This is a genomic window from Microcella alkaliphila, assembly GCF_004216855.1.
Taxonomy (GTDB): Bacteria; Actinomycetota; Actinomycetes; order Actinomycetales; family Microbacteriaceae; genus Microcella; species Microcella alkaliphila.
On record NZ_SGXT01000013.1, the window covers coordinates 1 to 56187 of the forward strand.

At 68.8% G+C, this 56187-nt stretch carries 55 protein-coding genes, 1 tRNA gene and 2 pseudogenes (1 of these 58 only partly in view); 36 read left to right on the forward strand and 22 right to left on the reverse strand.

Annotation, left to right across the window (positions count from 1 at the left end; translation table 11 throughout):
* On the forward strand, positions 1–382 hold a 382-nt coding region (locus tag EV140_RS13390; protein ID WP_206750648.1), incomplete at its 5' end, for an ATP-binding protein.
* Between the two features lie 7 nt (positions 383–389).
* Here the strand turns inward: EV140_RS13390 and EV140_RS13205 are convergent.
* The 3 genes from EV140_RS13205 to EV140_RS03335 all read right to left on the reverse strand — a co-directional run bounded on the left by EV140_RS13205 (position 390) and on the right by EV140_RS03335 (position 2989).
* Positions 390–527, reverse strand: a complete 138-nt coding sequence (locus EV140_RS13205) for a hypothetical protein (protein WP_157985589.1) — start codon at positions 525–527, stop codon at positions 390–392.
* Positions 528–848: 321 nt separating this feature from the next.
* Positions 849–2588, reverse strand: a complete 1740-nt coding sequence (locus EV140_RS03330; protein ID WP_130281089.1) for an L-aspartate oxidase — start codon at positions 2586–2588, stop codon at positions 849–851.
* A gap of 101 nt (positions 2589–2689) precedes the next feature.
* Complete coding sequence (locus EV140_RS03335; protein WP_185740092.1) at positions 2690–2989, reverse strand: substrate-binding domain-containing protein; 300 nt, start codon at positions 2987–2989, stop codon at positions 2690–2692.
* Between EV140_RS03335 and EV140_RS13445 the strand changes: the two genes are divergently transcribed.
* Together EV140_RS13445 and EV140_RS03345 are read left to right on the forward strand one after the other, a co-directional pair.
* Positions 2931–3188, forward strand: a complete 258-nt coding sequence (locus EV140_RS13445; RefSeq protein ID WP_338418533.1) for a serine hydrolase — start codon at positions 2931–2933, stop codon at positions 3186–3188. The two genes, EV140_RS03335 and EV140_RS13445, sit on opposite strands and share 59 nt — an antisense overlap.
* Positions 3189–3288: 100 nt before the next feature.
* The gene (locus EV140_RS03345) at positions 3289–3672 is read left to right on the forward strand and encodes a TraR/DksA family transcriptional regulator (protein ID WP_198674337.1); all 384 of its coding nucleotides are present in this window, start codon (positions 3289–3291) and stop codon (positions 3670–3672) included.
* Here EV140_RS03345 and EV140_RS03350 read toward each other — a convergent pair.
* The 5 genes from EV140_RS03350 to EV140_RS03370 all read right to left on the reverse strand — a co-directional run bounded on the left by EV140_RS03350 (position 3629) and on the right by EV140_RS03370 (position 10692).
* Complete coding sequence (locus EV140_RS03350) at positions 3629–4591, reverse strand: NAD-dependent epimerase/dehydratase family protein (protein ID WP_130281093.1); 963 nt, start codon at positions 4589–4591, stop codon at positions 3629–3631. The two genes, EV140_RS03345 and EV140_RS03350, sit on opposite strands and share 44 nt — an antisense overlap.
* A complete protein-coding gene (locus tag EV140_RS03355) occupies positions 4588–7239 on the reverse strand; it encodes an alpha/beta fold hydrolase (RefSeq protein ID WP_130281096.1) in 2652 nt (883 codons plus the stop codon). Before EV140_RS03355 ends, EV140_RS03350 begins: the two co-directional genes overlap by 4 nt.
* Positions 7233–8255 carry a 3-oxoacyl-ACP synthase III gene (locus EV140_RS03360; protein WP_130281098.1) on the reverse strand — a complete coding sequence of 341 codons (1023 nt, stop codon included), beginning with the start codon at positions 8253–8255 and terminating at the stop codon, positions 7233–7235. The genes EV140_RS03355 and EV140_RS03360 overlap by 7 nt, the downstream gene beginning before the upstream one ends.
* A 112-nt stretch (positions 8256–8367) precedes the next feature.
* Positions 8368–10008, reverse strand: coding sequence for an ABC1 kinase family protein (locus EV140_RS03365; RefSeq protein ID WP_130281100.1), 1641 nt, complete (start codon positions 10006–10008; stop codon positions 8368–8370).
* A gap of 90 nt (positions 10009–10098) precedes the next feature.
* Positions 10099–10692: a PadR family transcriptional regulator gene (locus EV140_RS03370; RefSeq protein WP_157985590.1), complete on the reverse strand. Its 594-nt coding sequence runs from the start codon at positions 10690–10692 to the stop codon at positions 10099–10101.
* A gap of 206 nt (positions 10693–10898) precedes the next feature.
* Here EV140_RS03370 and EV140_RS03375 point away from each other — a divergent pair, with 206 nt between their 5' ends.
* Positions 10899–11960: a Glu/Leu/Phe/Val dehydrogenase dimerization domain-containing protein gene (locus tag EV140_RS03375; RefSeq protein ID WP_422386082.1), complete on the forward strand. Its 1062-nt coding sequence runs from the start codon at positions 10899–10901 to the stop codon at positions 11958–11960.
* A gap of 5 nt (positions 11961–11965) precedes the next feature.
* Here EV140_RS03375 and EV140_RS03380 read toward each other — a convergent pair whose 3' ends face one another.
* From EV140_RS03380 to EV140_RS13455, 3 genes and pseudogenes are all read right to left on the reverse strand, one after another.
* On the reverse strand, positions 11966–12667 hold the full coding sequence (locus EV140_RS03380; RefSeq protein WP_130281106.1) for a cache domain-containing protein: 702 nt from the start codon (positions 12665–12667) through the stop codon (positions 11966–11968).
* Between the two features lie 43 nt (positions 12668–12710).
* The gene (locus tag EV140_RS13450) at positions 12711–13193 is read right to left on the reverse strand and encodes an FCD domain-containing protein (RefSeq protein ID WP_241971319.1); all 483 of its coding nucleotides are present in this window, start codon (positions 13191–13193) and stop codon (positions 12711–12713) included.
* 24 nt (positions 13194–13217) lie between these two features.
* Positions 13218–13538, reverse strand: a pseudogene (locus tag EV140_RS13455) (winged helix-turn-helix domain-containing protein); the annotation flags it as partial.
* 100 nt (positions 13539–13638) lie between these two features.
* On the opposite strand from EV140_RS13455, the gene EV140_RS03390 reads away from it, so the two are divergent.
* The 4 genes from EV140_RS03390 (at position 13639) to EV140_RS03405 (ending at position 17753) form a co-directional block, all read left to right on the forward strand.
* Entirely contained in the window at positions 13639–14715 is a 1077-nt protein-coding gene (locus tag EV140_RS03390) for an ABC transporter ATP-binding protein (protein ID WP_130281110.1), read from the forward strand.
* Between the two features lie 59 nt (positions 14716–14774).
* Positions 14775–15947: an ABC transporter substrate-binding protein gene (locus EV140_RS03395; RefSeq protein ID WP_130281112.1), complete on the forward strand. Its 1173-nt coding sequence runs from the start codon at positions 14775–14777 to the stop codon at positions 15945–15947.
* Positions 15948–16023: 76 nt separating this feature from the next.
* Positions 16024–16935: an ABC transporter permease gene (locus tag EV140_RS03400; RefSeq protein ID WP_241971280.1), complete on the forward strand. Its 912-nt coding sequence runs from the start codon at positions 16024–16026 to the stop codon at positions 16933–16935.
* An 8-nt stretch (positions 16936–16943) separates the two neighbouring features.
* The gene (locus EV140_RS03405) at positions 16944–17753 is read left to right on the forward strand and encodes an ABC transporter permease (protein ID WP_130281114.1); all 810 of its coding nucleotides are present in this window, start codon (positions 16944–16946) and stop codon (positions 17751–17753) included.
* 6 nt (positions 17754–17759) lie between these two features.
* Here the strand turns inward: EV140_RS03405 and EV140_RS03410 are convergent, their stop codons facing one another.
* The 4 genes from EV140_RS03410 to EV140_RS03425 form a co-directional block, all read right to left on the reverse strand.
* Entirely contained in the window at positions 17760–17966 is a 207-nt protein-coding gene (locus EV140_RS03410) for a hypothetical protein (RefSeq protein ID WP_130281116.1), read from the reverse strand.
* Positions 17963–18280, reverse strand: a complete 318-nt coding sequence (locus EV140_RS03415) for a DUF7882 family protein (RefSeq protein WP_130281118.1) — start codon at positions 18278–18280, stop codon at positions 17963–17965. The genes EV140_RS03410 and EV140_RS03415 overlap by 4 nt, the downstream gene beginning before the upstream one ends.
* Positions 18281–18399: 119 nt before the next feature.
* Positions 18400–18687, reverse strand: coding sequence for a hypothetical protein (locus EV140_RS03420; protein WP_130281120.1), 288 nt, complete (start codon positions 18685–18687; stop codon positions 18400–18402).
* Between the two features lie 128 nt (positions 18688–18815).
* Positions 18816–19445, reverse strand: a complete 630-nt coding sequence (locus EV140_RS03425; protein ID WP_130281873.1) for a TetR/AcrR family transcriptional regulator — start codon at positions 19443–19445, stop codon at positions 18816–18818.
* Between the two features lie 81 nt (positions 19446–19526).
* On the opposite strand from EV140_RS03425, the gene EV140_RS03430 reads away from it, so the two are divergent.
* Positions 19527–20564: an agmatine deiminase family protein gene (locus EV140_RS03430; protein WP_130281122.1), complete on the forward strand. Its 1038-nt coding sequence runs from the start codon at positions 19527–19529 to the stop codon at positions 20562–20564.
* Positions 20561–22294 (forward strand): amidase, encoded by a 1734-nt coding sequence (locus EV140_RS03435; protein WP_130281124.1) that lies wholly within the window; start codon positions 20561–20563, stop codon positions 22292–22294. The genes EV140_RS03430 and EV140_RS03435 overlap by 4 nt, the downstream gene beginning before the upstream one ends.
* A gap of 23 nt (positions 22295–22317) precedes the next feature.
* Here the strand turns inward: EV140_RS03435 and EV140_RS03440 are convergent, their stop codons facing one another.
* Complete coding sequence (locus EV140_RS03440; RefSeq protein ID WP_130281126.1) at positions 22318–22653, reverse strand: ribonuclease E inhibitor RraB; 336 nt, start codon at positions 22651–22653, stop codon at positions 22318–22320.
* Positions 22654–22730: 77 nt separating this feature from the next.
* Positions 22731–22895, reverse strand: a complete 165-nt coding sequence (locus EV140_RS13290) for a hypothetical protein (protein WP_173826858.1) — start codon at positions 22893–22895, stop codon at positions 22731–22733.
* Positions 22896–23069: 174 nt separating this feature from the next.
* Here EV140_RS13290 and EV140_RS03445 point away from each other — a divergent pair, with 174 nt between their 5' ends.
* The 12 genes and pseudogenes from EV140_RS03445 to EV140_RS03500 all read left to right on the forward strand — a co-directional run bounded on the left by EV140_RS03445 (position 23070) and on the right by EV140_RS03500 (position 38319).
* A complete protein-coding gene (locus EV140_RS03445) occupies positions 23070–23780 on the forward strand; it encodes a CDP-alcohol phosphatidyltransferase family protein (protein WP_157985591.1) in 711 nt (236 codons plus the stop codon).
* Between the two features lie 64 nt (positions 23781–23844).
* Positions 23845–25920, forward strand: a complete 2076-nt coding sequence (locus tag EV140_RS03450) for a heavy metal translocating P-type ATPase (RefSeq protein ID WP_130281130.1) — start codon at positions 23845–23847, stop codon at positions 25918–25920.
* 82 nt (positions 25921–26002) lie between these two features.
* Positions 26003–26899, forward strand: coding sequence for an SMP-30/gluconolactonase/LRE family protein (locus EV140_RS03455; RefSeq protein ID WP_130281132.1), 897 nt, complete (start codon positions 26003–26005; stop codon positions 26897–26899).
* 90 nt (positions 26900–26989) lie between these two features.
* Positions 26990–28204 (forward strand): ROK family transcriptional regulator, encoded by a 1215-nt coding sequence (locus EV140_RS03460; protein WP_130281134.1) that lies wholly within the window; start codon positions 26990–26992, stop codon positions 28202–28204.
* A 100-nt stretch (positions 28205–28304) separates the two neighbouring features.
* Positions 28305–29672, forward strand: coding sequence for an extracellular solute-binding protein (locus tag EV140_RS03465; protein WP_130281136.1), 1368 nt, complete (start codon positions 28305–28307; stop codon positions 29670–29672).
* 205 nt (positions 29673–29877) lie between these two features.
* A pseudogene (locus EV140_RS03470) lies at positions 29878–30639 on the forward strand (carbohydrate ABC transporter permease); the annotation flags it as partial.
* A gap of 29 nt (positions 30640–30668) precedes the next feature.
* Positions 30669–31538: a carbohydrate ABC transporter permease gene (locus tag EV140_RS03475; protein ID WP_130281140.1), complete on the forward strand. Its 870-nt coding sequence runs from the start codon at positions 30669–30671 to the stop codon at positions 31536–31538.
* 17 nt (positions 31539–31555) lie between these two features.
* Entirely contained in the window at positions 31556–34546 is a 2991-nt protein-coding gene (locus tag EV140_RS03480; RefSeq protein WP_130281142.1) for an alpha-mannosidase, read from the forward strand.
* A 109-nt stretch (positions 34547–34655) separates the two neighbouring features.
* Positions 34656–35129 carry an SRPBCC family protein gene (locus EV140_RS03485; protein WP_096420789.1) on the forward strand — a complete coding sequence of 158 codons (474 nt, stop codon included), beginning with the start codon at positions 34656–34658 and terminating at the stop codon, positions 35127–35129.
* Positions 35130–35178: 49 nt separating this feature from the next.
* On the forward strand, positions 35179–36048 hold the full coding sequence (locus EV140_RS03490) for a putative RNA methyltransferase (RefSeq protein ID WP_130281144.1): 870 nt from the start codon (positions 35179–35181) through the stop codon (positions 36046–36048).
* 110 nt (positions 36049–36158) lie between these two features.
* A complete protein-coding gene (locus EV140_RS03495) occupies positions 36159–37658 on the forward strand; it encodes a sensor histidine kinase (protein WP_130281146.1) in 1500 nt (499 codons plus the stop codon).
* Between the two features lies 1 nt (position 37659).
* Positions 37660–38319, forward strand: a complete 660-nt coding sequence (locus EV140_RS03500) for a response regulator transcription factor (protein ID WP_130281148.1) — start codon at positions 37660–37662, stop codon at positions 38317–38319.
* 198 nt (positions 38320–38517) lie between these two features.
* On the opposite strand, the gene EV140_RS03505 is transcribed toward EV140_RS03500, so the two are convergent.
* The gene (locus EV140_RS03505) at positions 38518–39765 is read right to left on the reverse strand and encodes an Ntn hydrolase family protein (RefSeq protein ID WP_130281150.1); all 1248 of its coding nucleotides are present in this window, start codon (positions 39763–39765) and stop codon (positions 38518–38520) included.
* 83 nt (positions 39766–39848) lie between these two features.
* Here EV140_RS03505 and EV140_RS03510 point away from each other — a divergent pair, with 83 nt between their 5' ends.
* Genes EV140_RS03510 through EV140_RS03520 form a run of 3 tightly spaced genes read left to right on the forward strand, consistent with a single transcriptional unit; the run spans position 39849 to position 44433 of the window.
* A complete protein-coding gene (locus tag EV140_RS03510; protein ID WP_130281152.1) occupies positions 39849–43772 on the forward strand; it encodes a DEAD/DEAH box helicase in 3924 nt (1307 codons plus the stop codon).
* Positions 43773–43792: 20 nt separating this feature from the next.
* On the forward strand, positions 43793–43990 hold the full coding sequence (locus EV140_RS03515) for a hypothetical protein (RefSeq protein WP_130281154.1): 198 nt from the start codon (positions 43793–43795) through the stop codon (positions 43988–43990).
* A complete protein-coding gene (locus tag EV140_RS03520; RefSeq protein WP_130281156.1) occupies positions 43987–44433 on the forward strand; it encodes an ACT domain-containing protein in 447 nt (148 codons plus the stop codon). The genes EV140_RS03515 and EV140_RS03520 overlap by 4 nt, the downstream gene beginning before the upstream one ends.
* On the opposite strand, the gene mscL is transcribed toward EV140_RS03520, so the two are convergent.
* From mscL to EV140_RS03535, 3 genes are read right to left on the reverse strand one after another with little or no spacing between them, the layout of a single operon-like run.
* Positions 44430–44864 carry a large conductance mechanosensitive channel protein MscL gene (gene mscL / locus EV140_RS03525; protein ID WP_130281158.1) on the reverse strand — a complete coding sequence of 145 codons (435 nt, stop codon included), beginning with the start codon at positions 44862–44864 and terminating at the stop codon, positions 44430–44432. The genes EV140_RS03520 and mscL overlap by 4 nt on opposite strands.
* 40 nt (positions 44865–44904) lie before the next feature.
* A complete protein-coding gene (locus EV140_RS03530) occupies positions 44905–45207 on the reverse strand; it encodes an FmdB family zinc ribbon protein (protein ID WP_130281160.1) in 303 nt (100 codons plus the stop codon).
* A gap of 35 nt (positions 45208–45242) precedes the next feature.
* Positions 45243–45821 carry a 5-formyltetrahydrofolate cyclo-ligase gene (locus EV140_RS03535; RefSeq protein ID WP_130281162.1) on the reverse strand — a complete coding sequence of 193 codons (579 nt, stop codon included), beginning with the start codon at positions 45819–45821 and terminating at the stop codon, positions 45243–45245.
* 56 nt (positions 45822–45877) lie between these two features.
* Between EV140_RS03535 and galU the strand changes: the two genes are divergently transcribed.
* From galU to EV140_RS03555, 4 genes are all read left to right on the forward strand, one after another.
* A complete protein-coding gene (gene galU, locus EV140_RS03540; protein WP_130281164.1) occupies positions 45878–46771 on the forward strand; it encodes a UTP--glucose-1-phosphate uridylyltransferase GalU in 894 nt (297 codons plus the stop codon).
* A 9-nt stretch (positions 46772–46780) separates the two neighbouring features.
* On the forward strand, positions 46781–47431 hold the full coding sequence (locus EV140_RS03545) for a GNAT family N-acetyltransferase (RefSeq protein ID WP_130281166.1): 651 nt from the start codon (positions 46781–46783) through the stop codon (positions 47429–47431).
* Between the two features lie 18 nt (positions 47432–47449).
* Positions 47450–48409: a hypothetical protein gene (locus EV140_RS03550; protein WP_130281168.1), complete on the forward strand. Its 960-nt coding sequence runs from the start codon at positions 47450–47452 to the stop codon at positions 48407–48409.
* 72 nt (positions 48410–48481) lie between these two features.
* A tRNA-Ala gene (locus EV140_RS03555) sits at positions 48482–48557 on the forward strand.
* A 198-nt stretch (positions 48558–48755) separates the two neighbouring features.
* Here EV140_RS03555 and EV140_RS03560 read toward each other — a convergent pair.
* On the reverse strand, positions 48756–49580 hold the full coding sequence (locus EV140_RS03560; protein ID WP_130281170.1) for an aldo/keto reductase: 825 nt from the start codon (positions 49578–49580) through the stop codon (positions 48756–48758).
* Between the two features lie 68 nt (positions 49581–49648).
* On the opposite strand from EV140_RS03560, the gene EV140_RS03565 reads away from it, so the two are divergent.
* The 7 genes from EV140_RS03565 to EV140_RS03595 all read left to right on the forward strand — a co-directional run.
* Complete coding sequence (locus EV140_RS03565; protein WP_130281172.1) at positions 49649–50140, forward strand: cupin domain-containing protein; 492 nt, start codon at positions 49649–49651, stop codon at positions 50138–50140.
* 188 nt (positions 50141–50328) lie between these two features.
* The gene (locus EV140_RS03570; RefSeq protein ID WP_130281174.1) at positions 50329–53058 is read left to right on the forward strand and encodes a cation-translocating P-type ATPase; all 2730 of its coding nucleotides are present in this window, start codon (positions 50329–50331) and stop codon (positions 53056–53058) included.
* A 10-nt stretch (positions 53059–53068) separates the two neighbouring features.
* Complete coding sequence (locus EV140_RS03575; RefSeq protein WP_130281176.1) at positions 53069–53332, forward strand: MrpF/PhaF family protein; 264 nt, start codon at positions 53069–53071, stop codon at positions 53330–53332.
* Entirely contained in the window at positions 53332–53655 is a 324-nt protein-coding gene (locus tag EV140_RS03580) for a cation:proton antiporter (protein ID WP_130281178.1), read from the forward strand. Before EV140_RS03575 ends, EV140_RS03580 begins: the two co-directional genes overlap by 1 nt.
* Positions 53652–54632: a hydrogenase subunit MbhD domain-containing protein gene (locus EV140_RS03585; protein WP_130281180.1), complete on the forward strand. Its 981-nt coding sequence runs from the start codon at positions 53652–53654 to the stop codon at positions 54630–54632. Before EV140_RS03580 ends, EV140_RS03585 begins: the two co-directional genes overlap by 4 nt.
* On the forward strand, positions 54629–54925 hold the full coding sequence (locus tag EV140_RS03590) for an NADH-quinone oxidoreductase subunit K (protein ID WP_198674338.1): 297 nt from the start codon (positions 54629–54631) through the stop codon (positions 54923–54925). The genes EV140_RS03585 and EV140_RS03590 overlap by 4 nt, the downstream gene beginning before the upstream one ends.
* A protein-coding gene (locus EV140_RS03595; RefSeq protein WP_130281182.1) for a complex I subunit 5 family protein crosses the window boundary here: on the forward strand, positions 54925–56187 show its 5' portion. The gene runs 195 nt beyond the window's last position; 1263 of the gene's 1458 nt are visible here — the first part of the coding sequence; the start codon lies at positions 54925–54927; the stop codon falls past the right edge of the window. The genes EV140_RS03590 and EV140_RS03595 overlap by 1 nt, the downstream gene beginning before the upstream one ends.

Below are 56187 nucleotides of genomic sequence, written 5' to 3' on the forward strand. Positions count from 1 at the left end.
TCAGACAGTTAGCGCTTCTGATCCTCGGGGACCTCGACCCCTACCCGCCCGACCTCACCCGGCGAGCCTCACCCCCACCGAAAGTCCGAAGAGCCATATATCGCCGACCATCATTTCCCAGCTCCACAACTACTTCCTGCATCGTCTGGTGAATGATCTGGACATCAGGGCGATCGAGAAGGCCGTTTCTTATCTGGACCGCGTGTCGTTTGAGTCGATGCCTATCTTGCCAACTGGAACCTGCATCCTCTCGGGTGTTGCGGCCCAGATCCCAGTCATGGTGAGCGTTGGTGGGCTTGCGCCCAAGTCCGAACCGAACAGCCGCACGATGTCGATAGCGGAATCCTGGGCAAGCCCACTCGCACCGCCGGATGGCAACTAGGGATCACTTATCGGCCGAGTGCTTTTCGGATCGGCACGTTCTGCGCGCGCAAGGCGGCGATGACAGTGTGGTTGTCGAAACCAAGCTGCTTGCCGATGGTGATGCTCGAAATGCCTTGGGAGTAAAGTTCGATGGCTTGTGCCACGTCCTCAGGTTTCATCCCTCGATCGGTGTCTACTCCTCTCTGAGCTAGCAGCTTTGTCACAGTCGTCCGAGAAATCCGGAACTGACGAGCGACCTCCCGCACGTTACGGACCTCCAGGTATAGCCGGACGAGTTCGTCTGTTTCTGCAGCGCGAAGCTGGCGCGCCCTTGTGACAGGTGCACATGGTTTGGCATCACGCCTTGCCGATTGGCCCGAACGGAAGAGCAGTTCTTGAGGTGAGACGACCCCTAGTCTGGGGTTCGAGTAAACCTGTAGCAGGTGCACCAGTCGCTGCGCGTGGGCACCCTTATCGCCGTGTGGCTACTCGAGCAGCTTGCCGTCTTGCGTCACGTTCTCCATGAGCGCGGCAATCTCGCCGGGTACCGGCGGAATCGGCTCGTGCTCGATCGTGCCGTCGGCCGACCACACGAGGTTCACCTGCAGTGCCGGATCCGTGTCGGGGTAGTCGCTGCGGTTGTGGGCTCCCCGGCTCTCGCGTCGCTCGAGCGCGCAGTCAAGGGTCGCGCGGGCGGCGAGAAGCGACGCGCGCAGGTCGAAGGCGTGGGCGAGGCCCGAGAAGCCGGCGAGATCGGGGTGCACCCCCACTCGGGTTTGACGGTCCTCCAGCTCGTCGAGTTGGCGCAGACCCTCGAGCAGCCCCGCTTCGTCGCGCACCACACCGCCGTGGTCGGTCATTGTGTTGCGCAGATCGCGCTGCAGAGCCCGCACGTTCTCCGTGCCGTCCGACATGAGGAGTTCGGTCACCTCGTCGTCGGCGGCCTCGATCGCCTCGCGCGAGCGGTGCTGGTGCACGATGCCAGCGCTGTAGTTTGCGGCCGCCTCGCCGACGATGCGGCCGTATACGAGCAGCTCGACGAGTGAGTTGCCGCCGAGACGGTTGGCACCGTGCAGGCCGCTCGATGCTTCGCCGATCGCGTACAAGCCCTGCACGTCGGTCGAGTGGTCGTCGGAGTTCACCCACACGCCGCCCATCGAGTAGTGGGCGGTCGGTGCAATCTCGATCGGCGTCGTCGTCACGTCGAGCACCTGCAGTTCGAGCAAGGTCTGGTAGACGCGGGGCAGGCGCGTCATGATCGTTTCGCGCGGTAGGTGCGAGATGTCAAGCAGGACGCCACCCTTCTCGGTGCCGCGGCCCTCCTTGATTTCGGTGTACGCGGCCAGGGCGACACGGTCGCGCGTCGACAACTCCATGCGCTCGGGGTCGTACCTCTCCATGAAGCGCTCTCCGAGAGCGTTCAGCAGGTGTCCGCCCTCCCCGCGAGCGGCCTCGCTGACGAGCGTTCCGGCGGCGTTCTCGGGCTCGAGGATGCCGCTCGGGTGGAACTGCACGAGTTCGGCGTCACGCAGACGGCCGCCCGCATCGACGGCCAGCTTGAATGAGTCGCCGGTGTTCTCGTCGCGGCGGCTCGAGGTGCGTCGCCAGATGCGGTTGTGACCGCCGGCCGCGATGATGACCGCGTCGGCGATGATCGTCACCCGGGTGCCGTCGCGCAGGTCGAAACCGTAGGCGCCGAACACCACGTTGTCGCTGACGAGAATGCGCGTGATGTAGACCGAGTCGAGTATCGGCACCTGCAGTTCGGTCGCGCGCGAGACGAGGGTGCGCTGAATCTCGAGCCCCGTGTAGTCACCGGCAAAGGCTGTGCGGCGGTACTTGTGTGCGCCGAAGTAGCGCTGGCTGATGCGCCCATCTGCTTCGCGCGCGAAGGGCATGCCCCACCGTTCGAGGTCTTCGATGCCGCGGTGGGCATACTTCGTGACGGTCTCGACCGTGTGGGGGTTGGCGAGCATGTAGCTCTCGGTGATCGTGTCGGCGGCGTGCTGCTGCCAACTGTCGTCCTCATCCATCGTCGAGAGCGCAGCGTTGATGCCACCTGCGGCCAGAGCCGTGTGGGCGTCGTTCTTCGGCCGCTTGCCGACGGCGAGCACGTCGACCCCGCGTTCCGACAGTTCGATCGCCGCACGCAGGCCCGATCCGCCCGTCCCGATGACGAGAACAGACGTGTAAATTCGACGGTCAGACCTGGTTCGAGGAGTCATAGGAGAACGCTATGTCTGAGCGCTGGGCAGGCCCTCGCCGGGGCCTGAGCGGCGCCTTGGGCGGGGCTGGTAAGTGCCAGTGGGTTTGGTAACGGCCCGGTCTACCGCGGCGTCGCGATCGATTCGCGGGTGACGACCGGCATGGGGACGAGCAGCTCGCCCGTGTCGCCCGGCGAGAGCAGCGCGTCCACAGCGCGCCGGCCCATGTCTTCGTGGGGGAGCGCGATGGTGGTGAGGCCGGGGCGCAGGTAGGCGGCGAGCTCGTCGTTGTCGAACGAGACGATCGAGACGTCGTCGGGCACGCGCATCCCGGATGCGGGAACGCGCCAGCGCGCGACGCGCGTGCGCTCCGAAGGGGCGCCGCACTTCGCCGCGCCGGGGCCGTGGCTGCGCTGGGGCATGGGGTTCCAGCTCGACTCGGAGGCCCGTCGCTATCTGACCCCGACCTCGCTCGGGCACGACGGCGCCGGCGGCCAGGTGGCCTTTCCCGACCCCGACCACCGCGTGGGTTTCGCGTTCCTGACAAACGAGATGGAGGCGGGTGACGACCGCGCGACCCGCGTCGTGGATGCGCTTCGCGAGGTGCTCGCCGCGCGCTGAGACTGACGCAACGGCGTGGTGAGTGGGCAGTTGTGGCGGCTTCCCTCCGCGTTCATCCCGCCACGACTGCCCATTCGGGGCCGTGGCGCACACTGGAGGGGTGAGTAATCGGCCTGAGGGCAGGGGCGTTGCGCGCGCGGCGCTGGAGCGACGCCGCGCTGACGTGGCCGCCCGGGTCGACAGCTTGCGTCGAGAACTGGATGCGGTGCAGCGACTACGCTCCGAGAACTCCGACGACGACGAGCACGACCCGGAGGGCGCCACCACCTCGCAGCTCTGGTCGCACTCTGCTGGCCTCGTGGCTGACGCCGAACGCGAGCTCAGCGAACTGGATGCAGCCCTCAGCCGGGTCGCTTCTGGCGACTACGGCACGTGTCGCGAGTGCGGCGGCCCGATCAGTTCGGATCGACTGGAAGCCCGCCCGGCCGCTGCTTTCTGCATCACCTGTGCGCGGCGAGGCGGCGCAGGCCCTCGTCGAGGGTGACGGTCGGCGCCCAGTCGAGCGCTTCGCGCGTGGCGCGCTGGTCGAACCAGTGCGCGGTCGACAGCTGCTCGGCGAGGAACCGCGTCATCGGCGGCTCGTCGGTGCCGGGCCGCACCGCCCAGACGCGCTCGATGAGCGAGCCGACGGCGCGAGCGATACCGGCGGGCAGACTCCACGCGGGCGGCCGCACACCCGAGGCGGTGCAAATTCCGGCGAGCAGCTCGCCGACCGGCCGCGGCTCGCCGTTGGTCAGCACGAAGGCGCGGCCATGTGCGACGTCGGCGCGACGTAACGCCGCGACGATGCCGGAGGCAGCGTTGTCGATGTAGGTGGTATCGATGAGCGCCCGGCCTCCGTCGAGCAGCGGCAGGCGGCCGCGCCGCGCACGGTCGACGATACGTGCCACGAGCTGCGGGTCGCCCGGCCCCCACACGAGGTGCGGGCGGATCGCAACGACAGCCATCGCGTCGGAATCGCGGGCGAGGGCCAGCAATTCTGATTGCGCCTTCGTGCGCGCGTACTCGCCCCGAGCATCCTGGGGCGATGCGGGCTCGGCGCCGACGCCGGCGAGCGCAGAGCCCGCGTGTGCGACCGACGGCGACGAGATGTGCACGAAACGCGAGACCCCCGCTGACTCGGCGGCGTCGAGCACAACGCGGGTGCCGTCAACGTTCACGCGGTCGAACTCGGCCGGGTCGCCCGCCAGCGACACCTTGGCCGCCAAGTGGATCACGCCCTCGGCCCCGGTGAACGCCTCGCGCACGAGGGCGGCGTCGGTGACGGAGCCGAGAAAGTCGGTGGCCCCGTCAACACCCGACGGCCGGCGTTGCAGCGTGCGCACCTCGTGCCCGTCGGCCACGAGGGCCGCCGCGACGGCTCCGCCCAGATAGCCGGATGCTCCGGTCACCGCAACAATCACGGTCGCCCCATCCGTCCACCCGCGAGCGTCGCATCGGCCCACATCGACAGCCGCCGGCGGTCGATCTTCGAGTTGTGGCGAATGTCGGTCGGAAGCTCGGGAACAGTCAGCACAGCGACGAGCGACAGGCTCGAGAGGGCCCGCAGCTCAGCCGCGAGGTCGGCCGGAGCGAGGCCCGGTCGGCTTACCGCGGGAACGGTCTCGACAACGGCGACCGCCTGCCGCAGGCCTTCCGGCCCGACGCCGACGACGGCCGCGCGCCGCACGCGCCCGCTGCGCTCGAGCTCCTGCTCGGGGCCGACCGGCGCGACCGGCCCGTCGGCGGTGGTGAGTACGTGCGGGAGGCGACCGTCGATCCAGAGGCGACCCTGAGCATCCAGGTGGCCGACATCGCCGGTGCGATGCCATCGGCCACCGTCGTCAGGCGTGTTGTCTGCCGCGGCGCGGTCGGTGAGCCACAGCCGGTCGTACGACGACTTCAGGTGTCGGGCCGAGATGACGACCTCGCCGAGCACGCCCGGCTCGGACGCTGGCGGGCCGACCGGGCGACCACCCGAGTCGAGGGCGCTGATCAGCACCCGGTTGCTACCGATCGGCACACCCACGCACACGCCACGATCGGGGGCGGTCGCCGACGCGCGGATACCGTCGAGCGTGATGTCGGTGACGAGCAGGCACTCGGTCATGCCGTATGGCGTATGCGGTTCGGCGTTCGGCATGAGCGCGGCCGTCGCCGCAAGTAGCGGCTCGCCGACCGGCGCCCCCGTCGACAGGAACGTCGCCACCTCGGCGAGCGCGTCACGGTCATCGTCGGTCAACTCGCCCGCCGTCGCCACAACGTTGAGGATCGCGGCGGGCGAGAGGAAGACCATGCGCGCGTCGGCGGCGCGCACCGCGGCGGCCACCGCGCGGGCAGTCAGGGTGCGCGGGGCCGAAACGTCCATGTCGGGGGTCGCCGAGCGCGTGCCGAGGGCGGGGCCGAGCAGCGCGAACGGGGCGAAGCCGGTGACGAGCCCCGTCTCCTCCGTGATGGCGAAGTGTGCGGCCAGCACGTCGCGGACGGCCGACAGCTGCCGGTGCGTGTACCGCACGCCCTTCGCGGGCCCGGTCGAGCCCGAGGTGTAGAGGATCGCGGCGAGGTCGTCGGGTGACGGTTCGGCCGGCAGCGACGCTCCGGTGCCGCGCGCGGCGATCTTGGCCAGGCTGTGGGACACGCCCAGGGCGCGCCGCGATGCCCACGGCAGCGTCGCCGTCGAGATGCGCACGCCCGGCCAGCCCAGCGTCTTCGCCGCGGCAAGCCCCTTCACCTCGCCGATGACCACGTCGGGCCATGCGCCACGCACAGCCCGCGAGAGGCCGCGCACGCCGAGGCCCGCGTCGGCAACGACGACGACGGCGCCGATGCGCAGGCACGCGTAGATCACCGCCGTGAGGGTCGGCCCAGGAGGAACCAGAACCGACACGCGCTGCCCGCGGCGCACTCCGCCGCTCGCGAGTCCCGCGGCAATGCGCCGCACCCGGTCGTCGAGTCGGCGCCAACTGACGTGCCGCGTACGCCCGCCGCGCGCGGCCATGTCGATGATCGCGTCGGCGTCATCCTCGCGCCGCCGGTCGAGGGCCGACCACAGCGGCGCGTACGGGGCGTCATCGATCGGGGGATGCGCATCCCGCGTCGCCAGCGGAGCCGCCGCCCCGGGGGCGACGCGGTCCGCAAGCCACGTGAGTACGGCATCCGCGTAGGGGCGATCCTCTGCGATGAGGTGCCCGGCGCCTTCGAAGCGGTGCACGTCGGCGTGCGGCAGACGGTCGACGAGGTCGTCGAGGTAACGGTCGCCGAAGATCGGGTCGTCGGGACCCCAGAGCAGCAGTGCGGGGACGGTCAGCATCGAGACCCCCGCGGCGATGCGGCGCAGCTCACCGAAGCTGGCGTCACCGTCGTCGACGGGAATGTCGGCGACGAACGCGCCGATGCCCGATCGGTCAGCCGCCGATCGATACGGGGCGCGGTAGGCGTCTTTCACCTCGGGGGCGAGAGCGGGGCGAGCGAGCGCGAGCGTCGCCTCGAGGAACGCGGGGGTCGTCACCGTCGAGGTGGCCAGCACGCCGCGCGCCGTCGCCAGCCGCAGCGGCGCGGGGATCGGCACGCCCTCGGGGTGGTGCACGGCGGTGTTGAGCGAGGTGATTCCGGCGAGCAATTCGGGGTGGTCGACCGCCCACCCGAGCGCGACGACACCGCCCCAGTCGTGTCCAAGCGTCACGACGGGCCCGGCGAGCCCGAGTTCGTCGGTCAGGTCGCCGAGGTCAGAGACGCGCTGCTGAAGCGTGCGGGGCGCCCCGGTGCGGGCCGAGAAGCCCATGTTCAGCTGGTCGACGGCGATGACCCGCCAGGCGGGTGCTCCCGTCGCCGCCGCCTCGACACTGGCGCCCACGATGCGCCGCCACAGGTACGACCACGTGGGGTTGCCGTGCACGGCGAGGATCGTGCCGACCGGGCTCACCCCGAGTCGGTCGAGTGCGCCCGCCGTGTCGAGCAGGTGCCAGTCGTGCGCGTCGCCCGTGGCCGAGTCGGCGACCCGAACGACCCGGCTCCAACTCGGGTCGATGTCGGGGAGTCCCGCCGGGAGCGGCGTCGTGAGGGCACTCACCAGGCGAGCTCCAGCATCGCCGTGTTGAGGCCGGAGCCGACGCCGACGAGCAGCACGCGGTCGTCACGCTTCAGCGCGTGCTGTTCTTCGACCAGAGTGATCGGCACCGACGCGGGCCCGATGTTGCCGAACGTGGGAAAGGTGGTCGGCACGCGCGAGCGGTCGAGTCCCACGGCCTTCACGAGCGAGGAGGTGTGAATCGACGACACCTGGTGGGTGATGTAGCGCGTCATGGACGACCAGTTCCAGTCTGTCGAGGCGTCCCTCCACGCCGACACGACGAGGTCGAGGCCGCCCTTCAAGAGCGCCTTCGCGTCGGTGAACATGCCGTCGACGCTGCCGACGCAAAGCTGATGGAACTGGGTTGCCGCGCGCGTCACGCCGCCGAGGACGCGGTGACCGTTCGGATGCTCATCGGCGCGCCCGAGAACGGCCGCCGCCGACCCCGACCCGAGGGTGAGAGTCGCGAACTCTTGCATGAAGTCGTCGCGGCTGCCGTTCGAGGCGAGCAACCGGTCGATCGTGTTCATCTGGATGTCGTCGGCGTTCTCACCGGCAACCACGACCGCGTGTCGGATCTGCCCCGACTCGATCATGGTGGCCGCGAGCGACATGCCATTAATGAAGCCGAGGCAGGCGTTGGCGACATCGAAGTTGATGGCAGAACTCGGAAGCTCGAGCCCATGGTGCAGGCCGACGGCGACAGACGGCTCGAGGTTCATCCGGGTGACCGAGGTGTTGATGAGCAACCCCACCTCGTCGGGGCTCACCCCCGCGTCGGCGAGGGCCCGCTGGCCAGCGGTGATCGTTGCGGAGTCGACCGTTTCACCCTCAGCCCAATTGCGCCGCTCGTTCACTCCGGCGACGCGGCGCAAGAGTCCACTGCGCAGTTTGAGGCGCTCAAGAGCTGGCGCGAGTTGTGCTTCGATGTCGTCCGAGGTTGTCACGCGGGACGGAAGCACGCTCGCCACCGAGAGCAGTGCGACGTTCTCGAACCGAACGGTGGCGTTTCCGGCCACAGGGCCTCCCTCCGGAGATCGATGTGCCGCTCCCTCGCGGAGCACCTTTCAGCCTAATGGGGCGACCTATTTCGGTCACGGCATATGACGCCGCCCCGGCCCGCGAATCGCGCTAGGGAAACCGCGAACCCACCACGATGTGCAGAAGCGGCACGACGGCGACGATCATCAGCACGGTGCCGAGGGGGTCACCCGCGCTTCGCAGCACTGCCCCGGCGATGAGGAGACCGATCACGAGTAAGCCCGAGGTTGCTCGGCCGACCGAGCGCTCAAGTGCGCGCATCCTCCGATCGGTCTCGGGCATGCGCAGCGCGAGGTCGCCGCGCTCCGCCTTCGCCGCCAACTGGTCGATGCGCCGCGGCAATCGCGCGAGCGTCGATGCGTAGCCGACGGCCTGCTGGCCCAGGTCGACAACCCCGTCGATGCCGCCGGAGCGGCCAGCGGCGACCAGGGTCTTCGCGAACGGGTCAACGGCATCCCAGATGTTGAAGTCCTGGTTCAGGGCGCTCGTGACGCCCGACAGCAGCGACACCGTGCGAATCAACAACAGGAAGCTCTCGGGCAGCTGGAAGGGCAGCGTGCGCACCGTCTCGCTGAAGCGGCGAGCGAACTGTTCGAGCTCGCGCGGGTCGACCTGCGTGAGCTCGGCGACGCCCATGCCGCCGAAGCGATCGAACAGGGCGGTCATCGCGCGTTCGAGCTCGTCGATGTCAGCGGTGGGCAGCAGGACTCCGAGGCGCTGCATCGCCTGCACAAGTCCCGGCCCGTCGCGGCCGACGGCAGCCAGGATGAACGCGCGCAGCCCGGCGCGTAGGCCGGGCGTGATCTCGCCCATCATCCCGAAGTCGATGTACGTGATGGTCCAGTCGTCGGGCCCGCCGGAGGGGCCAGGGGTCACGAAGATGTTGCCGGGGTGCGGGTCGGCGTGGAAGAAGCCCGCGATGAAGAGCTGCTGGAAGGTGACGCGCGCGAGTTCGGCGGCGACAGCATCCGGATCGATGCCGGCGGCGCGCAGCGACGCGACGTCGGTGATCTTGATCGCCGTGACGTCCTGCAGGGTGAGCGTGCGGCGTGCCGACCGCTCCCAGATGATCGCGGGGGTGCGCATGCGGGCGTCGTCGGCGAAGTCGGCGGCGAAACGCTCGGCGTAGGCCGCCTCGTTCAGATAGTCGATCTCTTCGAGACTCGTCGTGGCGAACTCTTCGACGAGCGCCGGTGCGTCGGTGCGGTTTGCGACCAACTTCACGCGAGACAGGATGCGGCCCACCCGTCGCAGCGCGGTCAAGTCGACCTTGACGATCTCTTCGATGCCCGGGCGCAGCACCTTCACCACGACCTGGTCGATACCGAGCTCGGCCGCGAGGCCGGGGGAGAGGCGCGCGCGGTGGGCCTGGCCGAGCGAGGCCGCCGCGATTGGGGTGTCGTCGAATGCGGCGAAGGCGACGCCGAGCGGCATGCCGAGCTCACGCTCAATTTGAGCGACGATGCGGTCGAGCGGCTCGGGGGCGACCTCGTCTTGCAGGCCCTCGAGTTCTTGGGTGATTTCGCGCGGCAGGACGTCAAGGCGCGATGACAGGAACTGCCCGGCCTTGATCATCAGCCCGCCGAGGTCGGCCGCGAGGCGGTGGAAGCGGCGGGCGGCCTTCTGCAGGCGTCGGATACGCCCCCGTGCCGCAAGACCGCCGAGTCCGAAGCGCGGCAAGACGAGCTCGAACCACCACGCCTGCACGAGAACGCGGGTGGCAAACCGCATGATGCGGCGGTATCGAGCCTTCAGCGCACGCTGTTGATCGGGGGTCGGTGCGGGGCGTCTAGCCGCCGTGACCGACGGGTCGGGCACGGGCTAGTCCTCGGCGAGGATGGCGTAGAGGCGCTTGCGGGTCTCGTCGAGCAGCTCGGCGGCACGCTTCTTTTGGTCGGCAGTGCCGACCTGGGCGACCTGCGCGGCGGCCTGGGCGAGCTTCGCACCCGACTTCGGAACGAGCACATCGTGCTCGTCCATGCGCGGGAATTGCGGCGCCTTCCACGCGCCGTGGCCACCCCGGTGGTGTCCCGCGGCGTGGTCGTGGTTGTCAGCATGCTCGGCGTGGTCGGCGGCGGCCTGCTCGGCCGCTGTGCGCCCCGCCTCGGTGAGCGCGTACACCTTCTTCTCGTCGCGCTGCTCGGACGCGACGAGGCCTTCGTCGGCGAGCAACTGCAACAGGGGGTACACCGCGCCCGGCTTCGGCCGCCAGTGGCCGTCCGCGTCGGCGGCGATCGTGTCGATGATCTCGGCACCGGTGCGGGCGTGGTCGAGCAACGCCATGAGCACGGCCGCGCGCACATCGCGGTGGGGAGTGTGGTCAGCCTTGTCGCCGCGTGGGGTGAAGGCGTCGCGCAGGCCCTCGACGGCTTCGCGAAGGTCAAACATCGACGACGAGGACGAGCTGCTGCGCATGAGATTCCTTCCGACAGGCATGGATGCGCGAGGGGGCGCATCGCGCGCAGGTTTGACGCTACGGCGCATCGCTGAACGACAACCCGGCGAAAAGCGAGCGCCCGCTGGGTGCCAAGTGCTGGCATCATGATCACAAGCCTTGCGGCACCCCGCGAGGACGCACCACGTCGCCGGCCAGAAGCCGACGCCGAGACACCGCGAGGACAATGATGACCCTGCACACCCTGCCCGATTTCACCCACGAACGCGTGACGACGGCGGTTGGCCGTCGCAGCGGCCTGACTATGGCGGTCGCCCTTCACTCGTCGGCTCTCGGCCCCGGCCTCGGCGGCTGCCGCATGTGGCGCTACGGCCACTGGAGCGACGGACTCGGTGATGTTCTGCGCCTCTCGGCGGCCATGACGTTGAAGAACGCGCTCGCCGACATTGGTTACGGCGGCGGTAAGGCGGTCATCGCCCTCGCTCCCGACGACGAGCTCGACGCCGAGCGACGCACGGCGGCTTTGCACGACATGGGTGACCTCGTTGAACAGTTCGGCGGCGCCTACATCACGGCTGAAGACGTCGGCACGAGCGAACTCGACATGCTCGTTGTGCATGAGCGCACCCGGCACGTCGTCGGTCTCCCGCCCGAAGAGGGCGGCGAAGGTGAGCCCGCTGACGGCACGGCGCTCGGCGTCTTCGTCTCGATCGAACGCACGCTCGCCGAGCTCGACGGTTCTGCGTCGCTCGCCGGCCGCCGCATCGTGATCTCCGGTCTCGGTCAGGTCGGTGGCCGCCTCGCGCGCCGCCTCGCGGCTGCCGGAGCCTCGCTCGCCGTCACCGACATCGTCGCGTCGCGTCGCGCGCTCGCCGACGAACTCGGTGCCGACTGGATCGACGTGGATGCTGCGCTCACCACCCCGGGCGACCTCTTCGTTCCCGCCGGCCTCGGTGGGGTGCTCACCGACGAAACGATCGATGCCCTGCCCGTTCGGGCCGTCGTCGGCCCTGCCAACAATCCGCTCGCCGACCGCTCGGGAGCGGCCCGTCTCGCAGCCCGCGGCATCCTGTACGCCCCCGATTTTCTCGTGAACGCCGGCGGCGTAATCCACCTGGCCCTTGCGAGCAAGGGAGCGTCGGTCGACGAGATCGAGCGTCGCCTTCACGGCATCGGCGACACGCTCGAGGAGGTGTTTGCGGCGGCGCGCGCCGACGGCGTCACGCCGCTCGACGCGGCGGAAGCCCTCGCCGTCGCGCGGGTGCGGGGCGGTCGCGTCTCGGCGTAACGCCGTTAGCCTGACACGACCTCGAGGGCCATGCCCGGGCACGCCGTGCGGGTGAGTGATGCGAGTTCCGCGCCGCGGATGGAGTCACCCGTCTCGCGGTGCGGACTCGTTGACAGCAGCACGCGGCCCACGCCGTTCACGATCGAGATGTCTGAACCGTGCGGCGCGAGGCGCGGTGTGAGGTCGCGCTCGACCTGGTCGATGAGCAGATCGAGCCCGGCGACGCCGACGAATTCCCGGTCGAGGAAGATCGGGGAGGCGATCGTGATCGTGTACTCGTCGCTGCACAGATAGTCGACGTACGGGCCGGCGACGTGAGCCTCGCCTGTCTGGTGGGGCACGCGATACCACTCGAGCTCGGAGTAGTCGATCGCCTCTTTGCTCACTGACTGGGCGGCGAGGACCAGCCGCGCGCGGTCCGCGCCCTGCCACCAGGCCAGGTGGCTGCTGGCGTCGGCGAGCGAGTTGAGTGCCGCAATGAAGCCCGAGCCGTACACGGGAAGGTCGAGAGCGTCGAAGGTGCTGAGGGCGTATGGGGCGACCAGAGCATCCAGGGTGTCGGTCGTGACGGGTCCGCGGGCGCGCGCCGCCGCGAGGTCATCGGAGAACTTCGCCTTCCAGCTCTCGAGCTCGTCGATCGCCTGGCCGAAGTAGTCGGCGACGATCGTGGACGGACTGCCGGTCGCGGGTGGCGCGTGCATCGTCATCGAACGGCCCTCTTCAACGGTTCGAACGGGTGGGGTGAGGAGATCATTGTGCCTCCAATTCGGCTCGATGGTCGATCAGCCAGGTGACATCGTGCGCGACGGCGTCGGCGACGAGGTTGCCTGCCCGCGACGCATCGGCCTCGGCGACCGCGTTCAGGATGCTGTCCATCGCCTCCAGGCGTCGGCGCTGTTCCGCCTCGTCTTGATCGATGAGAGCAAAGAATGGCGAGAGTTCGGCCTGCAGGCGCATCTGCTCGCGGGTCAGCCGCGCGCTTTGGCTGAGGGCGGCGAGCTCGATGACGGCGTCGTCGACGATGCGCCGCCACATGCGCAGGTCGCCGCCGTGGGCGCGGTGCACGCGGGCGCGGATCAGCTCGACCTCGCTGGGATCGGCGCGGCGGGCCGCGAGCTCGACGCACGCGCGGGTGATGGCGAGGTAGTGGGTCGCGGCGTCTCGCAGCGACACGCGCGTGGTCGCGAGCAGCGCCTCGGTCGTGAACGCCATCGGGTCGGCGCTGTCGGCCACGAAGCTGCCCCCCCCTCGGCCTCGCCGTGTGACGACGAGTTTTCGTGACCGCAGTGACATAAGCGCTTCACGGACAGTGGCGGGGGCCACCCCGAAGGCTTGAGCCAGGTCTTGCTCGCTCGGCAGCTTCTCGCCCGCGTGGAGCACCCCTCCGCGAATCGCATCGGCGATGCGGCGCTCAACGAGAGATGCACGGCCTTCATCCCCGATGGGCTGAAAGACCGCACTCAGCAAGCGTGCTGGCCGGCCTTGGCGGTGGGCGGGTGATCGGGCCGACATGGTCTCATTCTCGCCGATCGAGGTGAGCAGGGGGGAGCACCGCGTGGGTTTCGTGATCGAACCCATTTCGTCACACCTTCGTCACGCGCTTGAAATATAAGTTCTGAAACTATAGCTTTAGCGTTTATAGCCTCGACCCGATGACGCTCGAAGGAGTTTGCCGACAATGCCCGCAACGGACACGACGGCCCCGGCCACCACCCCCGACGCTCCTTCGAGCGAGACAGCGGGGGTCGAACTGCGGGGGGTCTCGAAGCACTTTGGCGACATGGTGGCCGTGCGTGAACTCGATCTGACGGTCGCGCCGGGCGAGTTCTTTTCGATGCTCGGGCCCTCGGGATCGGGCAAGACCACGGTGCTGCGCATGATCGCGGGCTTTGAAGACGTCACCTCGGGACAGATCCTGCTCGACGGGCAGGACGTCACGGCCGCGGCACCCTTCGACCGCACCGTCAACACGGTCTTCCAGGACTACGCGCTCTTTCCGCACATGACGATCGCGGAAAACGTCGCCTACGGACTCAAGGTCCGCAAGACCCCGAAGACTGAGATCACCGCACGCGTCGGAGAGTCGCTCGAGCAGGTGCGCCTCAGTCACGTCGCCGACCGACTGCCCCACCAGTTGTCGGGCGGTCAGCGTCAACGCATCGCTCTCGCCCGCGCGCTCATCCTGCGCCCCCGGGTCCTGCTGCTCGACGAGCCGCTCGGTGCCCTCGACAAGCAGCTACGCGAACAGATGCAAATCGAGCTCAAGCAGATTCAGCGCGAGGTCGGCATCACGTTCGTCTTCGTGACGCACGACCAAGAGGAGGCGCTCACCCTCAGCGACCGCATCGCCGTCTTCAACGAGGGTCGTGTCGAGCAGGTCGGAACTCCGCGAGAGGTGTACGAGTACCCGCAGACGGCGTTCGTTGCCAGTTTCCTCGGCATTTCCAACCTGATTCCCGCGGACCTTGCGCGAGAACTCGCCGGCGCCGAGGGCGCGATCAGTGTGCGACCCGAGCGCGTCCGTCTTGCCGCGACCGACGCGTCCATGTCGGCCGCGGAAACGAGCGTCATCGGCACCATCACCGAGACCGTGTACACCGGCCCGGCGACGCGGTACATCGTCACCACCGACTACGGGCTCACGATCGTCGCCGAGCGGCACAACGACCACGCCCCCGATGACACCGCGCCCTTCCACCGCGGTGACCAGGTGCGTGCCATCTGGTACCGCGAGCACGCGGCACTCGTTCCCTAATCCTCAGACCCTTTACCGCCGAACCTGGCACCACCCCACACAGTAAAGAAGGAGATGCAATGAAAAAGAAGGTGCTTATCCCCGCCTTCGCGTCAGCGGCGCTGCTGGTGCTCGCGGGCTGTAGCAGCGACGGACAGTCCGGCGACGGCCTGTTCATTGATGTGCCCGACATTCCCATGGCTGAAGAGCTGGGCGAGCCGGAAGGCCAGCTCGACATCGTCGCGTGGTCGGGCTTCGTCGAGCCCGCGTGGGCCGACCAGTTCACCGAGGACACCGGATGCGTTGTCAACCGTCGCGTCGCCGGTACCAGCGACGAGATGGTCACCCTCATGCGCACCGGCGAGTACGATCTCGTGTCGGCCTCGGGTGATGCAAGCCTGCGCCTCATCGCCGCCGGTGATGTGGCGCCGATCAACCTCGACCTGATCCCGAACTTCGGCGACGACATCGTCGAGGGCATGAAGGGTCAGATCTACGACACCATCAACGGCCAGAGCTACGGCGTTCCCATCGGCCGCGGCGCGAACATCCTGCAATACAACAGCGACGTCGTCACCGAGACGCCCGAGAGCTGGTCGGTGGTGTGGGAGACGGACAGCCCCTACGCCGGTCAGATCACGGCTTATGACGCCCCGATCTACATCGCTGACGCCGCGGTGTACCTGATGTACCACGAGCCCGAGCTCGGCATCACGAACCCCTACGCACTCGACCAGACCCAGCTCGACGCCGCGATCGACCTACTGAAGCAGCAGAACACGATCGTCGCCGAGTACTGGGCCGACCCGGTGGCGCAGATCACCTCCTTCCTCGGCGGTACCACCGTCGTCGGCACGTCGTGGGAGGTGCTGCGGAAGTTCACTGAGGACACCGAGAAGTTCCAGGGCGTACTCCCCGTCGAGGGTTCGACGGGCTGGTCGGACGCCTGGATGATCTCGTCGCAGTCGGACAGCGTCAACTGCGCCTACCTGTGGATGGACTACACGAGCGCCGCTGACGTCAACGGTCAGATCGCCATGAACTTCGGTATGGCCCCGGCCAACGCCGCGTTCTGCGAGACCAGCGAGGAAGCCGCTGCCCACTGTGAGCAGTTCAACGCCACGGACGAGGAGTACTTCGACAACGTCTGGTATTGGACCACGCCGATCGAGCAGTGCATCGATGGCCGGACCGACGTGCAGTGCACCAACTTCCAGCAGTGGACCCAGGCCTGGCTGACCGTCAAGGGCTGATCCACCTCGCGGGCGGGGCTTCGGCCCCGCCCGCACCCCACGCTTTTTCCACCCCTACTGCGAATCGGGAGCGCACGTGACCTCCACAGCATCCGCACCGACGCGGAGCGAACCGCAAGCGGTGCCGCTGCACCGGCCGGTGTCGACGGCTCTGCACCGTCGGCCTCGCCTGCGCCTCGGCGCCCTGCTTGCCCTGCCGTTGACATGGCTGGTCGGGCTCTACATTTTCTCGCTCGCGCTACTGCTGATCACGGCATTCTGGCTGGTTGACCCTTTCACGTCGCTGGTGCGCCCCGGCTTCACCCTCGACAACTTCGCGCTGCTCTTCTCCAACCCGGCGTACGTGTCGACCTCGCTGCGCACGCTGGGGATCGCGCTCGCCGTGACGGCGCTGAGCGCCGTCTTCGCGATTCCGCTCGGCATCTTCATGGCGAAGATCGCGTCGCCCTGGATGCGCGCGGTGCTCGCCGTCGCCATCACCCTTCCGCTCTGGGCCGGCTACCTCGTGAAGATCGTCGCGATGCGCATCACGTTCACCGAGGAGGGGTTCTTCAACTCGGTCGCCGGGCTGATCGGAGGTCGGGGCCCCGGGTTCGGCATCCCGATCGTCATCCTCACGCTGACCTACCTGTGGTTCCCGTACATGGCGCTGCCGGTGTACACGGCGATCCGTCAGATCCCCGTGAACCTGTTTGATGCATCCGCCGATCTGGGGGCACAGGGGTGGACGACGATTCGGACCGTCGTTATGCCGCTGCTGACCCCGGCACTCATCGCGGGCAGCGTCTTCACGTTCTCGCTCAGCCTCGGCGACTACCTCGCCGCTCGCTTCGTGGGCGGGCCGAACAGTCAGATGATCGGGTCGATCATCGCGTCGAACATCAACCTGAACCCGCCCGTCGCGGCGGCGTTCTCGGTCGTTCCGATCGCGTTCGTCGTCATCTACCTGCTGGTCACCCGTCGCACGGGTGCCCTTGAGCGGATGTAGGAGCCCTCATGCTGAGACTAGGTCGCGGATCGAAGATCGCCCTCGGGGTGATCGTCAGCATCGTGCTCATCTTCATGTACGTGCCACTCATGCTCGTCATGGTCAACTCGTTCAACGATTCGCGGATCGCCGCGTGGCCGGTGCAGGCCTTCTCGACCCGGTGGTGGGAGATCGCCGCAACCTCCGAACCGATCCGTGCGGCCGTGCTCAACTCGATCGTGGTGGGGCTCGGCGCAACCGTCATCGCACTGCTGCTCGGAACACTGTCGGCCTTCGCCCTGTCGCGCTACTCGTTCTTCGGGAAGCAGACCGTCAACCTGCTCATCGTGCTGCCGATTGCACTCCCGGGAGTCGTCACGGGTGTCGCCTTCAGCAACACCTTCAACTCGATCCTCAGCCCCGCGGGCATCCAGGTCGGCTACTTCGGCATGATCATCGCGCACGGCACCTTCTGCATCGTGATGGTCTTCAACAACGTCTTTGCCCGACTGCGGCGCATGAGTCCGAACCTGCAGGAGGCGTCGATGGACTTGGGTGCGGGTATCGGCCAGACGTTCCGGCTCGTCACCTTCCCGCAGTTCCGCACGGCGTTCGTCGCCGGCGGCCTGCTGGCGTTCGCGCTCAGCTTCGACGAGGTGGTCGTGACGATCTTCACGGCACCCCCCGGAGTAGACACCCTGCCCCTGTGGATCCTCAACACCATGGCCAGGCCAAACGAGGGCAACCTCGTCAACGTCGTTGCCACCGTGCTGATTCTGCTGTCGCTCATTCCGGTCTACATTTCGCAGTGGCTGTCGCGCGCGGAAGAAGACGAGTAGACGGCGCTACTCGGGCTGGGTCGTATCGACGACGGCGACGTTCACTCCGCGGTCCACCCAGAGGTGAGCCGGTTGCAGGCGGCCCCGGCCGTGATTGACGGACAACCAGCCGCCTCCGGCGGCGATCAGTTCGTCGATCTCTGCGCGCATCTGCTGCTGGCTACGCGCGACGACATACTCGTTGCCGCCGTAGAGGATCGTTGCGCGGCTCATTCGCCGTCCATTCCGTCGGGCGTGGGCTCCGGCACGAGGTGGAGCCCGGCCGGGGTGTTGGCCGACAGCATGAGCTCATCGATCCATGCGCGGTTGATCGCGGCCTGGCGACTGCCGAAGTACTTGAACGAGATGGGAATCGTCGGGTGCAGCCAGATGACGCTGCGTCCGTCCCCGATCGATTCGTCATCTTTCCAGCTGAAGTAGAAGGCCTCGTTGCGGCGCAGCTTTGCGCCGATGACGAGTTGCAGATGGGCGAGCGTCCGATCGTCGAAGTCCGCCGACAGCGTCGAGTCGTACGTCAGGGTTCCCACAGCGCCTCCGTGCGTGGCGCTGATCGGCCGCGCCTCACCGTCATTCTGGCGCGTTTCAGTGCTTCGCGCATCCCCACCGGGGCTTGTGGGGGGCTCTGGGTGGGGATGCGCGAAAAGTGTCACGTGCGCTCGACGAATGCACCCCGTGCGGCGGCAAGCGAGCCGTAGAACTCGGTGTGGTCAGGGTCTCTCAGGCTCGTCACCCGATAGGCGGGGCCGACGCGGTCGATGACACCGATGATGGCGCGGCCGGTTTCTGTCAGGAATCGTCGATCGCTTACGCGCCACTCGGTGGAGGAAACGCGGTCCAGCCGGACGTCCTCCAGGGCGCGCGGGGCTGCACGAAAGCCGGTGACCGGCGGATCGTTGTCAGGACGTGCGGCGCTGCAGGTGTCGATGGTCGTCATGATGTGGTGGCCCCTTCTGCCGTCAGCTCACGACAGTAGGGGTAATGACGAACTCTCGGTGAGGGGTTGAACTCTCAGCTAATGAGGAGTAGTGAACCCCGCGTTCTGCCCGCGCGTGGGGGTCAGTCTTACTGGCCGAGCGTGCCGTCCGCGAGGCCGAGCTCGAGTTCGAGGGCGCGGCCGATGAGGCGCAGCGAGCTCGCGCCGCGGCCGTAGTCGACCATCTCGTGTGCGTTCAGGCCGTCGATCATCGCGAGCACCTGGGAGGCGATGAGGTCGGTGTCCGCCGGTGTCATGGCTCCCGCATTGATCCCGGCGTCCAGAACTTCCACGACAGCCGCGTGCCACTCGGTCATCTCTTCCGCTATGGCGTCGGCGAGGTCGGGGTTGCGCCGGCCGAGGCCCCACGCATCGACCCAGACGGGGGTGACGTCGTTTCGCGTGCCGTCGAGCATGGTGGTGAGAAGTGTGCGCAACCGGGCGACGGGGTCCCGCACCGCGAGCACATGGGCGCGCACTTCGGCGAGTTCCCGACCGGCTATGGCCCGAAAGGTGTCGGCGACGAGTTCACTCATGCTCGGTGCATAGTGCGCAACGAGCGCGGAGGCGACCCCCGCGCGTTCAGCGACAGCGCGAAGCGTGACGCCCGCGAGACCGCGCTCAAGGGCAACCTCCTGGGCGGCTTCGTAGATCTGTTCAGCACGAAGAGCGGCGGGGATGCGCTCCGCGCGCGGACGGTCATCCTGCGGCGTTGACATGCTCACCTTAATGACAGTACCGTCAGAACAGATTATTGATCACTTGATCAATAGCAGTCGAGATCGCGACGAGGAGATCCCATGGCGTGGCGTATGCCGGCGGAAACCGCACCGCAAGCCCGCATCTGGATGGCATTCCCGCGTGAAGGCGACGTGATGGGTGACAGCTCGGCTGCGCGTGAGGCGACCTACGCCGCGTGGACAGCCGTCGCCCACGCGACCCTCGACTTCGAACCCGTGACGATGGTCGTCGATCCGAGTGAGCGCGAGCGCGCCCGCCGCATGCTGAGCGGCGATATCGACATCGTGGAGGCGCCGCTCAACGACTTCTGGATGCGCGACTTCGGCCCCACGTTCGTCCTCGACGACCAGACCGGCGCGCTCGGCGGCGTCGACTGGATCTTCAACGCATGGGGTCAGGGTGTCGACTGCGAGAAGGACGCGCTGATCGCGGAACGGGTGATCGGCGTGGTCGGGGCCACGCGCATCCCGAGCCTGCTCGTGAACGAGGGCGGCGGCATTCACGTCGACGGCGAGGGCACCGTGCTCGTCACGGAAACGGTGCAGCTCGACCCCGATCGCAACCCCTGGGCGACGAAGGAGCGCGTTGAGGCAGAGCTTGCCCGCACGATCGGCGCGACCACCGCCATCTGGCTGCCCCGCGGCCTCACTCGCGACTACGACGAGCTGGGCACCCGCGGCCACGTCGACATCGTTGCAACCTTCGCCGCGCCGGGACGCGTTCTGCTGCACGCCCAGCTCGACCCCGCGCATCCCGACCACGCGGTGATGCCCGAGATTCGGGCCGTGCTCGAGGGCGCCGTCGACGCGCAGGGTCGCCGCCTCGAGATCATCGACCTGCCGGCCCCCGCCCAGCTCACCGACGATGAGGGTTTCGTCGACTACAGCTACGTCAACCACCTCGTCGTCAACGATGGGGTGATCGCCTGCGGCTTCGGTGACGACCATGCGGATGCCCGGGCGCGCGACATTCTGTCGGCCGCGTACCCGGGGCGCACCGTCATCACGGTGGATGCTCGCGAGATCTTTGCGCGCGGCGGCGGCATCCACTGCATCACGCAGCAGCAGCCGGCGGTGACGGGCGGAGGTCGCGGGTGACGCGCATCCCGCTCGTCGAGGCGAGCGTCGCGGAGCTGTCGGCAGCCCTCGCGGCCGGTCGCACGACCGCGGTCGAACTCGTGACCGGGTACCTCGAGCGCATTGCGGCCTACGACGCCGCCGGCCCGACACTGAACTCCTTCGTCGTCATGAACCCGGATGCTCTCGCCGAGGCCCGAGCGAGCGACGATCGGCGCGCCCGGGGTGAGGCGCGCGGCCCGCTCGACGGCATCCCGTACGCCGCGAAAGACTCGTATATGGTGCGCGGGCTGACCGTTGCGAGTGGTTCACCGGCCTTCGCCAACCTCGTCGCCCAACGCGACGCGTTCACCATCGAGCGGTTACGGGCGGCGGGCGCCATCTGCCTGGGTCTCACCAACATGCCCCCGATGGCGAACGGCGGCATGCAGCGCGGTCTGTATGGCCGCGCCGAAAGCCCGTACAACCCCGACTTCTTGACGGCGCCGTTCGGCTCGGGCTCGTCGAACGGTTCGGGGTCGGCGCTCGCCGCGTCGTTGTGCGCCTTCGCGCTGGCAGAGGAGACCTGGTCGAGCGGTCGGGGCCCCGCCTCGAACAATGGGCTCGTCTGCTACACCCCGAGCCGCGGCGTGATCTCGGTGCGCGGCAACTGGCCGCTCGTGCCGACCATGGACGTCGTCGTTCCCTATGCGCGCAGCGTCGACGACCTGCTGCTCGTGCTCGACGCGGTGGTCGCCGACGACCCCGAGACGCGGGGTGACTTCTGGCGGGTGCAGCCCTGGGTCGAGGTGCCGACCGCTTCCACGGTGCGGCCCGCGTCGTACCCCGCGCTCGCCGACCCCGAGGCGCTGCGCGGGCGCCGGCTCGGCGTGCCGAAGCTCTATATCGGCGGCGATGACGCAAGCGGCGAACGAATCGCGACCCGTGCATCCGTCATCGATCAGTGGCGCGCCGCCCGGCGCGACCTGGAGGCGGCAGGTGCCACGGTCGTTGAGGTCGACATCCCCGTCGTCACCGACTACGAGTCGCGCGGCCACGCCGACGACCGATCGCTCGCGGCCCGCGGCTACGTGCCCGCCACGTTTGCCGACCATGAGCTGTACGAGTTGTCGATGTGGGGGTGGGACGAGTTTCTGCAGGCCGACGGCGACCCGGCGCTGCACCGCCTCGTCGACGTCGATCCCGACCTGATCTTCCCCGAGCCCCCTAGCGCGCTGCCCGGCCAGTACGACGATCACCTGAGCCGGTTCGCGCCAGAAGACGTCGAGCTCGCCGACTACGTGCACCGCGCGCGCGAACACGGGGTTCCCGCGCTCGAGCAGATTCCCGACATCGCTGAGGGTGCGCAGGGTCTCGAGCGCGCACGCCGTGAGCTGTTCGAAGCCTGGCTCGACGAGCTCGCCCTCGACGCAATCGTGTTCCCCGCGGTCGCCGATGTCGGCCCAGCCGACGCCGACGTGAATCCCGACAGCGCGGCGCTCGCGTGGCGCAACGGCACGTGGGTGGCGAACGGCAATCTTGTGCCGCGTCACTTGGGCATTCCGGCGGTGCAGGTGTCGATGGGGCTCATGAGCGATATCGGGATGCCCGTGGGGCTCACAATCGCCGGTCGCGCATACGACGACGCGGCACTCCTGGCATTCGGTTTTGCATTCGAGGCGGCAGCGAATCGCGCCGGTTCGGCGCTAGGCGCCACGCGCCGCGCTCCGTCGCGCACCCCCGAACTCAGTGCGGGTGCGGCCGACGGTTAGCTGACGGGCGCTGACACCCTACTCTATAGGGCGCGCAACACCGGCGCGTTCCAGCCGTCGTAACGCCCTCCGTGGGTGTCGACGACCGTGAACACCTGCGCGGTCAGTCGGTCTGCGGTCTCGACGTCGACGGTTGCGATCTGCGCGGCGATCAGCACGCCGTGCGTGAGGCGACGTCGCTCGACTGTGACCGTCCAGCCTTCGGCGTCGAGCTCGATCGCGGCGTCTTTGGCATCGGCGATGCGCCGGAACTCCGCGAAATGTTCGACCCGCCGCGGCGCGTCGACGTCGTCGTGCATCTTGATGCGCTGCACGTACTGTTCGACGTTGCCAGAGAGGTGATGCTGGAGGTCAGCCACCAGGGGAGTGTAATTCGCTCTACACAGAAAGGGGGATGCGCGGTGTCGCGCATCCCCCTTTTGTGTGAGTGTGGGGGTTATACCCGTCGGCTCCCCGACAGGGCGCGAATGAGGAAGACGATGACGGCCAGCACGAGCAGCACAATGCCGACGTAGAGCAGGAAATTGACCGCTTCGATGAGGCCACCAGTGACGAGCAGGATGATGGCGATGATTCCAGCAATGATGAGCAGAAGGTTCATGATTCTCCTTGTGTGATCGGGGTGTGCCCCCGACCGTGGGAAGCGAGCTTGTGACTGCTTCGCCGAATCGGGGCGAAATTGACGTTATGCCCCCGAATGGGGGGTGGGGGTAGTCAATTCACTTCCCTTCCACTTCACTCTCAGCTTCGGTTCAGTTTTCGCGGAGGTGTGCCAATGCCCGGATTGACGCCCCGCCGCGCCGCCGTCCTGCGGGGCGTCAACAGTCGCGCTGCGACTAACGAGTTGCTGGCAGGCCTGGCGCACCGAACCTTCACTCCGCAGGCGTTCGGCGCCTTCCTCGCCGACGCAACTGTGCGCAGCGTGCGCGAGGCCCAGCGCCGCCCGCGGGCCCTCGCTGAACTCACGGCCATCCACGTCGCCGTGGCTGCCGTGGCGGGGCACCGGGGCGCGCCGTGGCTTGTCGCCAGCTGGCTGATGGGCGCGACGCATCTCGGCATGCTCGAATCGTGCACGTCGCTGGGGCCGGCGAATGCCCTCACGGTCGCTCGTGCGGCCCTGCCCTCGGCGGGCCACGCCCTCGGCGCGGCCGTGCCCATCGCGGCCCTCGCGACAGATTTCGCCGACGGCCAGATCGCCCGCCGCACGGGGTCGGTCACTCGATTTGGCGCGCAGGGTGACTTTCTCGCTGATGCGGCCCTGTGGACGTGGTTCGTCCTCCGCTACGAAAACAGCCGCGCATGGCGCCTCGCGACGTTCGCCGCCTGGATCGTGCCGGTCGGCGCGGTCACGGCCGTCAGTTTCGAGCGCGGCGGCATGGTCGACCTCCCGCGCTCGCGGTGGTTCCGGCCCGCCGCGGCCGTCGAGGTGCTGATCGGGATGCGCGTGATCACTCGCTGGGCGACATCGCGTCGTCAGCGACGCTGAGCATTCAGGACGATGTCGAGAGCATGTCTTGACAGTACCCCCCCGGGGTACTAGCGTGCCGAGCATGGATCACGCTCAGCACACGCATCAGACGCGCCACGACGACGACGCGACCCACGACGCGAGCGGCCACGCTGACCCCTCGGGACACGCCGACCACCACGACCATGTAGCGCAGTTCCGCCGACTGTTCTGGGTCAGCTTCGTGCTCGCGATCCCGACCGTGGCCTTCAGTATGATGTTCGCCGACCTGGTCGGCTACGACCTGCCCATGGGTGGCGTGTGGGAGTGGGTCTCGCCGGTGCTCGGCGCCATCATCTTCGTGGTCGGCGGTCGCCCGTTCCTCATTGGCGCTGTCGATGAGATTCGGCGCCGCAGCCCCGGAATGATGCTCCTTATCGGCCTCGCCATCACGGTGGCTTTCCTCGCCTCATCGGGGGCCAGCATTGGTCTGCTTCCGCACGAGCTCGACTTCTGGTGGGAGCTTGCTCTGCTGGTGGTGATCATGCTGCTCGGTCACTGGATCGAGATGCGGTCGCTGGCGCAGACCACGAGCGCTCTCGACTCGCTCGCCGCTCTCTTGCCCGATGAGGCGGAGCGCGTCGGATCCGACGGCGATATCGAACGCGTGACGCCGGACGCTCTCCGCGTCGGTGACGTCGTCGTCGTGCGACCGGGTGCCCGCGTCCCCGCCGACGGTCGCATCGTGTCGGGCGAGGCGGAGTTCGATGAGTCGATGATCACGGGCGAGTCGCGCACCGTGCGACGCGGCGAGACGGATGCGGTCGTCGCTGGCACGGTCGCCACCGACGGCGGCGTCCGCATCGAGGTCACAGCGACGGGTGAGGACACCGCCCTGTCGGGCATTCGCAAACTCGTCGCCGACGCGCAGGCGTCGAGCTCGCGCGCCCAGCGGCTCGCCGACCGTGCTGCCGCGTGGCTGTTCTGGTTCGCCCTCGGCGCGGGGGTCATCACGGCGATCGTCTGGTCGCTCACCGGTGCCCCCGACCTCGCCGTCGTGCGCACCGTCACGGTGCTCGTGATCGCGTGTCCGCATGCGCTGGGCCTCGCGATTCCGCTCGTCGTATCGATCTCGACGGAGCGCGCCGCGCGCGGCGGCGTGCTGGTCAAAGACCGCCTCGCCCTCGAAAGTATGCGCACGATCGGGGCGGTGCTGTTCGACAAGACCGGCACCCTCACGAAGGGTGCCCCGACCGTGCTGGAGGTCGAGACGTCCGGCGGGCTGTCGGACGACGAGGTGCTGGCACTGGCAGCGTCAGCGGAAGGCGACAGCGAGCATCCCCTCGCCCGCGCGATCGTGCGTGCGGCGACCGAGCGGGGGCTCTCCGTGCCGAGCGCGACCGGGTTCCGCTCCGAGGCGGCACTGGGAGTGAGCGCGACCGTGGACGGTCGCGAAGTGCACGTCGGCGGGCCCCGCATGCTCGACGACCACAACGCGGCGCCGCTCGCGGCGACCGGGGCGTGGAGCGACGATGGCGCCATCGTGTTGCACGTCCTCATCGATGGCGAGGTTGCGGGGGCGCTGAAGCTCGCCGACGAGATTCGCCCCGAGTCGCGCGAGGCCGTCGACACGCTGCACGCCCTCGGCATCGAGGTCGTCATGATCACCGGCGACGCGGAGCCGGTCGCGAACTCTGTCGCCGCGGAACTCGGCATCGACCGCGTCTACGCCGGGGTGCGCCCCGAAGACAAGTCGGCGAAGGTTGCCGAACTGCAGGGTGAGGGGTTGAGCGTCGCGATGGTCGGCGACGGCGTCAACGACGCCCCGGCACTCGCGACCGCCGATGTCGGCATCGCGATCGGCGCGGGCACCGACGTCGCCATCGGGTCGGCGGGCGTCATTCTCGCGAGCGACGACCCCCGTTCGGTGCTCTCGGTGATCCGGCTGTCGCGCGCGGGCTACCGCAAGATGGTGCAGAACCTGTGGTGGGGTGCCGGCTACAACCTGGCTGCCGTACCCCTGGCGGCCGGCGTGCTGGCACCCATCGGATTCGTGCTGCCGATGTCTGTCGGGGCCGTCTTGATGTCGCTCTCGACGATCGTCGTGGCGCTCAACGCTCAGCTGCTGCGCCGGCTCGACCTCCGACCCGCCGAGAGCGTGGCCGCGCTACGCGCGTAGTCACAGTCCGCGGTCACGGCGCCCGGTCAGCATCCGCTGAGAACCCGGGCGCCGTGCATCCGCGGCCTTCTAGGGTGGAACCATGGCCGCCGTCACCGCACTACCCGTCGACCGCCACGTGCTCGCTGAGAGCCCCCGCTGGGATGCCGCCACCGGCACTATGAGCTGGGTCGACATCGAGGCGGGTCGCCTCATCGTCGCGCGGCCACAACCGGGCGCGCAGGTCGACATTCTGCGCACCCTCGATTTCGATGACCCGGTGGGATGCGCGTTCCGGCTCGGCGACGCCCGCTTCCTGTTGGCGCTCGGTCGCCGCCTCGGATTCGTCACCGCGGTCGGCGACGTCACGACGTCGCGCGACCTGCTGCCCGAGCACCAGCGGTTCAATGACGGCGTCATCGACCCGGCTGGCCGGCTCATCGTCGGCTCGACCGCCGTCGACCCGGCCGGGCCGCACGAGGGCAACGTGCTGATGAGACTCGAGCACGACGGCGAGGTCACGACCCTCGACACGGGGCTCGGCATCTCCAACGGCCTCGCCTTCGCCCCCGACGGCAAGACCCTGTATTCGGTCGACAGCGCCGCGGGCGTCATCTACGCGCGCGACTACGACTACGAGACCGGCACGGTTGGCGAGCGCCGCGAGTTCGTCCGCATAGACGAGGAGGGCGTCGAACCCGACGGCCTCGCCGTTGACGCCGACGGCGCCGTGTGGGTGGCGCTGTGGGGCGGCTCGGCGGTGCGCCGCTACAGCGCTGGCGGGTCGGTCGATCGCGAGGTGTCGATCGGCGTTCCCCACGTGACGGCGCTCGCCTTCATCGGATCCGCGCTGCAGCATGCCCTCGTGACTACCGCGAGTCGTGACCTCGACGACGCGGAGCTCAGCGAGCATCCTGACGCCGGCAAAGTCTTCGTCGTCGACCTCGACGTGACCGGGCAGTACGGCTACCGGTGGCGGCCGGGGCCGCTGCCGCAGTGAGCGCGCTATCGTGCCCTTATGGGCGACGGTGGCCAGGCTGAACGAGACGTCGCTGAGGCGAGCCGCCGGCGCGGAACGAACTTGCCCGCGATGGCGGATTTCAACCAGTTGGTGATTCTCGACGCGATTAGGAGATCGGCCTCGGGGTTGAGCCGTGTGGAGCTCGCACTGTCCACGGGCCTGTCGGCCCAAACCGTCACAAACATCACGCGGCGGCTCTTTGCCTCAGGGTTCATCGCGGAGGCAGGTAAAGAGTCGTTTGGCCCGGGTAAGCCCCGTACTATCCTCCGCCTTCACCCCCCTGCGCTATACGCAGTAGGCGTGCACCTAGACCCGACCGTGACAACTGCTCTTCTTGTCGATCTCGCAGGAGAGCCGATGCTGGAGCGTCGCATGATGACCCCGCTCGGGCAGGACCCCGAGTTGGCGATTGACGCGCTTGTCGCCATGGTGGAGGGCTTGCTCTCAGAGAGCGCTGTCGACCGTGCCCGCGTAACCGGCATGGGACTCGCTGCCCCGGGGCCAATTGACCCACTCGCCGGTGCGCTCGTTGATCCGCCCCACCTGCCCGGTTGGCACAGCGTGCCGTTGCGCGACGAACTGAGTCAGCGCCTGGGCCTCGTCACCCTGCTCGAGAAGGACGTGGCGGCCGCTACAGCAGCCGAGCTGTGGGTGGGGACGCCCGCCGCCGCGACGGGTTCGTTCGTCTTCCTGTACCTCGGCACGGGTATCGGTGCCGGGTTGGCGGTAGGTCACGAGGTCTTGCGGGGCAGTCTCGGCAACGCGGGTGAGATTGGGCACATCGTCGTTGAGCCCGATGGTGCACAGTGTTGGTGCGGTCTTCGTGGGTGTGTCGCGGTCACCTGCACTCCTGACGCCATCGTGCGCGACGCGATCGCGGAGCGAGTTCTGGAGCCGCTTGTCGAACCACACAACACTGTGCTTGTTGACGCGGCCTTCACTCGTCTTGCTGCGCGTGCCACGGACGGCGACGACGCGGCGAGAGCGGTCATCGACCGTGCCGCCGAGCGGTTTGCGCGTGCCCTGGCGGTGATCGCCAATCTGCTCGACCTCGATCGAATCGTGATCGGGGGGCCCGCCTGGGAACGCGTTGCGGAGCGCTTCATGACGATCGTGCCCGCCGAATTGGATCGGATGCGCGCAGCCCGAAGCATTCACCCTGTCCTCATCGAGGGCACGACGCTAGGAAACGCGGTGGCGGCAAAGGGAGCCGCTTCGCTCGTCCTCGACAGATGGCTTTCTCCGCGTACCGAATCGTTACTTCTTCCTGTCCCAGGTGCTTGACCGAAGTAAATCCATTCGATTTACTTACTGCTACGTGGCTCGCAATGGCGCGACACGGCACGCGATGGCGCGTGATTCCGAGAAGACAAAGGAGCACCCTATGCGTGCTAGAAGATCGGCCATAGCTCTCAGTGCAATCGCGGCGGGCGCTCTCGTCGGAACCGTGGGGTGCACGCCAGCGTCAGAGGGTGGAGCTGGCGAACAAACCATCACCGTCAGTTACATCCGCACCGACGCGTTCACTGCCCTGGACACGCTCTTCCAGGCGACCAAAGATCAGTTTGAAGCGGAAAACGAGGGGGTCATTGTTGACCTCCAACCCGTCTCGGCCAACGACGAGGATTACAAGACGCGGCTCGCCTTGTCCCACCGGTCGGCAAACACCGCGCCGGACGTCTTCTACCAGGACACCACGACCGTTCGCGCAGATGCCGAGGCTGGCTATCTGCTGCCGCTCGATGAGTACCTCGCCGAGTGGGACGACTGGAGCCAGTTCAGCGAGGCCGCTCAGCAGGCTGGTGTCGGAAACGACGGGCAGACCTACGCCGTCTCGTTGGGTACTGATACCCGCGGTCTCTGGTACAGCATCCCCGTACTCGAAGCCGCTGGCATTTCTACGCCGTGGCAACCCAACACATGGGCTGACGTGTTGGCCATGGCGGAGGCCGTGCAAACGTCGGATTCTGATGCTGTCCCGTTCATGCTGTACGCGGGCACCGGCACCGGTGAAGGCTCAAACATGCAGGGCTTTTACCAGCTCCTGTACGGCACGGAACTTGGTGGTGACGCCCTCTTCGATTCCGAGTCGGCGAAGTGGGTCGTCGGTTCGCAGGGCTTCATTGACTCGCTGGAGTTTGTCCAGACCGTCTACGACGAGGGGTACGCCCTCCCCGTTGACCGCGCACTCGACCCGAACGTGTGGCAGTCGGTCTTCGGCGAGCTCTTCCCGGGGGACGCACTCGGGGCGACGATCGAGGGTTCGTACACGCCCTCGTTCTGGGTACCGGGTGGTTCGTTTGAGTGGGACGCCTACGCCGAGAACATGGGTGTCGCAGCGTTCCCCACTCAGAACGGAGACGGTCCCGGGGTGAGCATGTCGGGAGGTTGGACACTCGCAGTGGGGGCGCAAACTGATGTGCCCGATCTGGCCTTCGAGTTCTTGACCATGGCGTTGAGCTTCGAGAACTCGCTGTCGTACGTGAACGAGAACTCTCAGATTGCGGTGCGGGCCGACGTGGCAGCTGACCCAAGCTACATCGAGGCCAACCCGTTCGTCGAGCAGGTGACCTCTTTCGTCGAGTTCACGCACTTCCGGCCGGCGACGAGCGAGTACAACCAGATCTCTGCGGCTGTGCAGCGCGCCACCGAGGCGGTCATCACCGGCCAGGCCACGCCTGAGGAAGCGGCGGCGGAGTATGACCGTGAGGTCGAGTCCATCGTCGGTGCAGAACAGGTGATTGCAAAGTGATCGTACGCTCGAGTGGTTTGCAGCTCCGCCTTACGAACAAGGCGGCGACCGGGGACTCTCGAGCATGACGCACGCACCATCCGCGGGTTCGCCGTCGCGTCAGCGGCGGAGAACCCGCGGCAGTTCGGCACTGCGTGCGCTGGTGCGCGGCGGACCCCTCGTGCCCGCCGCGATTTTGCTGGCCGTCTTCCTGATCGTGCCGATCATGTGGGCTTTCATCGGCTCATTCACCAACGCCACCCTCACCGGCGTGACCGCGACCCAGCCCGAGTGGGTGGGCACGGCGAACTATGAGCGGCTCTTCGCCGACCCCGACTTCAGCCTCTCGCTGTGGCTCACTCTCGTGTTCACCCTGGCGTCGGCTGTGATCGGTCAAAACGTCCTCGGCTTCGCGATCGCCTACCTCATGACCCGTGCCTCGCGCCGGATCGCCGCGATTGTTGGCGGTGTCGTTGTGCTGGCCTGGGTGCTGCCCGAGATCGTGGCAGCGTTCATCGCGTACGCATTCTTCAGTCGCGAGGGGACACTGAACCAACTCCTCGGGCTCGTCGGGCTCACGGGAGACAACTGGCTGTTTATCGCTCCGATGGCGACTGTCATTCTGGCCAACATCTGGCGCGGAACGGCCTTCTCAATGCTCATCTACCGGGCGGCGCTCTCAGAGGTTCCCCCCGACTTGATGGAGGCGGCGGAAATCGACGGAGCGAACGGTTGGCAGCGGCTGGTGCGGGTCACCCTGCCCGTTCTGCGAGGCACCATCGCCACCAACCTCATGCTTGTCACCCTGCAGACCCTGTCGGTCTTCACCCTCATCTACGTCATGACCGCTGGCGGCCCGGGTAACGCTAGCGCGACCCTTCCCGTGTTCGCGTACCAAGAGGCCTTCCGCTTCGGCAGCATTGCGTACGGCACGGCAATCGCCACGGTGATGCTGGTGATCGGCGCAGTCTTTTCCCTCGGCTACATCGCTGTCCTCCGCCGAGCGGAGGCGGACCGATGACTACTGTCCGCCCCGTTGTCGCAACACGCCTGAGTGTCTCGTCGCCCGCCCGACGCGCATCACGCCTCTGGGCTTCTGTCGCGCTGAGTCTCGTCGCCGTGACCTTTGTGGTGCCCCTCGCGTGGATCGTTCTTGCCGCCTTTGACGCCACGGCGACATACGAAACCCGGCTACCTGATACCTGGACGATCGATAACTTTCGCGCAGTCCTGACGCCCCAGACCACGTTCATTCCCATCATGAATAGCGTGGGGCTTGCGAGCTTGACTGCGAGTCTGACAGTACTGGCATCTCTTCTCGCCGCCTATCCGCTGTCTCGATACCGATCGCGATTCCACAAAGGATTCATGTACGGCGTCCTGTTCGGCACCTGCCTCCCGATCACCGCGATCATGGTGCCCGTCTACAGCGTGTTTGTCTTCCTGGGCCTGCTTGACTCGTTCTTTGGAACGGTCCTGTTCCTCACGGCGTCGTCCTTGCCGATGGCGATATTCATGACGAAGAACTTCATGGATGCGGTACCCGTGGCGCTGGAGGAAGCCGCCTGGATCGACGGCGCATCCGCCATGAAGGCCCTGGGCACGGTCGTGGTTCCCTTGATGCGGCCGGGGATCGCCGTCGTCTTCGTCTTCGTTTTCCTGCAGGCCTGGGGCAACTTCTTCGTGCCGTTCGTGTTGCTCTTCTCGCCAGAGAAGCAGCCAGCAGCCACGAGCATTTACACCTTTTTTGGCCAGTTCGGCTCGATCGCCTATGGCCAGTTGGCCGCATTCTCGATGCTCTATTCGCTTCCGGTCATTGTGCTGTACGTGTTGGCCTCCCGCCTCATCGGCGGGTCGTTCGCGCTTGCCGGCTCGGTCAAAGGCTGAGCCCCGAAAGGACCCCCATGCATGTGAACCACACCCAACAACACGCGCGGATCGCCCGATTCCTTCGCGACGTTCTCGACCCTGCTCGAATCCTCGATAGGGTCGCGCTCGACACAGAACACTGGGCAGTCGGCGGCGAGCCCGTGCCGTTCTCTGCCGCACGGGAGGCCGCATACTCGCCTTTTGTTGTCGGCTCACCCTGGGGGAGCGCCTGGGACACAGTCTGGTTTCGAATCCGCGGCACCGTTCCGGCGTCCTGGCAGGGCTCAGGGGCAATTGAGCTGCTCGTGGATCTGGGCTACACCGACCGGCTTCCCGGGTTTCAAGCGGAAGGGACCGTGTACACGACCGACGGCCACATCGTGAAGGGGTTGGAGCCGCTCAACCGGCACGCACCCGTCACCACCACCGGTGCGATCGAGTACTACATCGAGGCGGCGGCGAACCCGAACATCGCTGACGGCTTCCAGTTTCGCGCCACCACGCTGGGCCGCAAGGAGACAGCGGGTGATGCACCCCTGTATGTGGCTCGTTCGTTCGATGTCGTGCTCCGCGATCACGCACTGAGCGCCCTGTGGTGGGATGCCACGACCCTCTTCGATCTCGCCCAACAACTGCCTGATGAGTCTGTGCGTCGGGCGCGCATACTCGAGTCCCTTTCCCGTGTCGTCGACGTCTTCGATGCGTCGAACCCGCGCGGCGGGGTCGACGCGGCGCGCGCGGTCCTCGCGCCTGAACTTGTGGCGCCGGCAGCGGCCAGCGCGCACACGGCGATCGCAGTGGGCCACGCGCACCTCGATTCGGCGTGGCTCTGGCCAACCCGCGAAACGGTGCGCAAGTTTGCGCGAACCCTCTCCAACGTGCTCGACCTCATCAACGAGTACGAGGATTTTCGATTTGTTGCGTCCTCTGCCCAGCAGTACGCCTGGGTCGAAGAGAACTACCCCGAGCTGTTCGCGCGTGTGAAGCGCGCCGTCGCGGCGGGCCGAATCGTGCCGATCGGAAATATGTGGGTTGAATCCGACGCGACCATGATCGGGGGCGAGTCGATGATTCGCCAGTTCGCGCAGGGAACCCGCTACTTCGCGAACGCCTTCGGGGTCACCTCCAACATCGTGTGGCTACCGGATTCTTTCGGCTTCTCTGGGGCCTTGCCGCAGATCTTCCGAGGGGTCGGCGCGACCGGGTTCGTCACGCAGAAACTGTCGTGGGGTGATACCAATCGGATGCCGCACCACACGTTCGCGTGGGAGGGCATCGACGGCACGCGCATCCTCACGCATTTCCCACCCGTCGACAGCTACATGAGTGACCTTGGCGCGGCCGACCTCGCAAGAGCCGAACGCCAGTTCGCCGAGAAATCGATTAGCTCACAATCGATCGTCCCGTTTGGTTGGGGCGACGGTGGGGGCGGGCCGACTCGCGACATGATCGAAGGTGGCCGACGGAAATCCACCCTCGAGGGGTCGCCGAAGGTTGTGTTCGGCACGCCTGCCGAGTTCTTCGAGACTGTCCGACGCGAACTCGTCGATCCGCCCGTGTGGTCGGGCGAGATGTACCTCGAACTGCACCGTGGTGTCTTCACGACGCAGGTGCGTACGAAGCAGGGCAACCGCCGCAGCGAAGCGTTGTTGCACGAGGCTGAGTTGTGGGCGGCGACCGCAGCGGTTCGGGCGGGAGCTGCGTACCCGCACGCCGAACTCGACGTCGCGTGGCAGTTGACACTGTTGAACCAGTTCCACGACATCCTCCCGGGAACCGCAATCGGCTGGGTGCATGAGGAGGCTGAGCGTGCACACGCGCGCGTAGCCTCCATCGCCCACGGCATCATCGAGAGCTCGTTGCGCGCGCTCACAGGCGACGGTGACCGTGAACTTGTTGCGCACCCAACACCGCGCGGGCCGCGTGGGTTTTCCATCATCGAGCCGGACCCCCGTGCGCCGGTGGAGGTCATGTCGGAACCGGACGGTGGCGCGACCCTCCGCAGCGAACAACTCCTCGTGCGCCTTAATGCCAACGGTGAAATCACGTCGTTGATTGACCGGGAACAGGGGCGCGAACTCTTGGTGCCGGGGGTGCCCGCCGCGGCTTTGCAGCTCTTCCATGACCGGCCGTCGCAGTGGGATGCCTGGGACATCGAAGAGCACTATCGCCGCACGCCGATCGCGCTCGATGATGACGCCACCGTCGACGTTGTGGGCACGACCGTTGAGGTCGATCGTGTCGTCGGAGATTCGAGGGCATCGCTGCGCTGGTCGCTGTCGGGCGATGGCTCGTCTCTCGAACTCGACATCACCGTCGACTGGCGCGAAGACGAGAAGCTTCTGAAGATTGCCTTTCCGGTCGGTCTGCTCGCGGACCGCACGGCCGCGGAAACGCAATTTGGCCACGTGTGGCGTAGCGTCCACACCAACACGTCGTGGGAGGCGGCGCGCTATGAGAGCGTGGCACACCGGTGGGTGTATGTCGAGGAACCCGGACAAGGGATCGTCATCGCGAACGCGAGTTCGTATGGCTGGGACACGAAACGTGTCGTCGTCGATGGCCGCGGCGTTGGCACACAACTTCGGGCGACCCTCCTTCGAGCGCCGCGATTTCCCGACCCACTGGCAGACCGTGCAGAGCAACGTTTCCGCCTCTCGTTGCGGCCCGTGACACACGTCGGGGGTGCGGTCGCTGAGGGCTATCGGCTGAGTCGACCTGTGCGCCCGCTCCGCGGCGCGAGCTCTGTCGAACCCCTCGTGCAGGTGTCTGAGGGCTCGGTCGTGGTGGAGACGCTCAAGCTCGCTGACGACGGCAGTGGCGATCTCATCGTACGACTCTACGAGTCGGAGGGGCGGGCCTCGTCTGCGACCCTCACGGTCGACGTTCCGTGGGAGAGCGCCCGCCGAGTCGATCTTCTCGAGCGCGACATTGAGGGAGAGGCGGTCATAAGAAGTCGGGCGGGAGTCCCCCTCTCGGTGCGACCGTTCGAGATCGTTACCGTACGCATCCTGACCGCTTGCTGAGTCGGCATCCTGTGATGTCAACCCCCTGACGTAGGCGACAAGCGGGCGTAGCGTCGCCAGTCGTTCGGCCACACCCGGCCGAGCACCACGACGCGACAGGGAGACACTCATGAGCACCGTTACCTCCACGATCGACATCGATGCGCCCATCACCACGGTCTACAACCAGTGGACGCAGTTCGAGACGTTCCCGCAGTTCATGTCGGGCGTCGACCAGGTGCGCCAGCTGAGCGACACGCTGACCCACTGGGAGGTGTCGATCGCTGGCGTCGACCGCGAGTTTGACGCCGAGATCGTCGAGCAGCACCCCGACGAGCGCATCGCCTGGAACTCCGTCGGCGGCGAGAATCACGCCGGCGTCGTCACCTTCCACCGCATCGACGACGACCGCACGCGCGTGTCGCTCCAGCTGGAGTGGGAGCCCCAGGGCGTCGTCGAGAATGTCGGCGCGCTGCTGCAGGCCGACGACATCCAGGTCGACCGCGACCTGCACCGCTTCAAGGAGCTGATGGAGGAGAACGGCTTTGAGACCGGAGCCTGGCGCGGCGACATCGACCGCGCTCCCGACGCCACGGGACGCTGACGCGACTCTGTGGCTCGGTCCGTGACCCCCGGCGGCTAGCGTTGACCGGGTGACGAACACCCCCGCCGACGACCTCGCGATCCTGCGGTGCCCGCACTGCCTCGGGTCGCTTCAGGCCGTCGACGGGGGTGCGTCCTGTTCGGCGGGGCATCACCACGACCGCGCCAAGCAGGGCTACCTCGGGCTTCGGGTCGCCGCTCGCGGGCTGGGCGCGCCCGCCACGGGCGACACCGCCGACATGGTGGATGCTCGCGAGCGCTTCCAGGGCGCCGGTCACCACGACGCCGTGGCCGCCGCCGTATGCGACGCCGCCGTCGCCGGTCTATTGGCTGCGCCCGGCGACGAGGGCTGGGCCGTCGACCTCGCCGGCGGTCCTGGCTGGCACCTCGGTCAGGTGCTCGACGCTCTGCCCGGGATGCGCGGCCTCCTCCTCGACGCCAGCACCGTCGCCGTGCGGCGCGCCCAGCGCAGCCACCCGCGGATCGTGGCCGCGACGGCGGACCTGCGGGCGCGCATCCCGGTCGGTGACGGCGCCGCGGCCGCCGTGCTGAAAGTGTTCGCGCCGGGGCCTCCCGCCGAAATTCAGCGCATTCTGGCGCCCGGCGGCGTGCTGGTGGCGGCGATTCCCGAGCCGGAGCACCACCGCGAACTCGTGCAGCCGCTGAAGCTGCTGAAGGTGCCGGCGGGCAAGGCCGACGAGCTGGTGGCGTCGCTGCCCGGGCTGCAGGAGGTCGCGCGGACGACGGTGCGCGAGACCGTCCGCGTCGATCGGGCCGCCGCAGCCGATGCCGTCTTCATGGGGCCGAACGCGTTCCACCAGAAGCGCGCGGAGGTGGAGGCGGCGCTGGCCGCAGGCCCCGAGACCCGCGAGCTGACCGTCGCCGTCACGGTCGTGACGCTGCGGGCGCCGGGGGGTTAACCCCCCTCTCGGTTCGGGTGGGCGTCGGGTGGGGCAGAAACGCCTGCGTCGGAAGGCTGGAGGCATCGCGTGAGAGTCGCGCGCATGCCATCCTGACCGGAGAGACGGAAATGACGACCACCATGACTGCAGAGGCCGAAGCGCCGCGCACGACGCGCCCCGCGACCGGTGCCGCGCATCCACCGACCCCGCCGAGCCTGCCGCCGCTGGAAGACTGGAGCTACCGCGCTGTGTGGCGGCGCCTCCCTCGCGGCCTCGGCTACCTCGTGCCGACCTTCGCCATTGCGATCACGGTCAGCGCGATCCTCAACTCGCTGTTCTCGGCCGGCGTCAGCCTGCTGATCGTCGTTATCGGGCTGTTCCTGATCGCGTTGACCCTGCTGCTCGCCCGCTTCGCCGGCTCGTTCGAGGTGCTGCGCCTGCGCTGGTCGGGCGAGCGCGCGATCGCGGAACCCGACTGGCGCATCGACCCGAGCCAGCCGCTGTGGCGGAAGGCCCTCACCCCGTTCGCGAACGGCCACTACTGGCTGAGCCTGTTGCACGGGGCGATCATCGCGCCGATCGTCGCGACCGTCAGCTTCGTACTGCTCACCGTGTGGGGATCGTTCATCCTCGCCGGTGTGATCGCGCCGATTGCGTGGCTGGCCGGGGGCCGGTCGATCGTCGGCCCGAACCTGCTCGGCATTGTCGACCGCATCGGTGATGGCGGTGGCTTCGGCCCCGGGTACTGGATCTGGATGGAGCGCTTCGGTGGGCCCCTGCGCGACCAGGGCCTCAACGTGGGCGTTCAGCTCAGCGGCGTCATGGCCGTCCTCGCCATCGCCCTGGCGATCGGCGCCATCCTGACCCTGCCGTACCTGGTGCGCTCGATGGCGTGGCTGCACGCCGCGATCGCCCGCCCGCTGCTCGGCCGCTTCAAGAGCGAAGAGCTTGAGGGTCAGGTCTCAAGCCTGTTCACCGCCCGCTCCGCCGCGGTCGCCGCCGAGGGCAGCGCCCTCAGCCGCATCGAGCGCGACATTCACGACGGCCCGCAGCAGCGCCTTATCCGCCTGCAGATGGACCTCGCCGCCGCCGAGCGGCGCCTCGACGAGCAGCCAGACGACGCCAAAAACCTGATCGCGGATGCTCGTCGCCAGGCCCAGGACGCCCTCGACGAACTGCGCAACCTCTCACGCGGCTTCGCGCCGCCGCTGCTGCTCGATCGGGGACTGTTCGCGGCGTTGGAGTCCCTGGCGACGCGGTCGAGCATCCCCGTGACGATGCAGTCGACGCTCGGTGCGACGGCCGACCTGCCCGACGAGGTCGCCCGCAACGCGTACTTCGTGGCGAGCGAGCTGATTGCGAACGCGACGAAGCACTCGGAGGCGACGGGCGTCACGCTCGTGGTCACGCGTGAGGGCGGCGACCTCGTGATCGCCGTCACGGACGACGGAGTGGGCGGCGCGGCTGAGACTCCACACCACGGGCTGGCGGGTCTGCGCGACCGCGCTGTGAGCCTCGGCGGCACCTTCACGCTGTCGAGCCCCGACGGTGGGCCGACCGAGGTGCGGGTGACCCTGCCGCTCAGCGGAGTCGGCGGGCAGGGCGCTCCGACCGGGGACAATGCCTGACATGCCCTCGACCGCACCGGCCCTTCGCGTGGCGCTCGCCGACGATTCGGTGCTGCTGCGCGAAGGGCTCGTGCGCGTCCTTGAGGATGCCGGCTTCGCCGTCGTCGGCTCCTACGGCGATGCGGATGCGCTCCTCACCGCCCTGCCCTCGCTCACGGTCGATGCGGTCGTCCTCGACGTCCGGATGCCTCCGACGTTCCGCGACGAGGGGGTGCGGGCGGCGGTGCGGATCCGACGCGAATTTCCCGCCATCGCCGTGCTGCTCTTGTCGCAGTACGTCGAACTGACCTACGCGACAGAACTGCTCGCGGGCGGCGAGGGGCGCGTTGGCTACCTGCTCAAAGACCGCATCGTGTCACTCGACGACGTGCGCGACGCAGTGACGCGCATCGCGGCGGGCGGCACCGTGCTCGACCCCGAGGTGGTGGCGCAACTCATGGGACGACGCCGTGACCCCCTGCAGACGCTGACGCCGCGCGAACGCGACGTGCTCGAACTGATGGCGGCGGGGCGCACCAACGCCGCGATCGCCGAACGTCTGTTCATCGGCGTTGGAGCCGTCGAGAAGAACGTGTCGTCGATCTTCGCGAAGCTCGGGCTCGACGAAACGCAGGGCGACCACCGCCGCGTCCTCGCGGTGCTCGCGTACCTGCAGCGCTGAGCGCTGCTGTGGTGCGGGCCGGGCCGAGCCGCCACCGGGCCGACCCGAGCCGCCACCGGGCTCGCCCGCGCGGTCACCGGGCAGGGCCGTGCGGCAGTTTGGGCGCGATGCGCGTGTTTGTTCTCACGCATCGCGCCCAAACTGCCGCACCTACGACGGGACTCGGGTGAGGACGGGCGCGGGCAACCCTGCGGCGGCTCAGTAGCGGGCCAGCACGTCGGCGTCGCGCGCGTGGGTGATGGCGCGGCGCGCGGCGTCGAGCGCCGCCACCGGGTCGGTCGACGACTCGCGCTCGGCGAGCTCCAGCTCGCGGCGGGCCTGCTCGAGGCGGGCCCGCGCGGCGGCGGCTCCGCGTCCACGCCCGGCGGCCTCCGCATCGGCCAGCTGGATGCGCGCGGTCACCATCGCCGCGTCGAGCGCCTCACGCGCGTGGCTGAGCCGCTGCGCCTGCGTGCGCGCGGCGGCCAGCGCCACGTCGAGCGCGTCGAGGGCGCCGCGCAGCCGGGTGAGGGCGGGAAGCGGGTCGCGTGCATCCACGGTGGTGGAGAGCGCGGTGTCGACGTCGGCGACCGCGCGCGTGATGGCTGCGGCGGTGTCGGGGTCGGGCGCGTTGTCGACGGCGGCCAACGCCTCGGTGCGCTGCACCCGCGCGTCGGCGGCGAGGGCCTCGAGGGCTGTGGCGACGTCGTCGAGCCGGGCGACCGCCGCGGCCCGGTCGTCGAGCAGGCGCTCTGCCGCGAGGATCGCGACGTCGGCGTCGTCGAGGGCATCGGTGACGGGCGGCGGCACGGCCTGGGCGAGAGCGTCGTCGACGCGGGCGAGCGCGGCGTCGGCCGCGTCGAGCCGCTCGGCGGCGAGTCTGGGCGCGTCGGCGGCGGCGCCGAGAGCCTTCGCGCTGTAGGTGTCGGGCGTCTCGTGCAGGCGGGCGCGTTCCTCGTCGGCGTGTCGCGCGCGCACGGCGGCCGTGCGTTCCCGCAGGCGGGTGAGCCGCTCGCGCGCCCCCGACTCGGCGCTGCGCCGGCGCCGGAACGCCGTCTCGTGCTCGCCGAGGCTCGCCGCGATGCGCTCGGAGAGCATCACGATGCGGTCGGCGCGTTCTCGCTGCCGGAGGCCGGGAGCGGGATCGTCCACGAGCATCCCGTGCAGGCGGAAGATTTCGCGCCGGTCCTCTTCGGCCGCATCGATCGCGGCGCGGAACGCGACCGTGTCATGCTCGCCGAACTGGGCGAGGGCAAAGCCCAGCTCGCGGTCGGCCGACTGGAGGGCGTCGTCGGCCCGCACGAGCGCGATGCCCGCCTGGGTGCGCTGACTCTCGAGTTCGCGCTCGGGCCGGTGGCGACCCCGCGACACCATGACGATTCCGCCCACGAGAACCCCCGTGACGACGATGCCGAGGGTGAAGGCCGCGGTGAGCACTCCCGAGACGATGCCGCCGAACAGTTCCACGAGACGGAAGTGTAGGCGGCGCATCTTTACTCCCGCGGCGCGGAATACCGGGCGAAACGCTGGGCCGGTCATAAGGTGACCGCGTGTGGCGTGCCGACCGATACGACGATCATGAGCTCGACGACGATGCTCCCGCGGCCGCGCCGTCGGTGGAACCGGGGGCGCTCACCATCGGCGACCCCACGGTGAAGCCGATGAACGTGGCGAGCGAGACCTGGCAGCGCTGGCGCGACGAGCTGGCCGCGCTGGGGGGCGAGAGCCCGCTGCTGCACTTCGATGACGAGCGCCGCGGCCGCATCGAACTCGGAACGAGCCACCCAGGGGGGCTCGCCCGCTTCATCGCCGGCAGCCCGACGCTGCTCAGCAACCTGGTGCGCGACGACGTCGCCTTGAAGGCTGCTCGCGTCGCCGCTGAACGCATCGCCGACAAAGGCCTCGAGCTGTCGAGCGTGCGCGGCATCGACGCCATCGCTCTCGGCATCGGCATGGTGACGTGGAGCCACGCCGGCGTCGACTACCGCGCCCCGCTGCTGCTGCGCCCGCTCGACCTGCGTCGCCGCGGCCGCGACATCGAGCTCACGCTGCTCGACCGCCTCGTGCTAAACCCGGCCCTTGCGCGAGTCCTCGCCCAGCAGTTCTCACTGCACCTCGACGAGGAGGCCTTCGTCGCGCTGGCCGACGACGGCGGCACGTTCAAGCCGAACCCGCCGCTCGACCGGCTGCGGGGCCTGACGGCGCACCTCGACGGTTTCACGATCACGCCGCGCCTCGTCGTGTCGACGTTCGCCGAGGTGGGCCCGGCGCTCGCCGCCGACGCGCGCGACCTCGCGCATCCGGTGCTCGATGCGATCGCCGGCAACACGAGTGCGCGCTGGGCGGTGCAGGAGAGCCAGACGACGGTCACCCCCGTGCCGGCCGACCAGCGCCCGCCCGAAACCGACCTGCTGCTGCTCGACGCCGACGCCGAGCAGGAGGACGTCATCGCGAACGTCGCCGCTGGCAACTCGATCGTCGTCAAGACCCTGCCGGGTACGGGCGCCACGCAAACTATCGTCAACGCGCTCGGCACCTTGATCGCGCAGAACAAGCGCGTGCTCGTCGTGAGCTCGCGACGCGCGGCGCTCAGCTCGATCCAGCGCCGCTTCACCGACATCGGGCTGAGCGGCGTCACGGTCATGCCCCGCACGCTGCGGCGCGACCTGGTTCGCGCGATCAGCCGCAACGAGAAGGCGCAGAAGCCGCGCGTCGCCGACATCAATGAGGCGCTCGTGCGCCTGCGCGGCGTGCTGCTCGACTACCGTGAGGCCCTCGGTCGCCCCGACCCGAAGCTCGGCATCAGCGTCTACGACTGCGTCACCGAACTCAGCCGCCTCGCGCTGTTGCCGGCGCCCCCGACGACCCGCGCCCGCCTCGAGCGCTCCGCCGTCGAGACCCTCGCCCACAACCGGGCGCACGCGGCCGACGTCATCGTGCAGGCCGCGAAACTCGGCCAGTTCACCTACGGCCCGGGCGACTCGCCCTGGTACGGCGCCAGCTTCTCGACCGGTGAGGAGGCGACCCGCGCCCAGGAGCGCGCCCGCCGACTGCACACCGACCTCGTGCCGCGCCTGCTCGACCGTGCCGTCGCGCTCGTCGCAACGACACCCATGCGGCAGTTTGAGACGCTCGCCGAGCTCGGCACCTACCTGCGCCTGCTGACCGACCTGCGCGACACACTCGACAAGTTCCAGCCGGCCGTGTTCGACCGCTCGCTGAGTGAGCTCATCGCCGCCACCGCGCCGCGGCGCGAGGGCTCGACGATGCCGGCCACGACGCGCCGCCGCCTGAAGGCGCTCGCGAAAGAGTACGTGCGGCCCGGCGTTCACGTGAGTGACCTGCACGACGCGCTCACGCGCATCCAGCAGCAGCGCATCCTGTGGCAGCGCTTCGCGCCCGTCGGCATCACGCCGACCGTGCCCGTCGGCATCGCCGATGTGGCGGTCGCGTTCCAGCAGGTCGAGCAAGACCTCGAAGCCCTGGATGTTCCGCTCGGCCACACGACGCGAGAAACGCAGCTGCTGAACCGCCGCATCGACGACCTGGTCACGACCCTCGCGGGTCTCGCCGCGGAGAGCGACGTGCTCGCGAACCTGCAGGAGCGCACCGAGCTGATGCGCGAGATGCAGCCGTGGGGTCTCACCGCCCTGCTCGATGACCTCGCCCAGCGTCACGTGCCGCACGAGCAGGTCGCGGCTGAGCTGGAGCTCGCGTGGTGGCGTAGCGCCCTCGACAGTCTGCTGCAGGCCGACCGGGCGCTGCTCGGCGCCGACACGGCCGTCCTCGACCGGCTCGAGTCCGACTTCCGGCTCGTCGACGAAGCGCACGCCGCCGGCAGCGCCGCGATGATGGCGTGGCAGCTGTCGGAGGCCTGGTCGATCGGCATCACCGACTGGCCCGACGAGGCCGCCGCGCTGCGCGGCTCGCTGAAGAGCGGCGCGATCACCCCCGCCGAGCTGCAGAAGCACGCCCCGCACTTGAGCCGTCCGCTCGCGCCCGTCTGGCTGAGCTCGCCGTACGACGTGCACGAGATCAGCGACGACATCCCGTTCGACGCCGTGTTCGTGCTTGACGCCGGAGCGGTCACGATCGCCGAGGTCGCCCCCGCGATCCGCCGCGGCCGCCAGGTCGTCGCCATCGGCGACCCGGTCACGCAGACGCCGGCCGCGTTCTCGATCGCCGTCACCGACCGCCCGGCTGCCGCCGACACCAGCGACGTGGATGCTCGTCACTCCTCGAGCGCGCTCGTGCAGCTCTCCGAGCTGCTTCCGACGCTCAGCCTGACCCGCTCGTACCGCGCGGGCGGCGAAGACCTGGCCGAGCTCGTAAACCGTCGCTTCTACGCTGGCCGTATCGACTCGCTGCCGTGGGCGGGGTCGTTCCTCGGCCACCCGTCGATCGCGGTCGACTACCTCGACGACGGCAACGGTATGCCCGACGACGACACCGGCACGATCGAGAGCGTCGACGCCGAAGTCGACCAGGTCGTCACCCGCGTGCTCGAGCACGCGACCGCGCGGCCGAAAGAGTCGCTCATGGTGATCACCGCGAGCGCGAAGCACGCCGCCCGCGTTCAGACCGCGGTGCTGCGGGCTATGCAGTCGCGCCCCGACCTGCACGACTTCTTCCTCGGTGACCGCGCCGAACCGTTCGTGGTGCTGACCATCGAGCAGGCGGTCGCTCAGTCGCGCGATCGGGTCATCTTCTCGATCGGGTTCGGGCGCACCCCGCACGGCCGCGTGCTGAGCGAGTTCGGAGCCCTCGGACGCCCGGGTGGGGACCGGCTGCTTGCTGTCGCGATGACCCGCGCGCGTCGATTTGTGCGCATCGTGTCGTGCATCCGCGCCGACGACCTCGACGACGACCGCATGGGCCCCGGCGCCCGCGCGCTCGCCGAGCTGCTCGCCGACACGGAGGCGCGCCGCACCGCCGTCGACGTGCCCGACGACAGCGACCCCATGCTCATCGACCTGGCCCGCCGGCTGGAGGCGCGGGGCCTGCGCACGGCGCTCGGCCACCGCGGCAAGCTGCGGCTTGTGGCGAGTCGCGGCGGCTACTGCATCGCGATCGACACCGACGCGTCGCTGGGCACGATGAGCCTGCGGGAGTCGCTGCGGCTGCGGCCCGACCTGCTGCGCCGTCTCGGCTGGCACTACGCCCGCGTGCACGTGTTCGAACTGTTCTCGAACCCGGATGCGGTCGCCGAGCGCATCGTCCAGATGGCGCGCCCGGTTGCAGTGGAGCCTCCGCCCGCGCCCCCGGCGCCGCCGCAGCCGACGACGACCGCCGCTGCTCGTGCCGCGGCATCGGCCGCGGAGACCCAGCCGGTCGACCGCGATACGAAGACGGGGCCGGTTGACGTGCAGTCGCCCGCGCCCGCATCGACCGCGCCCGCTCCCGCGCCGCCCGCGCCGCCGTCGGCCGAGCGGCGGGCACAGGCAGCGCAGAGCGAGACACAGCCGCTGTTCTGATCGCGCGTACCCTGGTGCGCGTGACCACGAACGACTCCGCGGATGCTCGGGGCGACGCCCCGCGCCCCCGTCGCGCCCGTCGGCGGGTCACCACCGCGGCCCCGCCCGGGTCTGACCCAGCGCCGGCCCGCGCGCCCCTCACCGCCGAGCCGGAGCGCCATGGTTCGGGCGAGAACGACGACCGGCTGCGGGCCGACAAACCCCCGCACTACGCATGAGCGAGGTCGAGCGCCCCGCGCGCGGGGTCAGCGACCTCGGCGAGCTGCTGGCCACGATGCGACCGGAGCTCGACCCCGACGCCTGGGTGTTCGCCACCGCTGCCGAGCCGCTCGCCGGCGCCGAGGTCACCGTCGTCGAAGCGGAGGGGGTGACGTCGGTGCTGCGCAAGCACGACCTGCCGACGGCCGGCGACGCTCCCGCACGTATGCGGGTGAGCCCGCCCTTCGCGCGCATCACCCTGCAAGTGCATTCCGACCTGGAGGCGGTGGGCCTCACGGCAGCGGTCGCGACGGCACTCGCGGCGGAGGGCATCCCGGCGAACGTGGTCGCGGGGTTCTTCCACGATCACATCTTCGTGCCCTGGCCACGAGCATCCGATGCTCTGGCGAGTGTGCGCGCGCTTCAGCGAGACGCGGCGCGCGCGGGGGATGCTCGGGGCTAGCTCCCTGAGGACTGTCCCCGCTGGGCAGCGAGCAGGTCGCGGATCTCGGCGAGCAGCTCGGTCTCGGTGGGCGGCGCGTCTTCCGACACGGCGGGCTCACCCGCCTTGCGGCGCTCTTCCGCACGGCGCTTCAGCGTGTTGATCGGCAACACGAGTGCGAAATACACGACGGCAGCCACGATGAGGAAGTTCAGGATGGCCGCCAGTACGGCACCGAACACCAACTGTGCCTCGCCGCCCGTCGTGGTGGGGATCGCAATGACGAACGCGGTCGACAACGACTCTGCGTTGAACAGAGCGCCGATCGCCGGGTTGATCACGGCGTCAACGGTGGCTGTGACAACGGCGGTGAACGCCGCGCCGATGACAACCGCGACGGCGAGCTCGACGACGTTGCCGCGCAGGACGAACTCTTTGAAGCCCTTGAGCATGGTGGCTCCTTTGGGGAAGGGGAGGCGGACGCTCCTGACCCTAGCTGGCGGCAGCCGCCGGCGCGGAGGTTTTCGACCCCGAGTCGGACGAGCTCGCCCCACTCGACGATGAGCTACCCGACGAGCCTGAGTCCGATGAACCGGACCCCGAGCCTTCACTCGCGCCCGCGCGGCTATCGGTGCGGTAGAAGCCCGACCCGTTGAAGGTCACGCCGGTCACCGAGAAAATCTTGCGCAGGCGACCCTGGCAGGCGGGGCACTCGGTGAGCGCGTCGTCGGTGAAGGCCTGCTGGACGTCGAACGCGTTCGCGCAGGCGGTGCAACGGTAGGAATAGGTGGGCATGGCGGTGGGTCCTCCGCCGTCAAGGATACGTGCGCTCAGAAGCGCCGAATGCCACCCGGGGTGACCACCCCGTCGACGGGCTGGTCGTGCGGTTCGTGGGGGAGCGCATCCACGATTTCGTCGTCGAAGAGCACGGCGAAGACGGGCGGGCGGTTGTCCATCGAGCCGAGCGTCTTGTCGAAGTAGCCGCGCCCCCAGCCCATGCGCATGCCCCCCTCGTCGCACGCGGCGGCGGGAACGAGCATCAGCCCGACCTCGCCGACCATGATCGGCGGCACGATTCCGCCGATCGGCACCGGCATGCCGAGAACGTCTTCGCCCTCATCGTCGGAGTCGTACGCCGCCCAGTCGAGCAGCCCGTCGTCGCGTGACACGGGCAGCAGCACGTCGACACCGTTCGTGCGCGCCCAGGCGAGAAACGGCCGGGTGTCGGGCTCGTCGGGAGTCGAGAGGTAGCAGGCGACGGTGCGTGCACCGAGTGCCTGCGTCAGCGCGATCAACTGCGTCGTGAGGGATGCTGTGCTCGCCTCGCGCTCGGGCGCCGGCCGAATGCGCCGCCGCTCTCGCAATTCGGCGCGCAGCGCACGCTTGGCGCTGACCGGGTCGCTCGACATACACAGCATCGTAGGCGCGTCCGCGCTCTGCCGGGGTGTCCCGATACGCTGAGGTCATGTCGCGACCGATCACGAAAGCCGTCATCCCCGCTGCAGGACTCGGAACCCGGTTCTTGCCGGCGACGAAGGCGATGCCGAAAGAGATGCTGCCCGTCGTCGACAAGCCCGCGATCCAGTACGTGGTGGAGGAGGCCGTCACTGCCGGCCTCACCGACGTGCTCATGATCACGGGCCGCAACAAGTACGCGCTTGAGAACCATTTCGATCGTGTCACCGAGCTCGAGGCGACGCTCAAGCGCAAGGGCGACGACGTGAAGCTCGAGAAAATCATGGAGTCGACGAACCTGGCCGACATGCATTACGTGCGTCAAGGCGACCCGAAGGGTCTCGGCCACGCTGTGTTCCGGGCCCGGCAGCATGTCGGGAATGAACCCTTCGCGGTGCTGCTCGGCGACGACATCATCGACGAGCGCGACCCGTTGTTGCCGCGCATGATCGACGTCGCCACGAAGCGCAACGCGTCGGTTGTCGCGCTGTTGGAGGTCGACCCCGCCCAGGCGCACCTGTACGGTGTCGCGACGGTGGAGGCGACCGACACCGACGACGTCGTCAAGATCACCGACCTGGTCGAGAAGCCGGCGCCCGGCACCGCCCCGTCGAACCTCGCGATCATCGGACGCTACGTGCTGAAGCCCGAGATCTTCGGCGTGCTGGAGCGCACCGAACCGGGCGAGGGTGGCGAGATTCAGCTCACCGACGCCATGCTCGAGCTCGCGCACGATGAGGCGAGCGGCGGTGTCTACGGGGTCGTGTTCCGCGGCCGCCGCTACGACACGGGCGACCGCCTCGACTACATCAAGGCCATCGTGCAGCTCGCCTCCGAGCGCGACGACCTCGGCCCCGACCTGCGTCGCTGGCTGACGGGCTTCGTCGCCGAGTTCGAGGACTAACAGGCCTTTATGGCCGCCATTCCCACGCTGCGCGACGGCGCGACGCTGTTGCGTCCGATTCGGGCTCGGGATGCGCGCATCCTGGAACGCGAACTGGTCGGCAACCGTGCGTGGTTGCGTCCGTGGGAGGCGACCAGCCCCAATCAGAACCTCGCCTGGGATACGAAGGGCAGCATCCGTGGCCTGTTGCAGCAGGCGCGCGCCGGCAGCGGTTTGCCGTTCGTCATCGAGTGTGACGGCGAGTTCGCCGGCCAGCTGAACATCTCGCAGATGACGTACGGCTCGCTCGCGTCGGCGACGCTCGGCTACTGGGTTGCCGAGCGGTTCGCGGGGCGCGGGCTGACCCCGACCGCGGTGGCGCTCGCGACCGACCATCTGTTTTTCTCGGTGGGCCTGCACCGCATGGAGATCTGCATCCGACCCGAGAACGCGCCGTCGCTTCGCGTGGTCGAAAAGCTCGGGTTTCGCTACGAAGGGCTGCGGCGCCGGTTCATCCACATCGACGGCGACTGGCGCGACCACTTCTGCTTTGCGCTGACCGTCGAGGAGGTTCCGGTGGGAGTGCTGCAGCGCTGGAAGCAGGGCCGCGTGCCCGAGCACGTCGCCGACGTGCCCGAGGTCGACCGCATCGCGGCGCGCCGAGGCTTGCGCCTGCCGTAGCGGCCCTACCCTCGTGCCATGGCTGAGGGTTCGGGGGCCGGTACTGCCCTACTGATTGCGCTCGCAGCCGTGCTCTGGCTGTGGTACCTGATTCCGCTGTGGCGCCGGCGGCGCGAATATCTCGCGACCGAGCGCAACGCGATCCGCTTGCAGCAGACGCTGCGCATCATGGCGCAGACGACCGAGTTGCCCGAGCCGGTTCGCGCCGAGTTGACGGCGCGCGAGGCGGCGGCGCAGCAGCGCTCTCTCGCCGCCCGCCAGCGCGAGGAGGCGGCGATCGCTCGCGCCCGTGAAGTCGCCGCGCAGCGCGCGTTGCGGGCCCGCTTGGCGGCGCAGGCCCCCGGCCTCGTCGCCGAAGTGGATGCTGCGCGCACCGGCCAGCGTCGGCTTCGCCGTTCGCGGGCGGTCACCACGCTCGTGACGTTCCTCACTCTTGTCGGCATCGTCGCGTCGGCGAGCCTGGGTGCGTGGGCGTGGACCGGTTTCGCGTCGGTCGTCGCCATCAGCGGCGTCGTGCTGCTCGTCGGGCTCGCCCGGGCGGGCCGCCGCCGCTCGGCCGTGCTCGCCGGCACCGGGTCGCGAGCGGGGGCCGGCAGTGACTTCGTCGACCTGGCGCCGGCCACGGAGGGCCGGCGCGCGCCGCGCCCGTGGACTCCCGTGCCGCTGCCGAAGCCGCTCTACTTCGACACCGCGGTTGACGCCGCCCCCCGACCCGAGCTGCGCCGCAGCGCGATCGACCACGCCGCGGTGCTCGCTGTCGCGGCGGCCGAGGCCGAGAAGGCGCAGCGGGACGCCGCCGCGCCGGCCGCTGGGCCTGTGCCGGCCGCGCCTGCCGCGACCCCGGCCGCGGCCGTGGCGTCGCCCGCGCCGGCCGCCGAGCAGCCGAGCCGCTTCGCGCGCATGGGCATGCTCGACGGTCTGCCAACGAACGCTCCCGACCTCGACGAGGTGCTCGAGCGGCGCCGCGCCGCCGGCTAACGGGCGGCGATCTCGGGGGCGCGACCGTGTGCATCCGGCCCGATTCTCGGTGATAAGGTTGACGTCGTTCTAGGGCCTGTGGCGCAGTTGGTAGCGCGTCTCGTTCGCAATGAGAAGGTCAGGGGTTCGATTCCCCTCAGGTCCACCAAATTCCGTCTGACGTGTCTGACTGTGCCGCCGCGGTCCGTCGTAGAGGTGCGAATTGGCTCGTCACTCGTGACTCACGGTCGTGAGTTGCGCGTTGTGGCTGACTGCCGTGCCGCCAGTCGACCACAACGCGCAACTCACCGCAGCGCGCGGCGCATCGACGTTCTGCACACCTCGAGCGGAGACCCGGGCCGCGCAACTACATCTCTTCGTGGGTCTCGGGGTCGCCGCCGAACAGGCGCCCGTCGGGCCGGCCGAGCGCCGTGATGGCCGCGACCTCGGCCTCGCTGAGCGTGAACCCGCCGAGCTCGAAGTTTTCGCGCTGGCGGGCGGGCGTCGCCGACTTCGGGATCGGCAGCGAGCCGATCTGCTGGTGCCAGCGCAGAATCACCTGGGCCGGGGTCACGCCGTGCGCTGCCGCCGCCGAGGCGACGGGCGCCGACTCCTTCACGGGCGCGGCCTTGCCGAGCGGGCTCCACCCTTCGGTGACGACGCCATGCTCGGCGTGGAAGGCCCGCAACTGCTCTTGCGGGAAGAACGGGTGCAGCTCGATCTGGTTGACCGCAGGCATCACGCCGGTCTCGTCGGCGACGCGCGTCAGGTACTCGGCGGTGAAGTTCGAGACCCCGATCGAGCGCACGCGGCCCTCCTCGCGCAGGCGCACCATCGCGCGCCACGCGTCGACGTACTTGTCGACGTTCGGGTTCGGCCAGTGGATCAGGTACAGGTCGAGCACGTCGAGTCCGAGCCGTTCCATCGAGCCGTCGAACGAGCGCAGCGTCTCGTCGTAACCGTGATCGCGGCCCGGCACCTTCGTGGCGACGATGATGTCGTCGCGCGGAACGGGAGTTTCCGCGATGGCGCGACCCACAGCATCCTCGTTCTGGTAGTTCACGGCCGTGTCGATGAGGCGGTAGCCGAGCGACAGGGCGCTCAGCACCGCGGCCGTGCCCTCCTCGCCGCGCAGCGGGTAGGTGCCGAAGCCGATGTCGGGCAGGGTCGTTCCGTCGTTCAATTCAGGCATGGATGCACGCTACCGCGCCGCGCTCCGGCCCTGTACAGAGACCCCCGCCAGGCGTACCATCGTCGGCCATGGAGACCGACGACGGTCCACGCGTCATCCGCTCTAGCGAGGTCGATGTCACCGGCGAGCCGGGATCACTGGACCGCTACCTGCTGGAGGGCGCCGCATCGGGTGGCGCGCTCGCCGTCGTCGAGCACGTGCTGGCGCCCAAGGTGCTGGCCGCCCCCATGCACCTTCACACCCGAGAAGACGAGTACAGCTACGTGCTGGCTGGCACACTCGGCGTCATTGACAACGGGGTCGAGGTCACGGCCGGTGCCGGTGACGTGGTCGTTAAGCCGCGCGGCCACTGGCACACCTTCTGGAACGCCGGTGATGACGAGTTGCACGTGCTCGAAAACATCGTGCCCGGGGGTATCGAGCAATTGTTCCGACGTTTGGCCGAGCCGGGCGGCGAGTACGACCCCGAGACGCTTCCCGCCCTGGCGGCCGAGTACGGCGCGGAGGTCGACTTCGAGGCGACGATGCCGCTCGTCGAGCGCCACGGGCTCGCTTTCTAGGTGTCCGCCGTGGTCTGGCGGTAGACCGGTGAACACCTGACAGTCCTTCCCACGGGCCCGCGCGTCCGGGTAGTTTGGCGGAAACGCTCAGGAACGGACACCGGCCACCGGCCACCCGGTAGTCTAGTGACACATTTTGCAGGAAAAGTTGAGGCTGTATCTCGTGTGCTCAACCCGATCGGAGCCCCATGACGCACGCATCGGACACCGCGCTGCGCGCCCCCGCGGCCGTGCACGCCGCCAGCGTTGACGAGACCTTCGCCGCCCTCGACGTCACGCCCGAGGGGCTGAGCGCCGACGAGGCTGCACGCCGACTCGAGACGGTCGGGCCCAACCGCCTGCCAGAAAAGGCACCCGACCCAGCGTGGAAGCGCCTGCTGCGGCACTTCAACGACGTGCTCATCTACGTGCTGCTCGCGGCCGCCGTGCTGAAGGCATTCCTGCTCGAATGGGTCGACGTCGGTGTCATCCTTGCGGTCGCGATCATCAACGCGCTCATCGGCTTCATTCAAGAGGGTCGGGCCCAGCGCGCCCTCGACGGCCTGCGCAGCATGCTGTCGGTGCGCGCTCAGGTGCGTCGCGACGGCGAGTGGGTGAGCACCGACGCTGAGAAGCTCGTGCCCGGCGATGTCGTGCGCGTGAAGTCGGGTGACCGCATCCCGGCCGACATTCGCATCACCCACTCCACCGAGTTGCGTGCCGAAGAGGCGGGGCTCACCGGCGAGTCCGAGCCTGTCACGAAGAGCGCCGACCCGGTCGACCAGGCCTCGGGGGTCGGCGACCGCACGTCGATCGGCCACTCCGGAAGCCTCGTCGTCAGCGGCCGCGGCACCGGTGTCGTCGTCGCGACCGGCGCCGACACCGAGATCGGCCGCATCAGCACGATGATCGAGTCGGTCGAGCAGTTGTCGACCCCGCTCGAGCGCAAGATACACCGCTTCAGCATTCTGCTGGCGCGCATCATCCTCTCCGTTGCGGTGCTACTGATCGTCTTCGGCTTCGCCGTGCACGACTACCCCGTGGCCCTGCTGCTGACCGTTGCGGTGGCGTTCGCTGTCGCTGCGATTCCCGAGGGGCTGCCGGCCATCGTGACCATCACGCTCTCGTTGGGCGTGCAGGCGATGGCTCGCCGCAACGCGATCACGCGGCGGCTCACATCTGTCGAAACACTCGGATCCGTCACCGTGATCTGTTCGGACAAAACGGGCACGCTCACGAAGAACGAAATGACGGTCGAGCGGGTGGTGACCGCCGCAGCAAGCTACGAGGTGACGGGCACGGGCTACGACCCGCGCGGCGGTATCCGCCTCGACGGCGGCGACGTCGACATCAGCACTCAGGATGCTCTACGCCAGCTGGTCACGGTCATGGCGGTCGCGAACGACTCGGGCCTTCGCGAGAAGGACGACACGTGGTCGATCGTCGGCGAGCCCACGGAAGGTGCGCTGATCACGTTCGCGCACAAGGCGCAGGCTGTTCCGGTCGGCTTCGAGCGCCTTGCGGCCGTCCCGTTCGAGTCAGAGCACAAACTCATGGCGACCCTCGACCGCAGTCCCGAGGGTGACGTCACGGTGCACGTGAAGGGAGCCCCTGACCGCGTTCTTGACCGGTGCGTAGCCCAACTCGGCGCGAACGGCGAGTCAGAGCCGCTCGACGCCGACTTCTGGCACGCCCGGATCGCTGAGCTAAGCGCCGACGGCCTGCGGGTGCTGGCCGCAGCGCAGCGTGCCGCCGAACCCGACACGAGCGATCTCGCGCTCGCCCACCTCGACGACGACCTCGTGTTCGTTGGTGTCGTCGGCATCCTCGACCCGCCTCGCCCGGAAGCCATCGAGGCGATCGAGGACGCGAAGCGGGCGGGCATTCGCGTCAAGATGATCACCGGCGACCACGCGGGGACGGCGACGGCGATTGGCCGCCAGATGGGCATCATCGACCCGGACGACGACCACGCTGACGAGGCGATCACCGGTGCCGAGCTCGACGCCGCCAGCGACGACGAACTGCGCGACATCGTGCAGCGCTACGACACGTTCGCCCGGGTGAGCCCCGAGCACAAGCTGCGCATCGTCGAGGCGCTCCAGGCGCACAACGAGGTCGTCGCCATGACCGGCGACGGCATCAATGACGCGCCCGCTCTGCGCCGGGCAGACGTCGGCGTGGCCATGGGCATCAAGGGCACCGAGGCGACCAAGGAGGCCGCCGAGATTGTGCTCGCCGATGACAACTTCGCCACGATCGCCCGCGCGGTCGAGGAGGGGCGGCGCACGTTCGACAACATCGTGAAGTCGGTTGTGTTCCTGCTGCCGACGAACGGCGCGCAGTCGCTCGTGCTGCTGGTCGCCGTGCTACTCGGGCTGTCGATTCCGCTCGCCCCCGTGCAGATCCTGTGGGTCAACCTCATCGCGGCCGTCACCCTGTCGCTCGCGCTCGCGTTCGAACCGGCAGAAGCAGACGTCATGAAGCGCGCCCCGCGCGTCCCGGACCGCCCGATTGTCGGCGCGGCCCACCTGATCCAGATCGCTCTCGCCTCGCTGCTCATCGGCGGGGGAACGTTCGCCATGTACTACCTGGCACGTGGTCAGGGTGTCGACGACCCGCAGGCGCAGAGCCTCGCCGTGACCACCCTCGCGGTCGCGCAGATCGGGTACCTGCTGACCTGCCGCAACCTGCGCGGGGCCACAGTGTCGCCGGCCCAGTGGTTCTCGAACCCCATCGTGTGGCTGTCGATCGGCGGACTGCTCGTGCTGCAGGCGCTGTTCGTGTACGCGCCGTTCATGAACACCCTGTTCGGCTCGGCTCCCCTGCCCGCCAGCTCGTGGGCGCTCGCGTTCGCGATCGCGGCCGCCGTGTACGTCGCCATCGAGGTGACGAAGGCGATCACGCGCCGACTCATGCCCGAGGCGGCGCCGCGATGACGGACACCCTGTGAGCGCCGCGGTCAGTGTCGCCCTGATCGTGGCGGCCTTCATCCTGTTCGCCTGCATCCTGGCGGGGCTGTGGCGCGCCGTTGCGGGCCCGACGATCGAAGACCGGCTTACCGCTTTCGTGCTCTTGGGCGCGGGCGGTGCCGCCCTCTTCATCGTGCTCGCGGCGATCGCCGACCTGCCGGCCCTGCGCGACGTCGCGATCGTCGTCGTCGGCCTGGCCACCATCGTCGCGGTCGTGTTCACTCGGCGGTCGGTGCGCTGATGGTCATCATCGACGTGCTCGTCATCACCCTGCTCGCGGGGGGTGTCTTCTTCGTCGTGGCGGGCACGGTGGCGCTGCTGCGCTTTCCCGACCTCGCGAGCCGCTTGCACGGCGTGTCGAAGGCCGACGTCCTCGGCCTCGGACTCATCGCCACCGCGCTCGCCCTGCACCTTCTCATCACCGAACCGGGATGGGCAGCGGTCGGCGTGGTGGCGAAGCTGGCCCTCATCTGGATTCTCGCCCTCATCGGCACCGCCGCGAACGCCTACCTCATGGCGGGCAGCAGGCGGCGGGCTGAGGGGGAGACGGAGGAGGAGCCGTGACGGTCATCGCCTTCTCCGACGTCGACGTGCTCGACATGCTCGTCGTGGCGGCCGTCGCCGTCACCGCGATACTCGCCATCGCGATTCCTCGCCGGGTCGGCGCGACCATCGCCTTCCTCGTCTTCGGCCTGCTGCTCGCGCTGCTGTGGGCACGCGTCGCCGCGCCCGACGTGGCGATTGCCGAGGCAGCGCTCGGCGGTGGGGTGGCGGGGGCGCTGCTGGTCGATGCTCTCCACCGGCGACAGCCCGCGCAGCCGAATCGCGACCGTCGTCGCGCGGTGGCGATCACGGCGGTCGGCGCCGCGCTCGGTGCGGTGACGTTCGCCGCCCTGGCGACCGTGCTGTCGCGTCTCACGGCGGAGCCCGCCGACCTCGGGCCGCTCGCCCTGGAGGCCGTCGAGCGCAGCGGCGTGAGCCACCCCATCACCGCGGTGCTGTTGAACTTCCGCAACCTCGACACGCTGCTCGAGATCGCGGTCGTCGTATTCGCCGCGGTGGGTGCCGCGGCGCTGTCGCGTGACCGCATCCGCACCGTGACCGACCCGGGCCCGGTTCGGCGCGTCATCGCCGTCATCATCGTGCCGGCTCTCGTGCTGCTCGCCGCCTGGCTGCTCGTGGCCGGAACCAGTGAGCCCGGGGGTGCCTTCCAGGCCGGTGCCGTGCTCGGTGCCGCGCTCATCATCGCCCACCTGTGCGGGGTGCGCCCCGCCCGCGCGGCCGGAGGGCGCGCGCTCGTGCTCGTCGTGGCGGGCCTGCTGGCGTTCATCCTGCTCGGCGGCATCGGGCTCGCGGCGACGGGAACGTGGCTCGCGCTCGACCTCAGCTGGGCGTTCGCGGCCATTCTCGCCATCGAGACCCTGCTCACCGTCAGCATCGGGGTCGCGCTCGCCATGCTCTTCCTCGCCGCCGGCTCGCGCGACGACGCGGCGGCCGCCGACCGGGCGGCAGACGCCCCAGCCCTGGGGGGTGCCCCGTGACCACCCTGCAGCTGTTTATGTATGCCGGTGCGTTCATCCTCGTGCTGGGGGTTGCCGCGACCCTGCTGGTACGCGACCTGATTCGCCGCCTGATCGCCCTCAACGTCGCCTCCGGAGGCGTCATGCTGCTGTTGTTGGCGCTCGCCGATCGCGGCGACGGCGAGCCCGACCCCGTGCCGCAAGCACTCGTGCTCACGGGCATCGTCGTCATGGCGGCCGTCACGGGCATCGCCATCGTGCTGGCGCGACGGGTCGAGCAGCTCGACGACGACCTCGAGGAGGTCGAGCAGTGATGTCGGCCGCAGCCCTCGTGCTCGTGCCCGTCTTTCTGCCCCTCGCGGTCGGCGCGCTGTCGGCCGTGCTGCCTCGGCGGGCGGCGGCGACGCTGACGGTCATCGCGGCCGTCGCCACGCTGATGGTCGCCGTGTTGCTGGGCATCGCCGTGCTCGACGCGGGCCCCGTGCGGCTGGAGGTGGCCGGCTGGGCGCCGCCCGTCGGAATCCTTCTCGCCGCGGACGGACTCTCGGTCGTCATGATCGGCCTGTCGGCAATCGCGGTGCTGGCCGCGACGCTCGTTGCCGCCGCCGACGACCACTTCGCGGGAGGGCACGCGTTCTGGCCGCTCGTCGGTGCGGCGGCGGCGGCCGTCAATGGCGTCTTTGTCGCGCGCGATGTGTTCACCGCCTTTGTGCTGTTGGAGCTGTTGACCATCGCATCCGTCGCGCTTGTCGCCCTGGGGGGCACGCGATCGGCCGCAGCCGCCCTGCGCTACCTCTTCGTTGCCGTGACCGGCTCGCTGTTCTTCCTGCTCGCGGTCGCCCTCACGTACGGGCACACCGGCACCGTCGACCTGGCGCGGGCCGCCGAGCGCGCCGACGACACCGTCATCGTCGGGGCGATCATCGCGCTCACCGTGGTCGGCATGGCCGCGAAGACGGCGCTGTTCCCGTTGCACTCGTGGCTGCCGGTCGCCCACCCCGCCGCCCCTGCGGCGGTCAGTGCCCTGCTCTCGGCGCTCGTGATCAAGGCGTCGATCGTGATCCTGTGGCGCATCGTCGAGTACTTCGGCCCGCTCACCGACCTCGCCGCGCCGCTCGCGACCGCCGTGGGCGTCGCGGGCGCCGCCGCCGTGCTGTGGGGCGGGGTGCTCGCGCTGCGACGCGACCGCCTGAAGTCGATCATCGCCTACTCGACGGTCGCCCAAGTCGGGTACATGGTGCTGCTGGTGCCGCTCGTGTTCACCGCGAGCGACCCGCAGGTGGCCTGGATCGGCGGCATTCTGATCACTCTGGCTCACGGCGTCGCGAAGGTCGCCATGTTCCTCGCCGCCGGAGCGCTCGCCACCGCGGCCGGCACGAGTCGGCTCGACGGGCTCGAGGGCACGATCAGCCGCATGCCGTGGACGGTCGCCGCGATTGGGCTCGCCGGCGTCAGCCTCGCGGGGCTTCCGCCCACGCTCGGCTTCGTCGGCAAATGGATGCTCGTGCAGGCCTCGCTCGACGCGGGCGCCTGGTGGTGGCTGGCTCTGCTGCTCGGCGGCGGGCTGCTGACCTTC

Excerpts from the sequence above, each read along its gene's own strand:
- EV140_RS03380 (WP_130281106.1), bottom strand. The coding sequence starts at position 12,667 with ATGACGATGCACGCGCCACCCGCGACCGGCAGTCCGTCCACGATCGTC.
- galU (WP_130281164.1), top strand. The coding sequence starts at position 45,878 with ATGTCGCGACCGATCACGAAAGCCGTCATCCCCGCTGCAGGACTCGGA.
- EV140_RS03565 (WP_130281172.1), top strand. The coding sequence starts at position 49,649 with ATGGAGACCGACGACGGTCCACGCGTCATCCGCTCTAGCGAGGTCGAT.
- EV140_RS03475 (WP_130281140.1), top strand. The coding sequence starts at position 30,669 with ATGACTACTGTCCGCCCCGTTGTCGCAACACGCCTGAGTGTCTCGTCG.
- EV140_RS03335 (WP_185740092.1), bottom strand. The coding sequence starts at position 2,989 with ATGCCCCAGCGCAGCCACGGCCCCGGCGCGGCGAAGTGCGGCGCCCCT.
- EV140_RS03395 (WP_130281112.1), top strand. The coding sequence starts at position 14,775 with ATGAAAAAGAAGGTGCTTATCCCCGCCTTCGCGTCAGCGGCGCTGCTG.
- EV140_RS03570 (WP_130281174.1), top strand. The coding sequence starts at position 50,329 with ATGACGCACGCATCGGACACCGCGCTGCGCGCCCCCGCGGCCGTGCAC.
- EV140_RS03495 (WP_130281146.1), top strand. The coding sequence starts at position 36,159 with ATGACGACCACCATGACTGCAGAGGCCGAAGCGCCGCGCACGACGCGC.
- EV140_RS03545 (WP_130281166.1), top strand. The coding sequence starts at position 46,781 with ATGGCCGCCATTCCCACGCTGCGCGACGGCGCGACGCTGTTGCGTCCG.
- EV140_RS03455 (WP_130281132.1), top strand. The coding sequence starts at position 26,003 with ATGGCCGCCGTCACCGCACTACCCGTCGACCGCCACGTGCTCGCTGAG.
- EV140_RS03530 (WP_130281160.1), bottom strand. The coding sequence starts at position 45,207 with ATGCCCACCTATTCCTACCGTTGCACCGCCTGCGCGAACGCGTTCGAC.
- mscL (WP_130281158.1), bottom strand. The coding sequence starts at position 44,864 with ATGCTCAAGGGCTTCAAAGAGTTCGTCCTGCGCGGCAACGTCGTCGAG.
- EV140_RS03430 (WP_130281122.1), top strand. The coding sequence starts at position 19,527 with ATGGCGTGGCGTATGCCGGCGGAAACCGCACCGCAAGCCCGCATCTGG.
- EV140_RS03390 (WP_130281110.1), top strand. The coding sequence starts at position 13,639 with ATGCCCGCAACGGACACGACGGCCCCGGCCACCACCCCCGACGCTCCT.
- EV140_RS03365 (WP_130281100.1), bottom strand. The coding sequence starts at position 10,008 with ATGCGGTTTGCCACCCGCGTTCTCGTGCAGGCGTGGTGGTTCGAGCTC.
- EV140_RS13290 (WP_173826858.1), bottom strand. The coding sequence starts at position 22,895 with ATGAACCTTCTGCTCATCATTGCTGGAATCATCGCCATCATCCTGCTC.
- EV140_RS03445 (WP_157985591.1), top strand. The coding sequence starts at position 23,070 with ATGCCCGGATTGACGCCCCGCCGCGCCGCCGTCCTGCGGGGCGTCAAC.
- EV140_RS03535 (WP_130281162.1), bottom strand. The coding sequence starts at position 45,821 with ATGTCGAGCGACCCGGTCAGCGCCAAGCGTGCGCTGCGCGCCGAATTG.
- EV140_RS03375 (WP_422386082.1), top strand. The coding sequence starts at position 10,899 with ATGATGACCCTGCACACCCTGCCCGATTTCACCCACGAACGCGTGACG.
- EV140_RS03480 (WP_130281142.1), top strand. The coding sequence starts at position 31,556 with ATGCATGTGAACCACACCCAACAACACGCGCGGATCGCCCGATTCCTT.
- EV140_RS03330 (WP_130281089.1), bottom strand. The coding sequence starts at position 2,588 with ATGACTCCTCGAACCAGGTCTGACCGTCGAATTTACACGTCTGTTCTC.
- EV140_RS03465 (WP_130281136.1), top strand. The coding sequence starts at position 28,305 with ATGCGTGCTAGAAGATCGGCCATAGCTCTCAGTGCAATCGCGGCGGGC.
- EV140_RS03420 (WP_130281120.1), bottom strand. The coding sequence starts at position 18,687 with ATGACGACCATCGACACCTGCAGCGCCGCACGTCCTGACAACGATCCG.
- EV140_RS03485 (WP_096420789.1), top strand. The coding sequence starts at position 34,656 with ATGAGCACCGTTACCTCCACGATCGACATCGATGCGCCCATCACCACG.
- EV140_RS03450 (WP_130281130.1), top strand. The coding sequence starts at position 23,845 with ATGGATCACGCTCAGCACACGCATCAGACGCGCCACGACGACGACGCG.
- EV140_RS03460 (WP_130281134.1), top strand. The coding sequence starts at position 26,990 with ATGGCGGATTTCAACCAGTTGGTGATTCTCGACGCGATTAGGAGATCG.
- EV140_RS03425 (WP_130281873.1), bottom strand. The coding sequence starts at position 19,445 with ATGTCAACGCCGCAGGATGACCGTCCGCGCGCGGAGCGCATCCCCGCC.
- EV140_RS03370 (WP_157985590.1), bottom strand. The coding sequence starts at position 10,692 with ATGCGCAGCAGCTCGTCCTCGTCGTCGATGTTTGACCTTCGCGAAGCC.
- EV140_RS03410 (WP_130281116.1), bottom strand. The coding sequence starts at position 17,966 with ATGAGCCGCGCAACGATCCTCTACGGCGGCAACGAGTATGTCGTCGCG.
- EV140_RS03580 (WP_130281178.1), top strand. The coding sequence starts at position 53,332 with ATGGTCATCATCGACGTGCTCGTCATCACCCTGCTCGCGGGGGGTGTC.
- EV140_RS03550 (WP_130281168.1), top strand. The coding sequence starts at position 47,450 with ATGGCTGAGGGTTCGGGGGCCGGTACTGCCCTACTGATTGCGCTCGCA.
- EV140_RS03560 (WP_130281170.1), bottom strand. The coding sequence starts at position 49,580 with ATGCCTGAATTGAACGACGGAACGACCCTGCCCGACATCGGCTTCGGC.
- EV140_RS03520 (WP_130281156.1), top strand. The coding sequence starts at position 43,987 with ATGAGCGAGGTCGAGCGCCCCGCGCGCGGGGTCAGCGACCTCGGCGAG.
- EV140_RS03500 (WP_130281148.1), top strand. The coding sequence starts at position 37,660 with ATGCCCTCGACCGCACCGGCCCTTCGCGTGGCGCTCGCCGACGATTCG.
- EV140_RS03405 (WP_130281114.1), top strand. The coding sequence starts at position 16,944 with ATGCTGAGACTAGGTCGCGGATCGAAGATCGCCCTCGGGGTGATCGTC.